General features: G+C 71.5%; 49 protein-coding genes and 1 pseudogene (2 of these 50 only partly in view). 39 read left to right on the top strand and 11 right to left on the bottom strand.

What is annotated here, in order from left to right:
• The 11 genes and pseudogenes from carA to BJY18_RS10385 form a co-directional block, all read left to right on the top strand.
• Positions 1-166: the 3' end of a glutamine-hydrolyzing carbamoyl-phosphate synthase small subunit gene (gene carA, locus BJY18_RS10435; RefSeq protein WP_184779788.1), read on the top strand. Its footprint begins 956 nt before the window's first position; only the last 166 of its 1122 coding nucleotides appear in the window; its start codon lies beyond the left edge, outside the window; its stop codon occupies positions 164-166.
• Positions 166-3495, top strand: a complete 3330-nt coding sequence (carB, locus tag BJY18_RS10430; protein WP_184779787.1) for a carbamoyl-phosphate synthase large subunit — start codon at positions 166-168, stop codon at positions 3493-3495. Before carA ends, carB begins: the two co-directional genes overlap by 1 nt.
• Positions 3492-4334 (top strand): orotidine-5'-phosphate decarboxylase, encoded by an 843-nt coding sequence (gene pyrF, locus BJY18_RS10425; RefSeq protein WP_184779786.1) that lies wholly within the window; start codon positions 3492-3494, stop codon positions 4332-4334. The genes carB and pyrF overlap by 4 nt, the downstream gene beginning before the upstream one ends.
• Before the next feature lie 107 nt (positions 4335-4441).
• On the top strand, positions 4442-4759 hold the full coding sequence (mihF, locus tag BJY18_RS10420; RefSeq protein ID WP_184779785.1) for an integration host factor, actinobacterial type: 318 nt from the start codon (positions 4442-4444) through the stop codon (positions 4757-4759).
• Positions 4756-5418: a guanylate kinase gene (gene gmk / locus BJY18_RS10415; RefSeq protein WP_184779784.1), complete on the top strand. Its 663-nt coding sequence runs from the start codon at positions 4756-4758 to the stop codon at positions 5416-5418. The genes mihF and gmk overlap by 4 nt, the downstream gene beginning before the upstream one ends.
• 5 nt (positions 5419-5423) lie before the next feature.
• Positions 5424-5693 carry a DNA-directed RNA polymerase subunit omega gene (rpoZ, locus tag BJY18_RS10410; protein WP_098509382.1) on the top strand — a complete coding sequence of 90 codons (270 nt, stop codon included), beginning with the start codon at positions 5424-5426 and terminating at the stop codon, positions 5691-5693.
• The gene (gene coaBC, locus BJY18_RS10405; protein ID WP_184779783.1) at positions 5686-6924 is read left to right on the top strand and encodes a bifunctional phosphopantothenoylcysteine decarboxylase/phosphopantothenate--cysteine ligase CoaBC; all 1239 of its coding nucleotides are present in this window, start codon (positions 5686-5688) and stop codon (positions 6922-6924) included. Before rpoZ ends, coaBC begins: the two co-directional genes overlap by 8 nt.
• Before the next feature lie 81 nt (positions 6925-7005).
• A pseudogene (gene metK, locus BJY18_RS10400) lies at positions 7006-8204 on the top strand (methionine adenosyltransferase).
• A 95-nt stretch (positions 8205-8299) separates the two neighbouring features.
• Positions 8300-10405, top strand: a complete 2106-nt coding sequence (locus BJY18_RS10395) for a primosomal protein N' (protein ID WP_184779782.1) — start codon at positions 8300-8302, stop codon at positions 10403-10405.
• 555 nt (positions 10406-10960) lie between these two features.
• Complete coding sequence (locus BJY18_RS10390; RefSeq protein WP_184779781.1) at positions 10961-11443, top strand: SRPBCC family protein; 483 nt, start codon at positions 10961-10963, stop codon at positions 11441-11443.
• A 104-nt stretch (positions 11444-11547) separates the two neighbouring features.
• Entirely contained in the window at positions 11548-13488 is a 1941-nt protein-coding gene (locus BJY18_RS10385) for a dipeptidyl-peptidase 5 (protein ID WP_184779780.1), read from the top strand.
• Positions 13489-13573: 85 nt separating this feature from the next.
• Here BJY18_RS10385 and BJY18_RS10380 read toward each other — a convergent pair whose 3' ends face one another.
• Complete coding sequence (locus BJY18_RS10380) at positions 13574-14656, bottom strand: helix-turn-helix domain-containing protein (protein ID WP_184779779.1); 1083 nt, start codon at positions 14654-14656, stop codon at positions 13574-13576.
• A 236-nt stretch (positions 14657-14892) separates the two neighbouring features.
• Here BJY18_RS10380 and BJY18_RS10375 point away from each other — a divergent pair, with 236 nt between their 5' ends.
• The 3 genes from BJY18_RS10375 (at position 14893) to BJY18_RS36775 (ending at position 16664) form a co-directional block, all read left to right on the top strand.
• Entirely contained in the window at positions 14893-15543 is a 651-nt protein-coding gene (locus BJY18_RS10375; protein WP_184779778.1) for a nucleotidyl cyclase domain-containing protein, read from the top strand.
• Positions 15544-15563: 20 nt separating this feature from the next.
• Positions 15564-16226, top strand: a complete 663-nt coding sequence (locus BJY18_RS10370; protein WP_184779777.1) for a Crp/Fnr family transcriptional regulator — start codon at positions 15564-15566, stop codon at positions 16224-16226.
• An 84-nt stretch (positions 16227-16310) separates the two neighbouring features.
• On the top strand, positions 16311-16664 hold the full coding sequence (locus BJY18_RS36775) for a hypothetical protein (RefSeq protein WP_246458826.1): 354 nt from the start codon (positions 16311-16313) through the stop codon (positions 16662-16664).
• Positions 16665-16758: 94 nt separating this feature from the next.
• On the opposite strand, the gene BJY18_RS10360 is transcribed toward BJY18_RS36775, so the two are convergent.
• Entirely contained in the window at positions 16759-17217 is a 459-nt protein-coding gene (locus tag BJY18_RS10360; protein ID WP_184779776.1) for a GatB/YqeY domain-containing protein, read from the bottom strand.
• A 124-nt stretch (positions 17218-17341) separates the two neighbouring features.
• Here BJY18_RS10360 and fmt point away from each other — a divergent pair, with 124 nt between their 5' ends.
• From fmt to BJY18_RS10315, 9 genes are all read left to right on the top strand, one after another.
• Positions 17342-18268, top strand: a complete 927-nt coding sequence (gene fmt, locus BJY18_RS10355; protein ID WP_184779775.1) for a methionyl-tRNA formyltransferase — start codon at positions 17342-17344, stop codon at positions 18266-18268.
• The gene (locus tag BJY18_RS10350) at positions 18265-19689 is read left to right on the top strand and encodes an RsmB/NOP family class I SAM-dependent RNA methyltransferase (protein WP_184779774.1); all 1425 of its coding nucleotides are present in this window, start codon (positions 18265-18267) and stop codon (positions 19687-19689) included. The genes fmt and BJY18_RS10350 overlap by 4 nt, the downstream gene beginning before the upstream one ends.
• Positions 19686-20195, top strand: coding sequence for a flavoprotein (locus tag BJY18_RS10345; protein ID WP_184779773.1), 510 nt, complete (start codon positions 19686-19688; stop codon positions 20193-20195). The genes BJY18_RS10350 and BJY18_RS10345 overlap by 4 nt, the downstream gene beginning before the upstream one ends.
• A gap of 76 nt (positions 20196-20271) precedes the next feature.
• A complete protein-coding gene (gene rpe, locus BJY18_RS10340; RefSeq protein WP_184784533.1) occupies positions 20272-20943 on the top strand; it encodes a ribulose-phosphate 3-epimerase in 672 nt (223 codons plus the stop codon).
• Positions 20944-21016: 73 nt separating this feature from the next.
• Positions 21017-21622 carry a riboflavin synthase gene (locus BJY18_RS10335; RefSeq protein ID WP_184779772.1) on the top strand — a complete coding sequence of 202 codons (606 nt, stop codon included), beginning with the start codon at positions 21017-21019 and terminating at the stop codon, positions 21620-21622.
• A 31-nt stretch (positions 21623-21653) separates the two neighbouring features.
• The gene (locus BJY18_RS10330; protein WP_312873807.1) at positions 21654-22988 is read left to right on the top strand and encodes a bifunctional 3,4-dihydroxy-2-butanone-4-phosphate synthase/GTP cyclohydrolase II; all 1335 of its coding nucleotides are present in this window, start codon (positions 21654-21656) and stop codon (positions 22986-22988) included.
• The gene (gene ribH, locus BJY18_RS10325) at positions 22985-23491 is read left to right on the top strand and encodes a 6,7-dimethyl-8-ribityllumazine synthase (RefSeq protein ID WP_184779771.1); all 507 of its coding nucleotides are present in this window, start codon (positions 22985-22987) and stop codon (positions 23489-23491) included. The genes BJY18_RS10330 and ribH overlap by 4 nt, the downstream gene beginning before the upstream one ends.
• Before the next feature lie 5 nt (positions 23492-23496).
• On the top strand, positions 23497-23946 hold the full coding sequence (locus tag BJY18_RS10320; RefSeq protein WP_184779770.1) for a PH domain-containing protein: 450 nt from the start codon (positions 23497-23499) through the stop codon (positions 23944-23946).
• Positions 23947-24067: 121 nt separating this feature from the next.
• Positions 24068-24427 (top strand): group I truncated hemoglobin, encoded by a 360-nt coding sequence (locus tag BJY18_RS10315; protein WP_184779769.1) that lies wholly within the window; start codon positions 24068-24070, stop codon positions 24425-24427.
• Between the two features lie 7 nt (positions 24428-24434).
• Here the strand turns inward: BJY18_RS10315 and BJY18_RS10310 are convergent, their stop codons facing one another.
• A complete protein-coding gene (locus BJY18_RS10310) occupies positions 24435-25214 on the bottom strand; it encodes an exodeoxyribonuclease III (RefSeq protein ID WP_184779768.1) in 780 nt (259 codons plus the stop codon).
• A gap of 140 nt (positions 25215-25354) precedes the next feature.
• Here BJY18_RS10310 and uvrC point away from each other — a divergent pair, with 140 nt between their 5' ends.
• The 5 genes from uvrC (at position 25355) to BJY18_RS10285 (ending at position 31691) form a co-directional block, all read left to right on the top strand.
• Complete coding sequence (gene uvrC / locus BJY18_RS10305; RefSeq protein WP_184779767.1) at positions 25355-27400, top strand: excinuclease ABC subunit UvrC; 2046 nt, start codon at positions 25355-25357, stop codon at positions 27398-27400.
• A gap of 50 nt (positions 27401-27450) precedes the next feature.
• On the top strand, positions 27451-28308 hold the full coding sequence (gene rapZ, locus BJY18_RS10300) for an RNase adapter RapZ (protein ID WP_184784531.1): 858 nt from the start codon (positions 27451-27453) through the stop codon (positions 28306-28308).
• A gap of 1 nt (position 28309) precedes the next feature.
• On the top strand, positions 28310-29263 hold the full coding sequence (locus tag BJY18_RS10295; protein WP_184784530.1) for a gluconeogenesis factor YvcK family protein: 954 nt from the start codon (positions 28310-28312) through the stop codon (positions 29261-29263).
• Positions 29264-29299: 36 nt separating this feature from the next.
• Positions 29300-30289, top strand: a complete 990-nt coding sequence (gene whiA, locus BJY18_RS10290) for a DNA-binding protein WhiA (RefSeq protein ID WP_184779766.1) — start codon at positions 29300-29302, stop codon at positions 30287-30289.
• Between the two features lie 415 nt (positions 30290-30704).
• Entirely contained in the window at positions 30705-31691 is a 987-nt protein-coding gene (locus BJY18_RS10285; protein ID WP_184779765.1) for an LLM class flavin-dependent oxidoreductase, read from the top strand.
• A gap of 359 nt (positions 31692-32050) precedes the next feature.
• On the opposite strand, the gene BJY18_RS10280 is transcribed toward BJY18_RS10285, so the two are convergent.
• Entirely contained in the window at positions 32051-32488 is a 438-nt protein-coding gene (locus BJY18_RS10280; RefSeq protein ID WP_184779764.1) for a PPOX class F420-dependent oxidoreductase, read from the bottom strand.
• Between the two features lie 78 nt (positions 32489-32566).
• Between BJY18_RS10280 and BJY18_RS10275 the strand changes: the two genes are divergently transcribed.
• The 9 genes from BJY18_RS10275 to BJY18_RS10235 all read left to right on the top strand — a co-directional run bounded on the left by BJY18_RS10275 (position 32567) and on the right by BJY18_RS10235 (position 45573).
• Positions 32567-34030, top strand: a complete 1464-nt coding sequence (locus BJY18_RS10275) for a hypothetical protein (protein WP_184784529.1) — start codon at positions 32567-32569, stop codon at positions 34028-34030.
• Complete coding sequence (locus BJY18_RS10270; RefSeq protein WP_184779763.1) at positions 34030-34833, top strand: hypothetical protein; 804 nt, start codon at positions 34030-34032, stop codon at positions 34831-34833. Before BJY18_RS10275 ends, BJY18_RS10270 begins: the two co-directional genes overlap by 1 nt.
• Before the next feature lie 13 nt (positions 34834-34846).
• A complete protein-coding gene (locus BJY18_RS10265) occupies positions 34847-39304 on the top strand; it encodes a coiled-coil domain-containing protein (protein WP_184779762.1) in 4458 nt (1485 codons plus the stop codon).
• Positions 39305-39345: 41 nt separating this feature from the next.
• Positions 39346-40521, top strand: coding sequence for a winged helix DNA-binding domain-containing protein (locus BJY18_RS10260; RefSeq protein ID WP_184779761.1), 1176 nt, complete (start codon positions 39346-39348; stop codon positions 40519-40521).
• A 1258-nt stretch (positions 40522-41779) separates the two neighbouring features.
• On the top strand, positions 41780-42784 hold the full coding sequence (gap, locus tag BJY18_RS10255; protein WP_184779760.1) for a type I glyceraldehyde-3-phosphate dehydrogenase: 1005 nt from the start codon (positions 41780-41782) through the stop codon (positions 42782-42784).
• Between the two features lie 5 nt (positions 42785-42789).
• Positions 42790-44004: a phosphoglycerate kinase gene (locus BJY18_RS10250; protein ID WP_184779759.1), complete on the top strand. Its 1215-nt coding sequence runs from the start codon at positions 42790-42792 to the stop codon at positions 44002-44004.
• Positions 44004-44789: a triose-phosphate isomerase gene (tpiA, locus tag BJY18_RS10245; protein ID WP_184779758.1), complete on the top strand. Its 786-nt coding sequence runs from the start codon at positions 44004-44006 to the stop codon at positions 44787-44789. Before BJY18_RS10250 ends, tpiA begins: the two co-directional genes overlap by 1 nt.
• A gap of 133 nt (positions 44790-44922) precedes the next feature.
• On the top strand, positions 44923-45153 hold the full coding sequence (gene secG, locus BJY18_RS10240; RefSeq protein WP_184779757.1) for a preprotein translocase subunit SecG: 231 nt from the start codon (positions 44923-44925) through the stop codon (positions 45151-45153).
• A gap of 75 nt (positions 45154-45228) precedes the next feature.
• Complete coding sequence (locus BJY18_RS10235) at positions 45229-45573, top strand: RNA polymerase-binding protein RbpA (protein WP_184779756.1); 345 nt, start codon at positions 45229-45231, stop codon at positions 45571-45573.
• Positions 45574-45771: 198 nt separating this feature from the next.
• Here the strand turns inward: BJY18_RS10235 and BJY18_RS10230 are convergent, their stop codons facing one another.
• On the bottom strand, positions 45772-46998 hold the full coding sequence (locus BJY18_RS10230; protein WP_184779755.1) for a sensor histidine kinase: 1227 nt from the start codon (positions 46996-46998) through the stop codon (positions 45772-45774).
• A gap of 341 nt (positions 46999-47339) precedes the next feature.
• On the opposite strand from BJY18_RS10230, the gene BJY18_RS10225 reads away from it, so the two are divergent.
• Positions 47340-48287, top strand: coding sequence for a glycoside hydrolase family 25 protein (locus tag BJY18_RS10225; protein ID WP_184779754.1), 948 nt, complete (start codon positions 47340-47342; stop codon positions 48285-48287).
• A gap of 90 nt (positions 48288-48377) precedes the next feature.
• Here the strand turns inward: BJY18_RS10225 and pgl are convergent, their stop codons facing one another.
• The 6 genes from pgl to tkt all read right to left on the bottom strand — a co-directional run bounded on the left by pgl (position 48378) and on the right by tkt (position 56676).
• Positions 48378-49148, bottom strand: coding sequence for a 6-phosphogluconolactonase (gene pgl / locus BJY18_RS10220; RefSeq protein WP_184779753.1), 771 nt, complete (start codon positions 49146-49148; stop codon positions 48378-48380).
• The gene (opcA, locus tag BJY18_RS10215) at positions 49145-50203 is read right to left on the bottom strand and encodes a glucose-6-phosphate dehydrogenase assembly protein OpcA (RefSeq protein WP_184779752.1); all 1059 of its coding nucleotides are present in this window, start codon (positions 50201-50203) and stop codon (positions 49145-49147) included. The genes pgl and opcA overlap by 4 nt, the downstream gene beginning before the upstream one ends.
• 70 nt (positions 50204-50273) lie before the next feature.
• Positions 50274-51800 (bottom strand): glucose-6-phosphate dehydrogenase, encoded by a 1527-nt coding sequence (gene zwf / locus BJY18_RS10210; RefSeq protein ID WP_184779751.1) that lies wholly within the window; start codon positions 51798-51800, stop codon positions 50274-50276.
• Positions 51797-53419: a phosphoglucose isomerase-related protein gene (locus BJY18_RS10205; RefSeq protein ID WP_184779750.1), complete on the bottom strand. Its 1623-nt coding sequence runs from the start codon at positions 53417-53419 to the stop codon at positions 51797-51799. The genes zwf and BJY18_RS10205 overlap by 4 nt, the downstream gene beginning before the upstream one ends.
• Positions 53420-53429: 10 nt before the next feature.
• Complete coding sequence (gene tal, locus BJY18_RS10200; RefSeq protein ID WP_184779749.1) at positions 53430-54542, bottom strand: transaldolase; 1113 nt, start codon at positions 54540-54542, stop codon at positions 53430-53432.
• A 31-nt stretch (positions 54543-54573) separates the two neighbouring features.
• The gene (gene tkt / locus BJY18_RS10195) at positions 54574-56676 is read right to left on the bottom strand and encodes a transketolase (protein WP_184779748.1); all 2103 of its coding nucleotides are present in this window, start codon (positions 56674-56676) and stop codon (positions 54574-54576) included.
• A 480-nt stretch (positions 56677-57156) separates the two neighbouring features.
• Here tkt and BJY18_RS10190 point away from each other — a divergent pair, with 480 nt between their 5' ends.
• A protein-coding gene (locus BJY18_RS10190; RefSeq protein ID WP_184779747.1) for a heme o synthase crosses the window boundary here: on the top strand, positions 57157-57671 show its 5' portion. The gene runs 466 nt beyond the window's last position; only the first 515 of its 981 coding nucleotides appear in the window; it begins with the start codon at positions 57157-57159; its stop codon lies beyond the right edge, outside the window.

Here is a 57671-nt window from a genome sequence, read left to right as displayed (position 1 = left end):
CGCGCAGATCAGCCACTACTGCCCGAACGACGACACCGTGGAGGGCGTGCGCGCCTTCGACGTGCCGGCGTTCTCCGTGCAGTACCACCCCGAAGCCGCGGCCGGCCCCCACGACGCGGCCCCGCTGTTCGACGAGTTCGTGACCCTGATGGAGAAGAAGGCCTGATGCCGAAAAGGACGGACATCCAGCACGTGCTGGTGATCGGCTCCGGGCCGATCGTGATCGGGCAGGCCGCCGAGTTCGACTACTCGGGGACGCAGGCCTGCCGGGTGCTGCGCAGCGAGGGGCTGCGGGTGAGCCTGGTGAATTCCAATCCCGCCACCATCATGACCGACCCCGAGTTCGCCGACGCCACCTACATCGAGCCGGTCACGCCGGACTTCGTGGAGAAGGTGATCGCCGCCGAGCGGCCCGACGCGTTGCTGGCCACGCTCGGCGGGCAGACCGCGCTGAACTGCGCGGTCGCCCTGCACGAGCGCGGGGTGCTGGAGAAGTACGGGGTGGAGCTGATCGGCGCGGACATCGACGCCATCCAGCGCGGCGAGGACCGGCAGAAGTTCAAGGACATCGTGCGCACCATCGGCGCCGACGTTCCGCGCAGCCGGGTGTGCCACGACATGACCGAGGTCCGCGACACCGTGGCCGACCTCGGGCTGCCGGTCGTCATCCGGCCGTCGTTCACCATGGGCGGGCTCGGCTCGGGCATGGCGCACACGCCCGAGGACCTGGAGCGGCTGGCCTCCACCGGGCTCAGCGAGTCCCCGGTGACCGAGGTGCTGATCGAGGAGAGCGTGCTCGGCTGGAAGGAGTACGAGCTCGAGCTGATGCGCGACAAGCACGACAACGTGGTGGTCGTGTGCTCGATCGAGAACGTGGACGCGATGGGCGTGCACACCGGCGACAGCGTCACGGTGGCCCCGACGATGACCCTCACCGACCGCGAGTACCAGCAGATGCGTGACGTGGGCATCGCGGTGCTGCGCGAGGTCGGCGTGGACACCGGCGGCTGCAACATCCAGTTCGCCTTCCACCCGGACGACGGCCGGATGGTCGTGATCGAGATGAACCCGCGGGTCTCCCGCAGCAGCGCGCTGGCCTCGAAGGCCACCGGGTTCCCGATCGCCAAGATCGCCGCGAAGCTCGCCATCGGCTACACCCTCGACGAGATCCGCAACGACATCACCGGCGAGACCCCGGCCTCGTTCGAACCGGCGCTGGACTACGTCGTGGTGAAGGTGCCGCGCTTCGCCTTCGAGAAGTTCCCCGGCGCGGACCCCACGCTCACCACCACGATGAAGTCCGTCGGAGAGGCGATGTCGTTCGGCCGCAGCTTCCCCGAGGCACTCGGCAAGGCGATGCGGTCGATCGAGACCAAGGCGACCGGGTTCTGGACGCAGCCGGACCCGGAGGGCGCCACCCGTGAGTCCACTGTGGACGCGCTGCGGGTGCCGCACGAGGGCAGGCTGTACGAGGTGGAACGCGCGCTGCGGCTGGGTGCCACGGTCGAGCAGGTGCACGAGGCCTCCGGCATCGATCCGTGGTTCATCGACCAGATCGCGTTGATCGGCGAGGTCGGCGCGGAAGTGCGGGAAGCGCCGGTGCTCGACGGTGAGCTGCTGCGCCGGGCCAAGCGCACCGGGCTGTCGGACCGGCAGATCGCCGCGCTGCGTCCGGAGCTGGCCGGTGAGGACGGCGTGCGCGCGCTGCGGCACCGGCTCGGGGTGCGGCCGGTGTTCAAGACCGTGGACACCTGTGCCGCGGAGTTCGCCGCGAAGACGCCGTACCACTATTCGGCCTACGAGACCGATCCCGCGGCCACCTCCGAGGTCGCCGTGCAGGGCGACAAGCCGAAGGTGCTCATCCTCGGCTCCGGCCCGAACCGGATCGGGCAGGGCATCGAGTTCGACTACTCCTGCGTGCACGCGGCGATCGCGTTGCGCGAGGCCGGTTTCGAGGCCGTGATGGTCAACTGCAACCCGGAAACGGTGTCCACCGACTACGACACCTCCGACCGGCTGTACTTCGAGCCGCTGTCCTTCGAGGACGTGCTCGAGGTCGTGCACTCCGAACAGCAGTCGGGCACGGTCGCCGGCGTCATCGTGCAGCTGGGCGGGCAGACGCCGCTCGGGCTCGCGCAGCGGCTGGCCGACGCCGGGGTGCCGGTCGTGGGCACGCCGCCGGAGGCGATCAACCTGGCCGAGGACCGCGGCGCGTTCGGCGAGGTGCTGCGCGACGCGGAGCTGCCCGCGCCGAAGTACGGCACCGCGACCTCGTTCGAGGGCGCCAAGCGGATCGCCGACGAGATCGGCTACCCGGTCCTCGTGCGCCCGTCGTACGTGCTCGGCGGGCGCGGGATGGAGATCGTCTACGACGAGGAGTCGCTGGCCGGTTACATCCGCCGCGCCACCGAGGTCACCCCCGAGCATCCGGTGCTCGTGGACCGTTTCCTCGACGACGCGATCGAGATCGACGTCGACGCGCTCTTCGATGGCGACGACCTGTATCTGGGCGGCGTGATGGAGCACATCGAGGAGGCCGGGATCCACTCCGGCGACTCGTCGTGCGCGCTGCCGCCGATCACCCTCGGCGCGCAGGACCTCGACGCCGTACGCCGGTCCACCGAGGCGATCGCGCGCGGTGTCGGGGTGCGCGGGCTGCTGAACGTGCAGTACGCGCTCAAGGACGACGTGCTGTACGTGCTGGAGGCCAACCCGCGTGCCTCCCGCACGGTGCCGTTCGTCTCGAAGGCCACCGCCGTGCCGCTGGCGAAGGCCGCCGCGCTGATCATGACCGGCTCCTCGATCAAGGACCTGCGGGCCTCGGGCGTGCTGCCCGCCGAGGGCGACGGCGGGCGGATGCCGGCCGATTCGCCGGTCGCGGTCAAGGAGGCGGTCCTGCCGTTCCACCGGTTCCGCACGCCGGAAGGACACGGCGTGGATTCCCTGCTGGGCCCGGAGATGAAGTCCACCGGCGAGGTGATGGGCGTGGACGTGTCCTTCGGGCAGGCGTTCGCGAAGTCGCAGCACGGCGCGTACGGCTCGCTGCCGACCTCGGGACGGGTCTTCGTATCGGTGGCCAACCGGGACAAGCGGTCGCTGGTGTTCCCGGTGAAGCGGCTGGCCGATCTCGGGTTCGAGATCCTCGCCACCACGGGCACCGCGGAAGTGTTGCGGCGCAACGGAGTCGCCTGTTCGAGCGTGCGCAAGCACTATGAATCGAACATTGCAGGGTCCTCGGAAAACACCGAGCCGAACATCGTGGACGTGATCCTCGACGGCGGGGTGGACATGGTCATCAACACCCCGTACGGGAACAGCGGTCCGCGGGTGGACGGCTACGAGATCCGCACCGCGGCGGTGTCGCGGGACATCCCGTGCATCACCACGGTGCAGGGCGCCGCCGCGGCAGTGCACGGCATCGAGGCGTTGATCCGCGGTGACATCGGCGTACGCAGCCTGCAGGACCTGCAGGCTGCGCTCAAGGCGACGTCGTGAGCGCAGGTTTCGGGGCGCGGCTGGCGGCTTCGGTCGCCGCCCGCGGCCCGCTGTGCGCCGGGATCGACCCGCATCCGGGCCTGATCGAGTCCTGGGGTTTGCCGCTGGACGTGTCCGGTCTGGAGCGTTTCGCGCTCAACGCCGCGGAAGTGCTCGGCTCGACGGCTTCGATCGTCAAGCCGCAGTCGGCGTTCTTCGAGGCGTTCGGGCCGGGCGGTGTAGCCGTACTGGAGCGTGTCATCGACACGGTGCACGACGCCGGGGCTCTGGTGCTGCTCGACGTGAAGCGCGGCGACATCGGTTCCACCATGGCGGCCTACACGGCGGCGTACGTGGCCGAGAAGGCAGCCTTCACCGCCGATGCGGCCACAGTTTCGCCGTACCTGGGTTTCGGTTCGCTGGACGCCGCCGTGGCCTCGGCCCGGGAAGCGGGCAACGGGCTGTTCGTCCTCGCGCGCACCTCGAACCCCGAGGCGCACGCGTTGCAGAGAGCGCGGCTGGAAGACGGCCGTACGGTGGCTCAGAGCGTTGTGGACGCGGCTGCGGAGCACAACGCGGGCATGGAGCCCCACGGCGACGTCGGAGTGGTCGTAGGGGCCACAGTGGCGCCGGGAGAGGTGGACCTGACGCGGCTCAACGGGCCGGTCCTGGCGCCCGGTTTCGGCGCGCAGGGCGCGACGGTGGCCGATCTGCACGCGTTGTTCGGTCCCGGCCTGCCCGGAGTGCTGCCCGCGTCGTCGCGCGACCTGCTGCGGCACGGGCCGGACTCCGGAGCGTTACGCCGGGCGGCGCAACGGGTGGCCGACCAGCTGGCGGGAACGCGCGAAAGCGGCCATTAGCAGGCCCGGAAATCCCGCCGCAGCAGCCACCCCCGCATTGTGGCCCCTGCTCAGGGGTGGGTACCGTCGCGTCACCCACCCAGATGTGAGAACTACCGGAGGAAAACGTGGCACTTCCCCAGCTGACAGAGGAACAGCGTGCTGCGGCGCTGGAGAAGGCCGCCGCCGCCCGCCGCATCCGTGCTGAGCTGAAGGAGCGGCTGAAGCGGGGCGGTACCACTCTGGCCGACGTGCTGAAGCAGGCCGAGGAGAACGAGGTCCTCGGCAAGATGAAGGTCTCGGCCCTGCTCGAGGCGCTCCCCGGCGTCGGCAAGGTCCGTGCCCAGCAGACCATGGAACGACTGGAGATCGCCCCCAGCCGCAGGCTCCGCGGGCTCGGCGACCGGCAGCGCAAGGCGCTGCTGGCCGAGTTCAGCGGCGAGTGAGCGGCGCCGGTCGGGACTGCCCGGTGACCCCGGGGACCGACCGCGACGGTGAGCCGGCGGCGGGGGAGTTCCCCCGCCCCCGGCTCACCGTCGTCTCGGGGCCCTCCGGCGTCGGGAAGTCGAGTGTGGTGGGACAGCTGCGCCGGCTCGATCCGGACATCTACTTCAGTGTTTCGGTCACCACGCGGGCGCCACGGCCGGGCGAGGTGGAGGGGAACCACTACCACTTCGTCGACGCCGCCGAGTTCGACCGGATGGTGGCGCAGCACCGGCTCCTGGAGTGGGCCGAGTTCGCCGGCAACCGGTACGGCACCCCGCGCGAGCCCGTGGAGCGGGCGCTCGCGCAGGGCCGCCCGGCGGTGCTGGAGATCGAACTGCAGGGCGCGCGGCAGGTGCGCGTGGCGATGCCGGAGGCCCGGCTGGTGATGCTGATGCCGCCGTCCTGGGAGGAACTCGTCGGACGGCTCACCGGGCGCGGCACCGAGGACGAGGCCGCGGTCCGCGCGCGGCTGGCCGAGGCGGAGCGCGAACTGGCCGCGGCCGGAGAGTTCGACGTGCGGCTGGTGAACGCCGACGTGGGGACCGCCGCGCGGAGGTTGCTAGACTTGATGACCGGTGGCGAAGTCTCCGCCGCCGCAATCCCGGACGATACGGAGTAGCACGAGTGGCTGTGCAACAGGCGACGCTGGAAGAGCTCGAAGGCATCACCAACCCGCCGATCGACGACCTGCTCGAGAAGGTCTCCTCGAAATACGCGCTGGTGATCTACTCGGCCAAGCGGGCCCGGCAGATCAACGACTACTACGCGCAGCTCGGCGAGGGCCTGCTGGAGTACGTCGGTCCGCTGGTCGAGCCCGGCCCCCGGGAGAAGCCGCTGTCGATCGCGCTGCGCGAGATCCACGGCGGGCTGCTCGAGCACACCGAGGGTGAGTGACGCCAAGCCCAGGGTCGTCCTGGGCGTGGGCGGCGGGATCGCCGCCTACAAGGCGTGCGAGGTCCTGCGGGGCCTCACCGAATCCGGGCACGACGTGCGTGTCGTGCCCACCGAGTCCGCGCTGAACTTTGTCGGCGCGGCGACCTTCGAGGCACTGTCCGGGCATCCGGTGCACACCGGCGTGTTCACCGAGGTGCCCGAAGTGCAGCACGTGCGGGTCGGCAAGGAGGCCGATCTCGTACTGGTCGTCCCGGCGACCGCGAACCTGCTGGCCAAGGCCGCGCACGGGCTCGCCGACGACCTGCTCACGAACACCCTGCTCACCGCCCGGTGCCCGGTCGCGTTCTTCCCGGCCATGCACACCGAGATGTGGGAGCATCCGGCCACCCGCGACAACGTGGCGCTGCTGCGTTCCCGCGGGATGACCGTCACCGAACCGGCCGCGGGCCGGCTGACCGGAGTGGACACCGGCAAGGGCCGGCTCGCCGATCCGGCGGAGATCGTGGACCTGGCTCGGCTGCTGCTCGAGGTGCCCGCCGCGCTGCCGCGGGATCTCGAGGGCCTGCGGGTGGCCATCTCCGCGGGCGGCACCCGTGAACCACTGGACCCGGTCCGCTACCTCGGCAACCGCTCGTCGGGCAAACAGGGCTACGCGCTCGCCCGGGTCGCCGCGCAGCGGGGTGCCGAGGTGACGCTGGTCGCCGGGCACACCGCCGAGCTGCCCGCGCCCGCGGGCGCCACGCTGGCGCGGGTGTCGACCGCGGAGGAGCTGCGTACCGCGATGCGGTCCGCGGCCGCGGAGGCCGACGTGGTGGTGATGGCCGCCGCGGTCGCCGATTTCCGGCCGGCCAGCCGGGCCGAGCACAAGATCAAGAAGTCCGACGACGCCCCGGATCCGGTGCTGACCCTGGACCGCAATCCGGACATCCTCGCCGAGCTGGTGCGTGAACGCCGGGACGGGCAGACCGTGGTCGGGTTCGCCGCGGAAACCGGGGACGAGCACGGCAGCGTGCTCGAGCACGCGCACGCGAAGCTGCGCCGCAAGGGTGCGGACCTGCTCGTGGTGAACGCGGTCGGCGACGGCAAGGCGTTCGGCACCGAGGACAACTCGGGCTGGCTGCTGACCGCCGACGGCGGCGAGGAGGCCATCCCGCTCGGCGCCAAGGCCCGGCTCGCAGCCACATTGTGGGACGCGGTCACGGCTTTGCGCGCTCGTCGATCCCGGCTTTAGCCCGCTGGGTAAGGTGGGCCTGGCAAGCGGGTACGGGAGAGTTCTCCGGTACCGAGTCCAACCGAGGGAAGTGACGAGGTCGTGACTGCGTCCACGAAAAGGCTGTTCACGTCGGAATCGGTCACCGAAGGTCATCCCGACAAGATCTGTGACGCGATCAGCGATTCGATCCTCGACGGGCTGCTGACCAAGGACCCGCGCAGCCGGGTCGCGGTGGAGACGCTGATCACCACCGGCCAGGTGCACGTCGCCGGTGAGGTGACCACCGAGGCGTACGCGGACATCCCGACCATCGTGCGGGACGTGATCCTGCGCATCGGCTACGACTCGTCGGCCAAGGGCTTCGACGGCAACTCCTGCGGGGTGAACGTCGCGATCGGCTCGCAGTCGCCGGACATCGCCCAGGGCGTGGACACCGCCTACGAGTCGCGGGTGGAGAGCGACGAGGACGAGATCAACCGCCAGGGCGCGGGCGACCAGGGCCTGATGTTCGGCTACGCCTGCTCGGACACCCCGGAGCTGATGCCGCTGCCGATCGCGCTGGCGCACCGGCTTTCCCGGCGGCTGAGCGCGGTCCGCAAGGACGGCGTGCTGCCCTATCTGCGTCCGGACGGCAAGACCCAGGTCACCATCGAGTACGCCGGGGAGCAGCCGGTGCGGCTGGACACCGTGGTGGTGTCCACCCAGCACGCGGACGGGATCGACCTCGAGCAGATGCTCGGCGTGGACGTCCGGCAGCACGTGGTGGAGCCGGAGCTGGCCGAGCTGGGTCTCGACATCGGCACCACGCGGCTGCTGGTCAACCCCACCGGCCGGTTCGTGATCGGCGGCCCGATGGGCGACGCCGGGCTGACCGGCCGCAAGATCATCGTGGACACCTACGGCGGGATGCCGCCGCGGCGGGGGCGTTCTCCGGCAAGGATCCGTCCAAGGTGGACCGGTCCGCGGCCTACGCGATGCGCTGGGTGGCCAAGAACGTGGTCGCCGCCGGCTTGGCCGGGCGGGTCGAGGTGCAGGTCGCCTACGCGATCGGCAAGGCCGCCCCGGTGGGCCTGTTCGTGGAGACCTTCGGCACCGAGACGGTGGATCCGTCGAAGATCCAGTCGGCCATCAGCGAGGTCTTCGACCTGCGTCCGGCCGCGATCATCCGCGACCTCGACCTGCTGCGCCCGATCTACGCGCCGACCTCGGCCTACGGGCACTTCGGCCGTCCGGACCTGGACCTGCCGTGGGAGAGCACCGCGCGCGCCGAGGCACTGCGGTCTCTCGCCGGTGCCTGAACCGCCGGGATGCCGGTGAAGGCCTCTTCCCGGGAAGGGGCCTTCACCGGCATTCTCGTGCGGAGGTGTCGGTGGGGTCTGGTAGAGATCTTCCGGTGAGCAGCTCCGAACCCGCCCCGCTGTGGGACCTGCCGGAGCCTTCGCGCTCCGCGCCGGAGCCGAAGGCCGCGCCGGCCAGGAAGACCGCCGCCCGCAAGCCCGCGCGGTCCCGCAAGGGCCAGCAGCAGCCCGCGCCCACACTGCCGGTCGCGAAGATCGTCGTGGACATTCCGCTCGCGCACCTGGACCGCACGTTCGACTACCAGGTGCCGGAGAAGCTGCACGAGACCGCGGTGCCCGGCTGCCGGGTCCGGGTGCGGTTCGCCGGGCAGCTGGTCGACGGCTATCTGGTCGAGCGCACCGACACCACCGAGTACGAGCGCACACTCGCCTATCTGGAGCGGGTCACCTCGAGTGAACCCGTGCTGCCGCCTGCCCTGCACGCGGTCTGCCGGGCCGCGGCCGACCGCTACGCCGGCACGCTGTCGGACGTGCTGCGGCTGGCGTTGCCGCCGCGGCATGCGAAGGCCGAAGCGGAACCGCCGGCCGAGCCGGCTCCGGCCCCTGTCGCGCCGGAGGTGTCCGCCTGGTCCCGGTATCAGCGCGGCGAAGCGTTCCTGGAAGCAGTCGCCGAAGGACGTCCGGCGAACGCCGTCTGGCAGGCCCTGCCCGGTGAGGACTGGCCGCGCCGGCTCGCCGAGGCCGCGGCGACCGCGGCGGCACACGGCCGGGGCGCGGTGCTCGTCGTTCCGGACCACCGTGACCTCGCGCGGGTGCACGAGGCGTGCATCGAGCTGGTGGGGGAGCAGGGCGTGGCGGCGCTGATCGCCGGCCTGGGGCCGGCCGAGCGGTACCGCCGCTGGCTTTCCGTGCTGCGCGGCGCCGTGCGAGTGGTGGTCGGCACGCGTGCCGCGATGTTCGCGCCGGTCGCCGATCCGGGATTGTTCGTGGTGTGGGACGACGGCGACGACCTGCACCTCGATCCGCACGCGCCGTACCCGCACGTGCGGGACGTGCTGATGGATCGGGCGCACGCCGCGAAGTCGGCACTGCTGGTCGGCGGCTTCGCCCGGACCGCCGAGGCGCAGCTGCTGGTGGAATCCGGCTGGGCGCACCAGGTTCAGGCCGGCCGCGGGGAACTGCGCGCAGCCGCGCCGCGCGTCACGCCGGTGGGCGAGGATTTCGACGTGGCGCGCGACGAAGCCGCCCGGGTCGCCCGGTTGCCGGCTGTCGCCTTCGAAGCCGCGCGGCAGGCTTTCGCCGCGGGTTTGCCCGCGCTGGTGCAGGTGCCCCGCCGCGGATACGTGCCCGGTTTGTCCTGCGGCCACTGCCGGACGCCCGCGCACTGCCGCCGGTGCGCCGGTCCGCTCGCCTTGCCGGGCGGTTCGGCCGACGGTGCGCCGCGACCGCCCGCCTGCCGCTGGTGCGGGGTCCCGGAAACCGCTTTCCGTTGTCCCGCATGTGGTTCCGTCCGCCTGCGCGCGGTGGTGGTCGGTGCGAAGCGCACCGCCGAGGAGCTGGGCCGGGCGTTCCCGGGCATCCCGGTCCGCACGTCCGGCGCCGCCGAGGTGCTGGCGACCGTGCCCGGCCGACCGGCGCTGGTCGTGTGCACCCCGGGTGCGGAACCGGTGGCCGAAGGCGGCTACGGCGCGGCCCTGCTGCTGGACGGCTGGGCGTTGCTGGGACGGCAGGACCTGCGTGCGGCGGAGGAAACGCTGCGCCGCTGGATGGCCGCGGGCGCCTTGGTCCGCCCGGCCTCGGCCGGGGGCCGGGTGGTCGTCGGCGCCGAGGCGGGGCTGCCGGTCGTGCAGGCGCTGGTGCGCTGGGACCCGGGCTGGCACGCGAGCCAGGAGCTGGACCAGCGCCGGGAGCTGGGCTTCCCGCCGGCGATGCGGATGGCGAGCGTCGAAGGCAGCCCGAGCGCGGTGGCGAGTGTGCTGGACGACCTCCCGCTGCCGGACACCGGCGAGGTCCTCGGCCCGGTCCCGCTGGGCGAGTTCGACGAGGAGGGCAACGCCGCGCGGGAACGCGCGCTGATCCGGGTGGCCCGCCCGGAGGGCCGTGCACTGGCGACGCTGATGCGAGACGCAACCGCCCGGCGGGACGCCCGCAAGGCCACCGAACCGGTGCGGGTACAGCTGGACCCGCTGGAACTGATCTGACCGGTACGACCCCGCGACGGTGGCGGGCCCGCCCGGCCCGGCCGGACCGCCGGGTTCGGCTCTCGCGTCGGCGTCGGCTGGGCTGGCGATTGCGTTGTGGCGCAGGCTTGGCAAGCTTGGCTGTCGCGTCGGTGCTGAGTGGACCGGCGGATGCGTCGCAGGCTCGGCATGTTCGGCTGTTGCGTCGGTGCTGGCTGGGCTGGCGGTTGCGTTGTGGCGCAGGCTTGGCAGGCATGGTTGCCGCGCCAGGTTCGATGAGCCGCGGCCGCTTGTTCCAGCTTGGGTGACGAGTGCCGGATTTGGCCACGCAAGCCTGCGACGTTCGTCGTCCCGGCATCTTCTCAGCCTCACGGGCAAATCGCCGGCGATCCCGGGTTCAGTGCGCGGCCGGTGAACGTCACCGATCCGCTGCGACCGTTGTCGCGCGACACATGTCGCAGCACGGCAGCGAACTGCTCGACGTTTGCCCGGTTCCTCATCGCGGCGTTACACCGCAAGCTGCTATCAGCTTCGACGTCGCCGGCGCCCGCGCTTCGTCGCCACCAGGAGGTACTGATGTCCGCACGTCCAGCACCTGTCACCGCCACGCCTTCGCGCATCGTCGACCTCGTCACCCACAACACCGTCGAAATCCTCGCGGAGCCGGCGGACATCTGGCCGTTCCTGCTCGACACGGACAGCTGGAAGCAGGGCGCGAAGCCGACCTGGGAATCGGGTGAGCCGAACGCCGTCGGGGAGGTGCGGGTGGCCCGCGCGGTGATCGACGGCGTCGAGTACGCCCTGACTGTCGAGACGGTCGTGCTCGATCCGCCCCACCGCAAGGTCGTGAAGCTCCTGACCGGCTCACCGGAGGATCCGGGATGGGCGGCGTGGCAGCTCGTCCCGCTCGGGCGTTCGACGCTCGTGAGCTACGACGTCTACAGCCGGCACGACATCGCGGACGCCGGGATGACCACCGGCGACTACCGCGCGGCCAACCGGCTCCGTTTCGATGCCGAGCTCGCCGAGCTCACACGGCTGGTCGAGAAGCCCGGCTGAGCCAGGAAACCGTGCCGGGCCGCGCGCTCGGTGTCTTCGGGCTTCCGGCCCGGCTCATCCGCATGCACTGAACCGTACAAAAGCCGATTGGAGTGAGGAGTTCCATGACCACCGTTCTCGATCCCGCGGACGCCTTCGACCTGAACTTCGTTCGCGATGCCCGAATCTCGCCGGACGGCAGCACGGTCGTCTACGCGGTTTCGTCGACGATCCGAGGCGCGTCCGCCGACTCGAGCGTGTTGTGGACCCTCGATCTGCAGTCCGGCGACCGGCGCGCCCTCACCGATGCCCAGGGCGTGGCGACGGCGCCGCGCTGGTCGCCCGACGGCAACGCCATCGCCTATGTCGAGTCGAGCGACACCCCGTCGCTCATGGTCGTCCCGGCCGCCGGTGGCGAGCCCCGCAGGCTGACCCCCGAGGGTCAGGTTGTCGTCGGTGCCCCGACGTGGGCACCGGACGGGCGGCGGATCGCCGTGGCCGCCGGCACCCCGTTGCAGCCGGACACCACTGTTCTGCGGGTCACCAGCCGAGTGTTCCGCGCCGAAGGATTCGGGCTCGTCGACGCGATGTCGCTCGGCATCTGCGTCGCCGACGTTTCCGGCGAGCACACCGGCATGCTGCTCGAAGGAACGAGCGCGTTCCAGTGTTCCGAGCCGCGCTGGTCTCCCCGTGGTGACCGGATCCTGTTCGTCGCCCAGTTCGACGTCACCACCTCGTTGGTCGCCTTTCCCAAGCTGCGCACGGTCGACGTGACTTCGGGCGAGGTGCACGACGTCCTCGGTGACTGGGGTGGTGCCGAGGTGGCCGAGTGGCTGCCCGGCGGCGAGCGGATCGCGTTCATCGGTGCGCCGGCCGGCTCGCGGGTCATGACGAACATGGGGTTGTGGATCGTCGGCGACGACGGCGTACCCGAGCGACGGCTGCCGGACGGTCCCTGGCACGTGGGCTCTCGCGCGTACCAGGACCTGCCGTTGTGGGACCTCATCCTCGCCGGCGGGCTCGTCGTGGAATCGGCCCGGCACGCCTGCGTGACCGTGCAGACGGGCGGCGCGGCAGTCATCTGGAAAGTGGCGCTCACCGGCCCCGAAGAGCACACCGAGATCGCCGGCGGGGAACGCACCTGCATCGTGGTCGACAGCCATCCGGACACCGGCAGGCTGTTCGTCGCGACCGACCTGTTCCATCCGACCGAGCTGTACCTGGCCGGTGACCGCGAACGCCGGCTGACTCACCTCAACGACGAAATCCTGGCGTCATGGCCGGACATGCGCGCGGAACACCTGCGGATCAGCGCGCCGGACGCGCTCGAATTCGACGGCTGGTTCTTCACCCGAAGCGACGCTCACGGACCCCAGCCGACCGTGCTGCACATCCACGGCGGCCCGTTCACCACCGTCGGTCACGTCTTCCGGTTCGACTTCCATCTGCTGGCTTCCCGCGGCATCGGCGTCACGTTCTCCAACTTCCGCGGGTCCACCGGGTACGGCCAGGAGTTCATGGACGCCATCGGCAACGACTGGGGAGCGGCCGGGTTCCCCGACCACATGGCCACCATCGACGCCGCGATCGACCGCGGGCTCGCCGACCGCGACCGGCTCGGCGTGTGGGGCGCTTCCCACGGCGGGCTCGCCACCTCCTGGATCGTCGGGCACACGTCCCGCTTCGCCGCCGCGATCGCCGAAGCATCGGTCACCGACTACGTCCTGGCCTACTACACCTGCGACATCCCCGACGCCTGGGCGGTCCAGCACGGCGGACGCCCGGACCAGGTCGGTGACCTGATGCGCGCCCGGTCACCGCTCACCTACGCCGCGAACTGCACCACACCCATCCTGATGCTGCACTGCGAAGGCGACCTCCGCTGTCCCCTCAACCAGGCAGAAGCCTTCCACCGCGCCGTTCTCGACGCCGGCGGCACCAGCGAGATCGCCGCGATCCACGGCGGCAGCCACATCGGCGACGCGATGGGACCACCCGCCGTCCGCCTCGCCCAGGACGAAGCCCTTCTCGACTGGTTCACTCGCTACCTCACCGCACCCGGGTGAACAGCACTCCTCCGGTCGACCAGCCGAGGGCTCCCTCCGTACTCACCCGGGCCTGGTCCGAGGACCCCGGACAGGGGGCCTCGAACTAGCTGTCGTGGTGGGTGTCCACATCGGACCATTCGTGCAGCCGGTTGCCGGACACCGTCCAGTCGGGGGTGAGGCCCTGGTTGTTGAACACGGGCACCCGGCTGAGGATGCTGAACGACGCCGCGCCGGCGAACCGCTGGTCGAGGTAGGACTGGTTGCGGTCGCGGAAGCGGGGGTCGGTCAGCGCCCGCACGGCGCCGAGCGTGCCGCGGGCGTGCATCCCGTTGCACACGGTCACCGTGCGCTTGCGGTTGAGCGGGTTGGGGCCGCGGTAGAACAGCGTGACGTCCTCGACCAGCGTGCCGCCGGACATCTTCGAGCCGAGGACCTCGACGCTGCCGTCGCTGCGGGTCGCCTCGAAGTGGCCGGACTTCGCTCCGCCGGGGGAGCCGTCCGTCTCGCGGGGTTTCTGCCGCACCGGCGCGTCGATCCGGTCGAGCAGCTCGCGGGTCTGCGGGTTCCAGTCGACACCGCCGAGCAGCACCAGGTGCGCGGTGTACTCCTCGGGACGCAGCAGTTCCCTGCTGGCGGTGCGGAAGGAGACCTTGCTGGTCGGGGTGCAGGCCCGGATGTGGCCGTACAGCTCGATCAGCGCGTCCGGGTCGCCGTAGCGGAGCAGGCGCGCGTAGTCCGGGCTGGCCGGGTCGGCGTAGGAGGTGCGCATGGTGTCCGGCAGCTCGGACACCACGATCACGACGTCCTGCTCCGGCGGGAAGCGCCACAGGTTGCCGATGGCGTACCCGGTCGCCGCGGGCAGTTCGTCGGCGCTGCCGCGCAGGCCGGTGAGCTCGGTGAGCAGCTTCGAGCGGAGTTCCCGCTCCTGCTCGGTGAGCTGGTCGACCGGCAGCACCCGGACCCCTTCGCCGTCGACCGAGCGGTGGGTGGCGAAGAAGGTGGCGTACGCGTCGAGGCGGGCCGGCGGCGGCGCCACCGGGCTGCCGGTGTTCTCCCAGGACGACAGCAGCCCGTTGCTCACCCCGAACGCGTCGGCGAGCATCCGCTGGGTGAGCACGACGCCGGGCCAGCTCTCCTTGCGGAGAGCGCGGAGGCGGCTGGCAAGAGCGGGGCTGGGCTGGGACATGACTTCAGTCCTTCAGTGAAGTTTGGTGACGGCACTGAGGGGGTACTGTACTTCGGTCGTGCCGAGATCGCAGACCCGGTGTTCGCCAGGGCTCTTCGTCCACGGTCGAATGGCCTTCCGATCGCCGAAAAAGCTCGGCACCATTGTCCTGTTCCAGGCGAACCTCTATAGTTCAAGGCTTACTCTCAAGAGAGTTTACTATAGTTCAGTTTCCGCTTGAAGTAGGGGGTGGGACGATGAACACGGCAGTTCTTCACCTACCGGTTCTGCACGTGCCGTTGCACCGGGCGATCCTGGTGGCCGACGTCGAGGGCTCGACCACCCGGACCAATCCGGGCCGGGCCCAGCTGCGGGCAATGCTGTTCGACCTGCTCGACGGGGCGTTCCGGGCCTGTGGCATCACCGAGGAGGCCAGGGACTCCTTCCTCGACCGCGGCGACGGGGCGCTGTGCCTGGTCCGCCCGGTCGACGAGGCACCGAAAACGGTGTTGCTCGCCGGCGTGGTGCCGGAGCTCGCGGTCCGGCTGGCGCGGCACAACGCGACACACCCGGACGAGGCCTTCCGACTGCGGGTGGCCGTCCACGCCGGCGAGGTGCACTACGACCTGCACGGGCCCTACGGGGAGGCCGTCGACCTGGCGTGCCGGCTGCTCGACGCCCCGGAGGTGCGCAAGGCGCTGCGCGGCGCCGCCGGGCCGGTGGCGCTCACCGTTTCGGAAGGGATCTACTCCGCGGTGGTCGTGCACGGTTACGCGGGCATCGACCGGTCGGCTTTCGGTCACGCCTTCCACGTGCGGGTGGGCCGGAAGCGGGTGCGCGGCTGGATCCGCACCGCCGGCTGGTCGCCGGCCGGGACCGTCCTGCCGGACGCGGGGCTGACCGCCTGACGAGCCCGGGAGGCGGCCTCGTGGAGACGACCGGATTCTGGCCGGCGCTGGGCCCGGCCGAACGCGGCAAGGTGGCGGAGCTCGCGGTGCGCCGCAGCTACCGCCGGGGCGAAGTGGTCTGCCGCGAGGGCGACCGCTCCGTGGCAGTGGTGTTGCTGGTGTCCGGGCACGTCCGGATCACCAACGCGACCTCCGACGGGCGGGAGGTGGTGATCGCGGTGCGCGGCGCGGGCGACGTGGTCGCCGAACTCGGCGCGCTCGACGGCCGGCCACGTTCGGCGACGGTGGAGGCGCTGGACGAGCTCGAAGCGCTCGTCGTGCCCGCGCCGCGGTTCGCCGCGCTCTGCCGGCGCGACCCGGCGATTTCGTGGGTGCTGCTGCTGGTACTGGCGGCGCGGCTGCGTGACGCGGGGCGCCAGCGCACGGACCTCGGCGGCGGCACGATCGCCAGGCGCGTCGCGGCGCAGCTGATGCAGCTGGCGGTGGAACACGGGGTGCAGCGCGGGAGCGACCTCGTGGTCGCGATTCCCGGCACCCAGGCGGAACTCGCGATGACAGCGGCGATTTCCCGCGAGTCGTGGGCGCGCGCGACCCGCGAGCTCCGGCGGCGAGGCGTGATCAGCACCGCGCGCCGCCAGGTGGTCGTCCACCGGCTCGGCGAGCTGCGCCGGCTCGCCCGCTGAGTTCCCCGAAGGTGTCAGCTGACACAGATCCCCCTGTGCCACAGGGCAATCCTGGACGAACACAGGCACTTGAGGGAGGCGCTCATGGACCCGTTCGTTCCCACGCCGCAGCCGGTTCGCTGGCGTCGCGGAGTCTATGCCGTGGCCCTGGTCGTGCCCTTCACCGTGGCGCAGGTCTGGGCGTTGCTGGTGCTGCTGCGGCTCGCCCCGCTCGACGGAGTGGTCGGGCAGGCGTTCCTGGTGACGTTCGCCGGTTCGGCGGCCGCCGTCTGGGCGGGCTGGCGCTGGGCCTGGCGGCTGGGTTCGGAGCCACGCCGGTCCGACCGCCGCCCCGAGCGCGAATCGGCTCGCCACCCCGCCCGTGAGCCCGCCCGCGAGCGTGCCCACTACCCCGATCGCGAGTCCGTCCACGAGTCCGGCTCCTGGGTGCGGGCCTGACTGCCGCGGGGCTCACGGCGCTGGTGTCCACGGCGGCGCCTCGGAGATCGCCCGCAGCGGCCAGGGACTGCGCGCATCGACGCCGACGCGGTCGTCAGCCCGCGGCCAGCTGCCGTTTCACCTCGGCCGCCACGCGACCGCCCTCCGCGCGCCCGGCGATCTTCGGCTGGACCGCTTTCATCACCGCGCCCATGCCGCTCATTCCGGACGCACCGGTCTCGGTCACCGCTTCGGTCACCAGTGCCCGCAGTTCGTCGTCCGGCAGCTGGGCAGGCAGGTACGCCGTGAGCACCTCCGCCTCGGCCAGCTCACGCTCCGCGGACTCGGCGCGGCCGGCTTTCGCGAACGCGTCCGCGGCGTCCCGGCGCTTCTTCACCTCCCGGGTGATGACCTTGCGCACCTCGTCGTCGGACAGTTCGCGGGCGGCGTCGCCCGCGGTCTCCTCGTAGCCGATCGCCGACAGCGTCAGCCGCAGTGTCGCCGAGCGCAGCTGGTCACGGGCCTTCATCGCGGTCGTCAGGTCGTCATGCAGGGTCGCCTTCAGCGTGGTCATGAACCCGATACTGGCACCCACCGCACCGCGCCGCCCGCACCGCGCCGCCGTGAGCGGGTCTTCTAGACTCGTTCCCGATGCCCGACCAGCCTGAAATCCCCTTTTCCCTGCCGGAGGTGCGGTGATGCGACTCGTCTTCGCCGGCACCCCGGAGCCTGCCGTGCCGTCGCTGCGCGCGCTGCTCGCGTCCGGGCGGCACGAGGTCGTCGCCGTGGTCACACGGCCGGACGCCCAAGCCGGGCGCGGGCGCAAGGTGCTGCGTTCCCCGGTGGGTGCCCTCGCCGACGAGCACGGCATCGAGGTCCTCACCCCCGCGCGGGCCGGCGACCCGGACTTCCTCGACCGGCTGCGGGAGCTGGCCCCGGACCTCTGCCCGGTGGTGGCCTACGGCGCGCTGCTGCCGCAGCGGGCGCTCGACGTCCCGGCGCACGGCTGGGTCAACCTGCACTTCTCGCTGCTGCCCGCTTGGCGCGGGGCGGCGCCGGTGCAGGCCTCGATCCGCGCGGGCGACGAGATCACCGGCGCGTCCACGTTCCGGATCGTGAAGGAGCTCGACGCCGGCCCGGTGTTCGGCGTCGTCACCGAGCAGATCGCCGCCGCGGACACCGCGGGCGTGCTGCTGGAGCGGCTCGCCCGTTCGGGCGCGGACCTGCTGCAGTCCACTGTGGACGGCATCGAGGACGGCACCCTGCAGGCGGTCGAGCAGCCCGGTGAGGGCGTGAGCTATGCGCCGAAGGTGACGGTGGAGGACGCGCGGGTGTCTTTCGCCGACCCGGCCGCCGCCGTCGACCGGTTGGTCCGCGCGGTCACCCCGGAACCCGGTGCGTGGGCGGAATTCCGCGGAGAGCGGTTCAAGCTGGGGCCGGTCACGGTGCTCGACGAGCCCGGGCCCGCGCCCGGCGAGCTGGTCGTGGAGCGCAAGCGGGTGCTCGTGGGCACAGCGACGAAACCGGTGCGGCTGGGCGAGGTCCAGGCGCCGGGCAAGAAACGGATGGCGGCCACCGACTGGGCGCGCGGAACGCGGATCGACGAAGGAGAGCGCCTGCGGTGAACGAACGTGGACAGCGGAGGCCGGCCCGGCCCCAGCGGAGCCGTCCGGCCCCGCGCAAATCGGGGCCACGCCGCCCGCCGGAGATCGACGCCGCCCGGCAGGTCGCGTTCGACGTGCTGCGCGCGGTGCGGGAGAAGGACGCGTACGCCAACCTGATGCTGCCGCAGCTGCTGCGGGAACGCCGGGTGACCGGCCGCGACGCGGCGCTGGCCACCGAGCTGACCTACGGTGCCGCGCGGGCGCAGGGGCTGCTCGACGCGGTGATCGCGGCCTGTGTCGACCGCCCGCTCGAGAAGACCGACCCGGTGGTGCTCGACGCGCTGCGGCTCGGCGCGTACCAGCTGCTGCGCACCCGGATCCCCGAGCACGCCGCCGTCGGGTCCACTGTGGACCTCGTGCGGGCGGAAGCGGGTTCGTGGGCAACGGGTTTCGCCAACGCGATCCTGCGCACGGTGTCCACGAAGGACGAAGCGCAGTGGCTCGACGAGCTCGCGCCGGACGAGGAGAAGGACTCGATCGGCGCCTACGCGCTGCGCACCGCGCACCCGCGCTGGGTGGCGCGTTCGTTCGCGGAGGCGCTGGGGGACAAGGGCGCGGACCTGAAGGCCGCGCTGGAAGCCGACGACGAACGGCCGGAGGTGCACCTGGTCGCCCGGCCCGGCGAGATCAGCGCCGACGAACTGGCCGCGATCACCGGCGGCGACCCCGCGCCGTACTCGCCCTACGGGGTACGGCTGCCCGCGGGCGCCGGCGATCCGGCGGACGCCGAACCGGTCCGTGAACGCCTTGCCGCGGTGCAGGACGAGGGCAGCCAGCTGTGCGCGGTCGCGGCCACGAAGGCGCCGCTGTCCGGCTCCGACGAGCGGTGGCTCGACCTGTGCGCCGGCCCCGGCGGCAAGGCCGCGCTGCTGGGCGCGCTCGCGAAGATCAGCGGTGCGCGCGTGGACGCCGTGGAGAAGGCGCCGCACCGTGCCCGGCTCGTCGAGAACGCCACGACGGGCCTGCCGGTCACCGTGCACGTCGGCGACGGCCGCGAGTCCGGGCTCGAACCCGGGTACGACCGGGTCCTCGTCGACGCCCCCTGCAGTGGTCTCGGCGCGTTGCGGCGCCGTCCCGAAGCACGGTGGCGGCGCAAGCCCTCGGACGTCGCGGACCTCACGAAGCTGCAGGGCGAACTGCTCGTGGCCGCGCTGGACCTGGTGCGGCCCGGTGGCGTCGTGGCCTACGTCGTGTGCTCGCCGCACCTCGCCGAGACCGAGGGCGTGGTCGGGGAGATCGCGCGCCGTACGAAGTCCGAGGTGCTGGACGCGCGCGGGTTCTTCCCCGGCGTGCCGCAGCTCGGCGAAGGGCCGTACGTGCAGCTGTGGCCGCACCGGCACGGCACGGACGCGATGTTCTGCGCCCTGCTGCGCAAGCCGTGACCGACCTGGGCCTGGTCGCCAGCTCGTGCGGTGGGCTGGACACTCGCTTCACCGCCGAGCTGGCCCGGCCCGCGGCCGCCCGCGGCTGGCGGCTCGCGATCACCCTCACGCCCACCGCCGGGCAGTGGCTGGAGACCGCAGGCGGGCTCGCGGACCTCGCCGCGACCACCGACCTGCCGATCCGCACCACCTCCCGGCTGCCGGGACAGCCCCGGCCGCATCCGGACCCGCGGGTGTTCCTCTTCGCGCCCGCGTCGGCGAACTCGATCGCCAAACTCGCCCTCGGCGTCGCCGACAACCAGGCCCTCACCCTGCTCGGCGACGTGCTGGGCACGCCGGGGACCACGATCGCGGTGGCGTATCAGATCCAGGACACCCGCGTGCACCACCCGGCCTGGCAGCCGCACCTGGACACGCTCACCGCGGCCGGGGTCCGGCTGCTGCGGCTCGACCCGCGCCGCCCGTGGACCGCGGCACTGGACCTGCTGCCCCCGCCCGGACCGTGAACCGGCGCGGCCGCGCGATTCGGCCGGTGGGCGGGTGACGGCGGGTGCCTCCTAGACTCGAAGCGTGGCCGAACCCCTGATCGCACCCAGCATCCTGTCCGCGGACTTCGCCCGGCTCGGCGAGGAGATCGCGGCGGTCGCGCACCCCGGGGCGACCCGGGCCGACTGGGTGCACGTGGACGTGATGGACGCGCACTTCGTGCCCAATCTGACCCTCGGCCTGCCGGTGGTGCAGTCCCTGCTGAAGGTCACCGACGTCCCGGTCGACTGCCACCTGATGATCGAGGACCCGGACCGCTGGGCGGTCGGCTACGCCGAGGCCGGTGCGTACAACGTGACCGTGCACGCGGAGGCAGCCCACGACCCAGTCAAGCTGGCCAAGGACCTGCGCGCCGCGGGGGCGAAAGCGGGTCTGTCGATCAAGCCGGGCACGCCGCTGGAAAACCACCTGGACACGCTCAAGCACTACGACACGCTGCTGGTGATGTCGGTCGAACCGGGCTTCGGCGGGCAGTCGTTCATCGCCGACGTGCTGGAGAAGGTGCGCACCGCGCGCCGGCTGGTGGACACCGGCCACCTCAAGCTGGTCGTCGAGATCGACGGCGGGATCAACGCCGACACCATCGAACAGGCCGCCGAAGCCGGTGTGGACTGCTTCGTGGCCGGGTCGGCCGTCTACGGCGCCGATGACCCGGGCCGGGCGGTCGCCGCGTTGCGCGAGCAGGCCGCGCGGCACCGCGTGGGCTGAACGAGACCCGAGGGGCACGCAGGTGTTGGATGGAGGGACCACCGCCGACGGTGGCCCGGCGAGGAGGGCAGCAGTGTTCACGGGAATTGTCGAAGAGGTCGGCGAGGTCACTGCGGTCGAGCAGCTGACCGACGCGGCCCGGCTGACCGTGCGTGGTCCGCTGGTGACCTCAGACGCCGCGCACGGTGATTCGATCGCGGTCAGCGGCGTCTGCCTGACCGTGGTCACTGTCTCCGGCGGCGAGTTCACCGTCGATGTGGTGAACGAGACACTTCAGCGTTCCAGCCTCTCGAAGGTGACGGTGGGGGACACGGTCAACCTCGAGCGCGCGACCCCGGCCGGCGGCCGGCTCGGCGGGCACATCATGCAGGGACACGTGGACGGCACCGGCGTCTTCCTCTCGCGCGACGAGCACGGCGTGACCACGTTCGCGCTGCCCGCGGCGCTTTCCCGGTACGTGGTGGAGAAGGGCTCGATCGCCGTGGACGGCGTCTCGCTCACCGTGGCGAGCGTGTCCGGGGACCGCTTCTCGGTGGCGTTGATCCCGACCACGCTGGAGGCCACCACGCTCGGCAGGCGCGAGGACGGCGACCCGGTGAACCTGGAAGTCGACGTGGTCGCGAAGTACGTGGAGAAGCTCACTGCCCCACACGTGGCGGCGAGCGCGCACAATGTGTGACGTCGTTCCCCGAGGCAGGTGAGGAGCACCCGTGAGCGAGACGAAGGCGGCGGCCGAGCCGAAGACGGGATGGACCCCGTGCGGGGCCGTCGGGGGCTTCGACGTGGACGCCATCGAGGCGGCGATCGCGGACGTCGCGGCCGGGCGTGCGGTGGTCGTGGTCGACGACGAGGACCGCGAGAACGAGGGCGACCTGATCTTCGCCGCGGAGAAGGCGACGCCGGAACTGCTGGCGTTCATGGTGCGCTACACCTCGGGTTACGTGTGCGTGGCGCTCACCGAGGAGGAGGCCGACCGGCTCGACCTGCCGCCGATGTACCACACGAACCAGGACCAGCGCGGGACCGCCTACAGCGTCACGGTGGACGCCGCCGAGGGCGTGACCACCGGGATCTCCGGTGCCGACCGGGCGCACACCACGCGGCTGCTGGCCGATCCGGAAGCGACCGCGAAGGACTTCCGCCGTCCCGGGCACGTGGTGCCGCTGCGTGCGAAGGAAGGCGGCGTGCTGCGTCGTCCGGGGCACACCGAGGCCTCGGTGGATCTCGCCCGGCTGGCCGGGCTGCACCCGGCGGGCGTGCTGTGCGAGATCGTGTCGCAGAAGGACGAGGGCGACATGGCCCGCCGCGACGAGCTGGAGGTCTTCGCGGCCGACCACGATCTGCGCGTGATCACCATCGCCGATCTGATCGCCTACCGGCGCCGTACCGAGAAGCAGGTGGAGCGGGTCGCCGAGGCGCGGATCCCGCTCGCTGCGGGGACATTCCGCGCGGTCGGTTACGACAGCCTGCTCGACGGCATCGAGCACGTCGCGTTCGTCTACGGCGACGTCGGTGACGGCGAGGACCTGCTGGTGCGGGTGCACTCGGAGTGCCTGACCGGCGACGTGTTCGGCTCGCTGCGCTGCGACTGCGGCCCGCAGCTGGACGCGGCGTTGCAGGCGGTGGCGGACGAGGGCCGCGGCGTCGTGCTGTACATCCGCGGGCACGAGGGCCGGGGGATCGGCCTGCTGCACAAGCTGCAGGCCTACCAGCTGCAGGACGCGGGCGCCGACACCGTCGACGCGAACCTCGCGCTGGGCGTGCCCGCCGACGCGCGCGACTACGGCACCGGCGCGCAGATCCTGTGCGACCTGGGCGTGCGCTCGATGCGGCTGCTGACGAACAACCCGGCCAAGCGGGTCGGGCTGGAGGGTTACGGGCTGCGTGTCACCGGCCGGGTGGCCCTGCCGATCTCGCCGAATCCGGAGAACCTGCGGTACCTGCGCACCAAGCGGGACCGGATGGGCCACGACCTCGCACAGCTGGAGCACTACGACCAGGTCGGCGCGGCCGGCACGGGGACCGACGAGGAGACGACGCGATGAGCGGCGAGGGGCGGCCGGAGACCGCGCTCGACCTGAGTGACTGCAAGGCGTTGCGGCTGGCTGTGGTCGCCACGCGCTGGCACGCGAAGATCACCGACGCGCTTCTGGAGCGCGCGCTGGTCGCGGCGAAGGAAGCCCAGCTGGAGGAGGAGCCCACGGTGGTCCGCGTCGCGGGCGCGGTGGAGCTGCCGGTCGCGGTGCAGGCGCTGGCCCGCAACCACGACGCCGTCGTCGCGCTCGGTGTCGTGATCCGCGGGGGCACGCCACACTTCGAGTACGTGTGCGACGCGGTCACGGCGGGCCTCACCCGGGTCGCGCTCGACGAGAGCACACCGATCGGCAATGGGGTGCTCACCTGCGACACCGAGCAGCAGGCGCTGGACCGCGCCGGTCTGCCCGATTCCCCGGAGGACAAGGGCTTCGAGGCGACAGTGGCCGCGCTCGACACCGCGCACGTGTTGCGCGGCCTGCGCCAGCCGTGGACCGAGCGGGGTTTCGTGTGAGCACCATGACCGAACAGGAGACCACCACCCTCGTGATCCGCCCGCGCCGGGCGCTGATCATGTGCAGCGTGCTGGCGGTGGTGTTGCTCGCGGTGTTCGTGGTCGTGGCGGTGCTGCTGCGCAGTTCGCGCACCGGGGTGGTGTTCGAGCCGTCGGACCAGGTGGCGATGATCGGCATCGGCGTGCTGCTGGCGCTCGGCACCATGCTGTTCGCGCTGGCCAGGGTCCGCGCGGACGAGTCCGGCATCGAGGTGCGGAACGTGCTGGCGCGGCGGCGTTTCGCGTGGGAGGACGTGCTGTCGGTGAGTTTCCCGGACGGCGCGTCGTGGGCCCGGCTGGAGCTGCCCGACGACGAGTACTTCTCGGTGATGGCGGTGCAGGCCGTGGATCGTGAACGTGCGGTGGCCGCGGTGCGTGCGTTGCGGCGGCTGCACCGGGCGGCGACGGGTTCCTGAGCGGCGTCCCGGTGCGGTGAGCCGTTGCTTGCCTGCCGGTGACGTCGTGCTCATTCCGCCGAAACACGCTGCCGGTTTCCTGGGGTCCGGCCCACCACAGCGGATCGGACGGAGACCCTCCATGGCGAGCATCTACGACGAGATCGGCGGTCAGGAAGCCCTGATCACGGTCGTCGACGACTTCTACGCGCGCGTCCTCGCGGACCCGGACCTGGCGCCGTTCTTCCGCGGCACCAACCTGCCCCGGCTGAAGGGCATGCAGGTGGAGTTCTTCGCCGCCGCGCTGGGCGGGCCGGACGAGTACCGGGGCCGGACGATGAAGGAGGTCCATCGTGGCCGCGGGATCGAGCAGCGGCACTTCGACCTGGTCGCGAAGTACCTGACCGAGGCGCTGCAGGAGGCCGGGGTGCCGCAGCCGGTGGTGGACACGATCATCGGCGCGGTCGCCCCGCTGGCCGGCGACATCGTGGCCCCGGTGTGACCGGCGTTCAGCGCGCGAGGTCGACCACGATCGGCGCGTGGTCGGAAGGGCCCTTGCCCTTGCGGGCCTCGCGGTCGACGTAGGAGTCGGTCACCGCGCCGGTGAACGCCGGGTTCCCGTACACGAGGTCGATGCGCATGCCGCGGTTGTTCGGGAAGTTCCCCGCGCGGTAGTCCCAGTAAGTGAACGGGTGGTCGTACTTCAGCGGCCGTGGGAAGACGTCCGTGAGCCCGGCCTCGCGCAGTGCGGCCAGTGCCGCGCGTTCCGGCCCGGTCACGTGCGTCGACCCGGCGAAGGCTTCGAGGTCCCACACGTCGTCGTCGGCCGGCGCCACGTTGAAGTCACCCAGCACGGCGAACGGCCGGTCCGCCGCCAGTTCCTCGCCGGCGAGGTCGCGCAACGCGGCCAGCCACGCCAGTTTGTAGGCGTAGTGCGGGTTTCCCGGTTCGCGACCGTTCGGCACGTAGACCGACCAGACCCGGACCCCGCCACAGGTTGCGCCGATCGCACGTGCCTCGGCCTGCCCGTCGAACTGCGGTTCGCCGGGCAGGCCTCGTACGACGTCCTCGAGGCCCACCTTCGACAGGATCGCCACGCCGTTCCACCGCCCGAGCCCGTACGCGGCGACCTCGTAGCCGAGTGACCGCACCGGTTCGACCGGGAACGCCTCGGTGGTGTTCTTCAGTTCCTGCAGGCACAGGACGTCCGGCGCGGTGTGCTCCAGCCAGTCCAGCACCCGCGGGAGCCGGGGCACGATCGAGTTGACGTTCCAGGTGGCGACGCGCATGCGGCCGAGCATCCCATGCCGGTGCCCGGCCGCCGCCGGTTGCCCGTGAACCGCCCTCGGCCCTGGTCACCACTGCCGTCCGGGCGAGCGGGCCGGGACACCCTGCGGAACTGTCGGAGGCGGCCCATAGGGTGGGTACCGTGGCTGACCCGACCACCTACCGACCCCAGCCCGGGAGCATCCCGGACGCTCCCGGCGTGTACAAGTTCCGCGACGCCGGGAAGCGGGTCATCTACGTCGGCAAGGCGAAGAGCCTGCGCAGCCGGCTGAACTCGTACTTCGCCGATCTTGCCGGGCTGCACCCGCGCACCCGCCAGATGGTCACCACCGCGGCCAGCGTCGAGTGGACCGTGGTCACCACCGAGGTCGAAGCACTCCAGCTGGAGTACAACTGGATCAAGGAGTTCGACCCGCGGTTCAACGTCCGCTACCGCGACGACAAGAGCTACCCGGTCCTCGCGGTCACCCTCGGCGAACAGTTCCCGCGGCTGCACGTCTACCGCGGCGCGCGCAAGAAGGGCGTGCGGTACTTCGGCCCGTACTCGCATGCCTGGGCGATCCGGGAAACGCTCGACCTGCTGCTGCGGGTGTTCCCCGCCCGTACCTGCTCGGCCGGGGTGTTCCGGCGGCACGGCCAGATCGGCCGGCCCTGCCTGCTCGGCTACATCGACAAGTGCTCGGCGCCGTGTGTGGGCCGGGTGTCGGCCGCCGAGCACCGGGCCATCGTCGAGGACTTCTGCGATTTCCTCGCCGGCCGCACCGACGCGATGGTCAAGCGCCTGGAGCGGGAGATGGCCGCGGCGTCGGAGGAGCTGGAGTTCGAACGTGCCGCGCGGCTGCGTGACGACCTGGGTGCGTTGCGCCGTGCGATGGAGAAGCAGGCGGTGGTGTTCGGCGACGGCACGGACGCCGACGTGGTCGCCTTCGCGCACGACGAGCTGGAAGCCGCGGTCCAGGTCTTCCACGTGCGTGGCGGGCGCGTACGCGGGCAGCGCGGCTGGGTGATCGACAAGGCCGAGGAGATGGACGTCCCGGCGCTGGTGGACCACTTCCTGACGCAGTTCTACGGCGAGGAGTCCGACCGTGCGGGTCGCGACGACGTGGACACGGGTCCGGTCGTGCCGCGCGAGGTGCTGGTGCCGGAGCTGCCCGCGGACGCCGACGCCGTCGCCGAATGGCTGACCGGCCTGCGCGGCTCGCGGGTACGGCTGCGGGTGGCGCAACGCGGTGACAAGAAGGCGCTCGCGGAAACCGTGGCGCGCAACGCCGCGGAGGCCTTCACCCAGCACAAGCTGCGCCGGGCGGGCGACCTGACCGCGCGTTCGGCGGCGTTGCAGGAGCTGCAGGACTACCTCGCGCTGGACAGCGCGCCGCTGCGCATCGAATGCGTGGACATCAGCCACATTCAGGGCAGTGACGTGGTGGCCTCGCTCGTGGTGTTCGAGGACGGCCTGCCGCGCAAGTCCGAGTACCGCAAGTTCGCGTTGCGCGAAGCCGCCGAGGAGGGCGACGTCGCGTCCATCGCCGAGGTCGTGCGGCGGCGGTTTCACCGGTACCTCAAGGAAAGCACCGAAAACACCGGAACCACCGAACCCACGCCCGGCACGCCGCCGGAGTCGGCGGTCGAGTCCACGACCGAGTCCGCGACCGAATCCGGGAGCGAAGCGGCCGAGCCGGTGCGGGCGGGGATCGATCCGGAGACCGGACGGCCGCGCAAGTTCGCCTATCCGCCCAACCTGCTCGTGGTCGACGGTGCGGGCCCGCAGGCCACCGCGGCCGCGGACGTGCTGGCGGAGCTGGGAATCACCGACATCGCGGTGGTGGGGCTGGCGAAGCGGCTGGAGGAGATCTGGCTGCCCGGTGATCCGGATCCGGTGATCCTGCCCCGCACGTCCGACGCGTTGTACCTGCTGCAGCGGCTGCGGGACGAGGCGCACCGGTTCGCCATCCGTTACCACCGCGAGAAACGCGCGAAGCGCATGCAGACGTCCGAATTGGACAGTGTGCCCGGTCTGGGGCAGGCTCGGCGCACCGCGCTGATCAAGCATTTCGGCTCGGTGAAGAAGCTCAAGCAGGCCAGGATCGAGGAGATCGAGGCGGTGCCCGGGTTCGGCAGGAGGACCGCGGAAGCCGTGGTGGCGGCGCTGGCCGGAGAGACCGGCGCCGGAGGGGACCAGGGGTCGTGATCGGGGAAGGAACCATCGTGAGTGCGCAAGAGGGCAACCGGGGATCGGGGATGGAGGTCGCGGTCGTGTCCGGCCTGTCCGGGGCGGGCCGGTCCACCGCGGCGAAGTGCCTGGAGGACCTGGGCTGGTTCGTCGTGGACAACCTGCCGCCGGAGCTGATCGCCACCATGGTCGAGCTGGGCGCGCAGGCGCGCGGCGCGATCACCAAGGTGGCCGTGGTGATGGACGTGCGCTCGCGCGCCTTCACCGACGACCTGGCCTCGGTGATCAAGGACCTGGACGCCCGCGGGTACAAGCCGCGGGTGGTGTTTCTCGAGGCCACCGACGCGGTGCTGGTGCGCCGGTTCGAGGCGGTCCGCCGGGGCCATCCGATGCAGGGCGACGGCCGGCTCGCGGACGGCATCACCGCCGAGCGCAAGCTGCTCTCCCCGCTGCGCGAGGAGGCCGATCTCGTGCTCGACACCTCCGCGCTGTCGGTGCACGACCTGCGGGCGAAGATCGAGGACGCGTTCGGCTCCGAGGCGAGCACCCAGACCCGCGTCACCGTGCTGTCCTTCGGCTACAAGTACGGTCTGCCGATGGATTCCGACCTCGTGATGGACGTGCGGTTCCTGCCCAACCCGTTCTGGATCCCGGAGCTGCGCGAGCACACCGGGCTGGACAGCGAGGTGCGCAACTACGTGCTCTCGCAGGAGGGCGCCGAAGAGTTCCTGGACCGCTACCACCAGCTGCTGCGGCTGATCGGCGCGGGCTACAAGCGCGAGGGCAAGCGGTACCTGACGCTCGCGGTCGGCTGCACCGGCGGGAAGCACCGCAGTGTGGCGCTGTCGGAGGAGCTCGCCCAGCGACTGTCCAAGGAGGACGGAATGGCCGTGAAGGTGGTGCACCGCGACCTTGGCCGTGAGTGACGTGCGCGCGGTGGCGCTCGGCGGGGGACACGGGCTGCACGCGACGCTGACCGCGCTGCGCCGGGTGACCCGCGAGGTCACCGCGGTGGTCACAGTGGCCGACGACGGCGGCTCGTCCGGCCGGCTGCGCCGCGAGCTGGGCCTGCTGCCGCCGGGAGACCTGCGGCAGGCGTTCGCCGCGTTCGCCGCCGAGGACGGCGGACAGCTGTGGGCGGAGGTGTTCCAGCACCGCTTCGGCGGCGACGGCGCGCTCGCCGGGCACGCGGTGGGCAACCTGCTGCTCGCCGGGCTGTTCGAGGTGCTCGGCGATCCGGTCGCCGCCCTCGACGAGGCGAGCCGGCTGATGGGGATTTCCGGGCGGGTGCTGCCGATGTCGCCGGAACCGCTGGAGATCGAGGCCGAGGTGACCGGGCTGGACAGCCAGGATCCGGAGGCGATCCGGCGGATCCGCGGCCAGGTGGCGGTGGCCAGCACCCCGGGCCAGGTACAGCGGATCAGCCTGCACTCGAGCGCAGGGGGCGAGCGGCCGCCGGCCGGCTGCGCGGAGGCGATCGAGGCGGTGCTCGGCGCGGACGTGGTGTTCCTCGGGCCCGGTTCGTGGTTCACCAGCGTGCTGCCGCACGTGCTCGTCCCGGATCTGCACGACGCGCTCGTGCGGACCACCGCGGCCAAGGTCGTGGTCCTCAACCTCGTCCCCCAACCGGGGGAAACTGCCGGATTCTCCCCGGAGCGGCACCTGGACGTACTCTTCGAGCACGCGCCCGCGCTGCGCGTCGACGCGGTGATCGCGGACCGCGATTCGGTGCCCGACCCGGCCAGTCTGCACCGCGCGGCACGGCGGCTCGGGGCCCGCGCCCTGCTGGGGGCGGTGGCCGACCCGATCGTGGCGGGACGGCATGATCCTGGTGCGCTCGCCACGTGCGTACGGGAGGCGATCGGGGAGCACCGTGGCTGAGGGCGGGCGCGCAGCGGAAGGCAGGAGGGGCAGCAGATGGCGATGACCGCCGCGGTGAAGGACGAACTGAGCCGGCTCGAGGTCACGAAGATGGGACCACGCCGGGCGGAGGTCGCGTCGATGCTGCGCTTCGCCGGCGGCCTGCACATCGTGGCGGGCCGGGTGGTGGTCGAGGCGGAGCTGGACACCGGTTCGGTGGCCCGGCGGCTGCGCAAGGAGATCCACGAGCTCTACGGGCACCATTCGGACGTGCACGTGGTCACCGCGAGCGGCGGGCTGCGCAAGGGGACGCGGTACGTCGTGCGGGTGGTCAAGGACGGTGAAGGCCTGGCCCGCCAGACCGGCCTGATCGACCAGCGCGGCCGTCCGGTGCGTGGCCTGCCCGCCGCGGTCGTGTCCGGCGGGGTGGCCGACGCGGAGGCGGCGTGGCGGGGCGCGTTCCTGGCGCACGGCTCGCTCACCGAACCGGGCCGGTCCTCGTCGCTGGAGGTCACCTGCCCCGGTCCGGAGGCGGCACTGGCGCTGGTCGGCGCGGCCCGGAGGATGGGCATCCAGGCGAAGTCGCGTGAGGTGCGCGGCGCGGACCGGGTGGTCGTCCGCGACGGCGACGCGATCGGCGCGCTGCTGACCCGCCTGGGCGCGCACACGAGCGTGCTGCAGTGGGAGGAACGCCGGATGCGCCGCGAGGTCCGCGCGACGGCGAACCGCCTGGCCAACTTCGACGACGCCAACCTGCGCCGCTCCGCCCGCGCGGCGGTGGCCGCCGCCGCCCGGGTCGAACGGGCACTGGAGATCCTCGGCGAAACCGCCCCGGACCACCTGCTGGCGGCCGGCCGGCTGCGGCTGTCGAACCGGCAGGCGTCCCTGGAGGAGCTGGGCCAGCTGTCCGACCCCCAGATGACCAAGGACGCGGTCGCCGGCCGCATCCGCCGCCTGCTCGCGATGGCGGACAAGCGGGCGAAGGATTTGAGCATCCCGGACACCGAGTCCGCGGTGACCGCGGAGATGCTCGAAGAAGAGGTCTGACCGGGCTGGGGTCGGCCGTGGGTGCGTCGCTGACCGGTCCGGTCGTGGCGCCTGTTCGGTCCGGGTGGTGACTTCCTCCGCGGAGTGGCGGTCCGGCCCGGGACCGGGCACCGGCCGGAAGATCGGACAGCAAGCGTTGCGGTCCTGAGCACGGCTTTCGCGCTGGTGATCGCCGAGACGTGTCGTTGCGGGTGGGTGGCCGGGGAGCGCACCGCTGGGCAGCTGGCGTGCTGCCGTTGTCGCGCCGGGCGGCCGGTAGTCCCCCTGCCACTTGCTGACTTCGGCTGGGTTCCGGGGCTTTTGGCGTGCGCCGTCCGGGCCGTTGGCCGGAGCAGCCGCACCGATAGGGTCGTCCGCCACTCAGTCCACTGTGGACGAATGCTGCCCGTGACGGCGGGTTCGCTACGGTGGGAGGATGAGCGATCTTCCCCTTTCCGTGCTCGAGCTGGCGCTGGTGGAGTCCGGGCGGACGGCGGCCGAGGCGCTGGCCCCGCTGGCCGGTATCGGGCAGCGGCTCGACGAGCTGGGCTACCGCAGGCTCTGGTTCGCCGAGCACCACGGGTCGCCGGCGATTGCCAGTGCGTCGCCGCAGGTGCTGGCCTCGCACGTGGCCGCGGTGACCTCCCGGCTGCGGATCGGATCGGGCGGCGTGCTGGCGCCCAACCACGCGCCGTTCGTGCTGGCCGAGCAGTTCGCGACGCTGTCCGCGCTCAGTGGCGGGCGGGCCGATCTCGGCATCGGCCGCGGGCCCGGCGCCGTCGATCCGGAGCTGCTGCGTACTCTGCGCCGCGGCGCGGAACCCGCCGACGAGGCCGAATACCACTCCGATCTCGACGACCTTCTGCGGTACCTCGGGCGGGACACGAAGTTGCGCGTGCTCCCGGGTGAGGTCGTGGCGCCGGAGCCCTGGCTGCTCTCGTCCAGCCCGGCCGGGGCCGCGCTCGCCGGCGAACGGGGACTGCCGCTCGCGTTCGCCCACCACATCCGGCCGGACAACACCGCCGCCTCGCTCGCCCGGTACCGGGAGGCCTTCCGTCCGTCACCGTGGCGGTCGCGGCCGCACGTGCTGCTGGCTGTGGAAACGGTCTGCGCGGACACCGACGCGCAGGCCCAGCACCTCGTCGGCCCGATGAACGTGCTGAAGTCGGGCATCCTCACCACCGGGGGACAGGACACCGAACTGCTCAGCCCGGACCAGGCCGCCGCGCACGAGTTCACCCCGGAGATGGCCGAGCAGCTCGGCCACTTCCGCGCGGCACAGGCCCACGGCGACCCCGAGTACGTCGCCGGCCGCCTGTCCGAACTGGCCGAGCAGACCGCAGCGGACGAGCTGATGATCGTCACCCCGGTCTACGACGCCGCGGCCCGGCTGCACTCCTACGAGCTGGTCGCCGGATTCTGACCCGCGCCCCGCGGAGCGGAATGGCATCAGTGGCAAGGTGTGGGGAGTGGCAGGGGTGACCGGCGCCGCTCCGGTCACCCCTGCCACGACTGTCCCCGGTACCGAGGCGTGTCCGGTACCGGGGAAAACTCTCACCCGGGGTGCGGGCGTGGCCCATCCCGGCGGAACTTCCCTCCGAACCACGGCCGGCCCGCAGCTGGAAGCTCTTAGTTAGGAAACTTTCCTATTTAACAGGGAGATCACACACCCTCGGCCACGACCGTGTCAAGAGCGACACGAGTGGTCACTCTGCGAATCCGGCGCGGCCGTCGCGTCGAACCCCGGCGGATGCGGACGCGGGTCCGGGCCGCGAGGCGGAGCTACCCGGCGATGTCCGCCCGGGCGACCACCTTCGTGATCTTCGCCCGGATGAGGGATTCCTCGGGGACCGCGTTGCGCTTGCCGAACTCCTCCGCGTTCGCCTCGCCCATGTAGCGGGCGCCGAGGCGGGTCGCCCACTGCAGCATGTCGCCGAGGTCGCCGTGCAGCCGCGCCTCGGCGGTGAACTGCACGTAGGAGTACGGCGGGCGCTCGTCGTCGACGACGAGGGAGATCCGCGGATCGCGGCGGATCACCTTGCCTTTCAGCGTGTCCGTGCCGGTGGTGAAGATCAGCTCGTCGCCCTCGGCGCCCTCGTGCAGCAGGAACCACACCGGAGTCACGATCGGCGCGCCGTTGGTCCGGACGAGGCCCAGCTTGCCGGTCCGGGTGCCCTCGCTCGCGAACGCCCACCACTGGTCGCGGCTCATCTCACGCATACGGGGTGACCTTAGCGGCTCACCCGCGCGTGCGCGCAGCGTGGCCGACTAGCCTGGCCTGCTGTGCGAGACGACGAGATGACCGCCGCGGGCCTGGCCGACGAGGGGCTGACCCGCCGGCTGAAGGCGCTCGCCTGCACCGCGCCGCTGCACGACCTCGACGCGCGCAAGGCCAAGCTCGACTGGGCGGACGCGACGATCTACCAGATGGCCGAGATCGCGCTGCACACGATCGACCAGGTCACCATCGCGATGGACTTCGACACCGGCGCCGGGCACGACGAGGTGATCGACCGGCTGCTGCCGTTCATCGCGGCCCAGTCGCCGTCGCGGATGCCCGAGGAGCACGTGCGCGTCGCGAAATGGGTGCTGGACAACCTGATCAACGTCGGCACCACCGACCGCGGCTTCCGGCGGGTCTACGGCGCGCTGGGCCCGGCCGGCTACCAGCGCCGGCAGTTCGACTTCAAGCTGCTCGTCGAGCTGGCCGCCCCGGACGGCGAGGTGTACCTGCGGGCCACCGACGAGGCGATCAACGTGCTCGTCGGCGCGCTGGACACCGACGTCGAATCGGCCCAGATCGCGGCCGAGGTGAAGCTGGAGAACCTGATCAACCGCGGCAGGCTGGCGGACGCGAAGCTCGCCGCCGAGCAGGCGCGCTACCGCACCGTGCAGTACGGCGAGACGCTGCGGGCCAAGCTCGACGCCACCCGCCGCGACGTGCGCGCGGTGGACTGGGAGCGGGAGGTGCCGGAGCTGATCGAGTCGGCGCTCGGGCACATCGAGTCCCGGTTCCGCGCGGAGAACGCGATCCTGAAGAACATCACGACCGCGCGGGACGAGTCCGAGGACGCCGACCACAAGCGCCGTGCGGCCGAGCTGGTGGACATCGTCGCCGACTGCATCCGCCGGCACACCCGGCTGCAGTCGCGGCTCGCCGACGCCGGGGCGGTGTTCCGCGCCGAACAGGACCGCCAGCAGTTCTCCGGGCCGCCGCAGCGGGCGACGCTGGACCTGTTCGGCCAGCTGCTGATGCCCGCTCTGGAGCTGCCGCTGGCCGACGCGGTCGCCCCCGCGGAGCACTTCTTCCACGCCGTCGCCGGGATCGCCCCGCCGGTGGTGCCGTCGCTGTCGTCGCTGGTCTCGTTGCTGCTGCGGCCGGCGCCGGAGCGCGACCAGCTGATCGGCGAGATCCCCGAACCCGAGCTGGTGCCGGCCGAGACGAACGACCGCTTCGGCGACGAGGTGTGGCGGCTGGCCGACGACCTGCTGGAGCTGCCGGACGTGCCGCGCCGGCTGTCGGGTCTGCTGGAGGACGCGCGGCGGAGCGGGCAACCCGGGTTGCCTTCCCTGGTCGCGTTGCGTGCGCTGCACGCCTACAGTCCCGAGGTCGGTGCCGCGCGCCGGCAGGGGGAACGCCAAGTGCTGCTCGCGGTCGACGACGGCACACTGCTGGACGATCCGGACTTCGGTGGGGCGGATCTGCTGCTGTACACCGCCCTGGTCGACCGCGCGGATGACGAGACCGAGGAGGTCGCCTGATGCCCGTGACGCATACGAGCGTCGATGCCGAAGCCGCCGCGCGCCTCGTCGCGTTCGGCATGCGCCCGAAGCAGCTGCCTGCCCGCGACGTCGTGTACGGCGAGCTCGTGCGCCGCTACGGCGAGGACAACGCGTTCAAGGCGCTCACGCACGCGGTCGCGGCCGGGCTGGGGCTCATGGTGCTCGAAGTGACGCAGCAGGCCGGCTGTGTGCTCGCCGCGACCGACGAGTCCGTCTTCGAGATCAAGATGGACAGCTACGCGCGGCAGGCGAAGATCCGTGAACGCCGCGAGACCGAGAAGGTGCTGCACGGCCTGATCCACCTTGCCGCTGCCGCGCTCGGTTACCCGCGTCCGGACGACCTCGCCAACGACACCTACATCGGCCGCGTCAGCGTGGAGCAGGTCGACGCGATGGTGCGCGAAGCCGCGCGTGTGCTGGACGAGCGCGCGCAGGAGGCCGAAGCGAACAACGACCCGCTGGCGGATGCGCCGGAGCTGGAGCAGGCGTGGCGTGCGTACGCCCGCCGTCCGGCCGCCGCGGCCACGAAGGACGGCCGGATGGCTGCCGACACCACCCGTGGCATGGTGGCGCGTGCGCTGCGGTTCCTCGCCGACCAGGGGTTCCTGGTGCCGGTGAGCGACGAGCAGGGCGGTACTTACCGCACCACGCCGCGGTATCAGGTCCAGGTGCGGGAGCTGGCCGCGGATGCGGCGTTCGACGATCTGCTGGCGCTCGATGTCGTGGCGGTCGCCGGTGCCGGGGGGACATTGCGCACGGCGTCCTCGGAGACGCTGCAGTAGGAGGGGACTGACGATGTACGAGCTTTCGCGGGTCCGCCTGCATTCGGTGGGCCCCGCGGGTGCCCGCTACCAGGACGTGGTGCTGGACTTCAGTGGCGTGGGCGCGACGATCACCACGCCGCAGCAGGACGCGCTGTTCTCCGCGGGGGTGCACACCGGCGGGGTGGTGCGCCGCCCGTCGCCGGCGAGTGTGCTGTTCCTCGAGAACGGTGGCGGGAAGTCGGTGCTGATCAAACTGATCTTCTCGGTGATGCTGCCCGGCCGCCGTCAGGTGGTGGGCACCACGAGCACGAAGGTGCTGGAGAAGTTCGTGGCGGCCAAGGACGTCGCGCACGTGGTGCTGGAATGGCTGCACGTGGAGACGGGGCGGCGGGTGATCACCGGCAAGGTCTCCGAATGGCGGGGGCACGTCACGTCGGCGGACGCGGAGAACCTCGTCGACTCGTGGTACTGCTTCCGCCCGACCGCGGACCTGGATCTGGAAACGCTGCCGCTGGCCGAGGAAGGCCGGCTGCTCACCGTGTCCGGCTTCCACGACCGGATCGCGGGCGCGGCGATGGCCGAACCGGAGCTGGAGCTGTTCTGGACGCGCCGGCAGCACGAGTGGACCGGGCGGCTCGACCAGCTCGGGCTGGACACCGAGCTGTTCCGCTACCAGCGTGCGATGAACGCGGGTGAAGGCGAGGCGGCGGACGCCTTCGCGTTCTCCACCGACGAAGGGTTCGTGGAGTTCCTGCTGCGCGCTGTGCTGTCCGAGGACGAGCCGAAGGACCTCGCGGAGGTCGTGGCGACGTACGCGCACAACCTCGCGCAGCGTGGCGATCTTCTGGCGGAGAAGGAGTTCGTCGAGGGAGCGCTGGAGCTGCTCGGCCCGCTGCACGAGGAGGAAGGTGTCGCGGCCGCGTCCCGTCGGATCGCGGACTCCGCGCGCGCCGATCTGGCGGAGCTGTCCGGCCGGATCCACGCGCGCGACGAGCTGGAGAACGCGCGGCTGTCCGGACTGCAGGAGCACGTCGACGAGGTGAAGACCGCGGAGAAGCTCGCCGAAGGCGACCATCGGCGGCTCACCGTGGGTGTCACCGAGCTGCGCCGCCTCGTCGCCGTGCTGCGGCTGGAGGAAGCGCAGACCGAGCGTGAGCGCGTGGACGGCGAGCTGACCGAGGCGAAGACCCAGGCCGAGGCTTGGCGCGAGACAGCGACAGTCTTGAACCGGCTGAACTCCGCGCGCAAAGCGAAGGATCTGCGCGAGCTGGTCGGGAACCGCGAGGAGAAGGCGAAGCCGGCACTTGCCGCGCGCGACGCCGCGGCGTCCGCGCTCGCTCGTGGCCTTTTCGCGCTGGCGCGGGACGCGCAGCGCCAAGGGGACAAGGCGGAGGCGCACGCGGACGCGTTGCGTGCCGAAGCGGAAAAGGCGCAGACCGAGCGCGACGAAGCGGCAAACCTGTCCGCCGCACGGCGCGCCGAGGCGCGGGGGTTGTCCGCGCGGATTGCCGAGCTGCGCGAGGAGATTTCCACGTCGGTCCGTGGTGGACTGCTGACCGCTGGTGCGGACGTGGCCGAGGCGTCGCGCGTCGCGCGCACGGAGGCCGAAGCAGCGGCCGCGGAGTCCGCGCGCCGCGAGCAGGAGCTCGACCGCGTCGGCGAGGATGTGCAGGCGGCGCAACGGTCGGTGAACGAAGCACATCAGCTCGCCGGGTCCACTCAGGACCGTCTCGCGCGCGCTGCCGAGGACTTGGAGCGTGCGCATCGACGTACCGACGCGCTGGCCGCCGAACCGCGGTTGATGGAGCTGCTGGGTGCCGACGACGTGCACCCGGAAAGTGATCTTCCGGTGCTGCTGCAGCGGTTGCGCGAGGCGAGCGCGGCCGTGGAGAAGGAGCAGACCGCGCTGCGGATGGAGGAGTCGGCGGACGAGCGGGCGCTGACCGCGCTCGGTTCGGGCGGGCTGCTGCCTCCGCCGGAGGACGTGCAGGCCGCACTGGACGCGTTGGAGCAGGCCGGGATCACCGCGTGGTCCGGCTGGCGTTATTTGTCCAAACTGGATTCCGCGCGCCGTGAAGAGGTGCTGGCGCGGATGCCGCAGCTGGTCGCCGGTGTGCTGCTGAACGACGTCGCGCAGGTACCGCGGGCGCGTGAGGTGCTGTCGGCGGGGCGGCTGCTGCCTAGCGCGGTGATCGCTGTCGGCACCACCGGGGCGTTCCAGTCGGCGGACCAGCCGGCCGCGGCGGGCGTCGAGTTCCTCGTGCCGCCGAATCCGGCGATGTACGACGAGGAAGCCGCGGACACCGAGCGCGAGGCCGTGGCCGAGCGGCATGCGAAGCGGCAGCGGCGGCTGGAGCAGCTGTCCGAGACGTTGTCCGCGGACGGCGCACTGATCTGGAAGCTCACCACGTGGCGCGAGGACTATCCGGCGGGCGCGGTCGCGACACTTGCCGAGCAGGCCGAGAGTGCCCGTGCCGCCCGTGAGACGGCGCAGACGGCGCTCTCACAAGCCGACGCGGAATTCACACGGTTGAGCGAGAAAGCCGCTTCGCTGCGGGAAAAGGTCCCGGCCTTGCGGACAGCGGCCGCGGAAGCCGAGGAGAAGGCGCGCAGGCTCGGCGAGCTGGCGACGCGCGCCGCGCGCGTCGCGGAGTGGACCGAAGAGGTCGAGCGCGCTACGGAGGTCGCGGAGCGCGCCGAGACTACTGCGTCGGACGCTGCTGCCCGCGCGGCCCGGTTGCGCGAGCAGGCAGGAGAGGAACAGCGGACTGCGGACGGCCACCGTCGTACCGCCACCACTGCCCGCGCCGAGCTGGCCGAGGTACCTGGTGCTGCCGAGGTCCCCGAGGGCACCGAAACGCCTGCGGAACCGGTCGACGCGTTGCGGCGGACCTTCGCGTCTGCTTCGGAGGCGTACGCGAAGGTCGAAGTCGGCAGTGACCTTCGCGCGGAGCTGGAGCAGGCGGAGTCCGCGGAGGCGGCTGCGTCGTCCGCGCTGGAGGCGCTGGACGAGCAGGTGCGTCAGCGCGCGGCGGAGCTGCTGGAAACACCGGACGGTTCGGACGCCTCTGCCCGCGCGGCCGCGCTGGCGCGTGCGCGCCGGGTGGTGGACGCGTTGGAGGACGAGCGCACCGAAGTGATCGGCCAGGTGTCGACGCGTCGCGCCGAGCTGGACGCGTTGCCGTTGAACTCGAACGCCGCGGGTCCCGCGGAGCGGCCGCGCGACATCGAGCACGGCCTGGAGCTGATCGACGCCGCTTCGCTGGAAGTGTCCGCGGCGGCCCGGCAGTGGGAAGAGCTGCAGGAACGCCGTGCGGCAGCGGAGGGAACGCTGGACTCGGCCAAGGAATCGGCGTCCGGATTCGGGCTGCTGGCCGAGTCGCTGGCGCATCTGCGGCCCGAGGAGCCCGCTGCCGCGTACGAAGACGACGTCGAGACAGCGCGCGCGAAGCACACCCGGCTGAACACTGTGCTCAACGAAGCTCAGGCTGCAGCCGACGCCGGCGACAAGCGAGTGCGCGCGGCCGCGGATCAGCTCGCGCAGTACGCCACGGAGAAGCGGTTCGAGAAGCTGACCACCCCGGTGCGTCAGCAGGTGGTCTCCGTGAAGCGCGATCAGCTGCCCGCGCACGCGGCAGAGTGGACGGAGGCGTTGCGGCCGCGGCTTCGCACGCTCACCGACGACCTCGCGCAGATCGACCGGCATCGCGGCGGGATCATCACGCGGCTGCAGGGCATGGTCGAGGGTGCGCTGCGGACGTTGCGCTCGGCCCAGCGCGTGTCCCGGCTACCGGACGGCCTCGGCGACTGGTCCGGGCAGGAGTTCCTGCGGATCCGGTTCAGCGAGCTCGAAGACCACGAGCTGGCGGAGAAGCTGGGCGAGGTCGTCGACGAGGCGGCCGCGGGCAAGACCGCCGACGGCCGCGACGTGAAGCGCGACGGGCTGTCCCTCGTGCTGCGCGGCGTGCGAGTGGCCGCGCCCAAGGGATTCCGGGTGGACATGCTCAAGCCGGACTCCGTGCTGCGCACCGAACGTCAGCGGGTGTCGGAGATCCGCGACGTGTTCTCCGGCGGCCAGCAGCTGACCGCGGCGATCATCCTGTACTGCACGCTCGCGGCGTTGCGCGCGAACAACCGGGGCAAGGCGCGCAACCGGCATTCCGGCGTGCTGTTCCTGGACAACCCGATCGGCCGCGCGTCCGCGGGGTACCTGCTGGAGCTGCAGCGCGCGGTCGCCGAGGCGCTCGGCGTGCAGCTGATCTACACCACCGGCCTGTTCGATGCCGGGGCACTCGCGGAATTCCCGCTGATCGTGCGTCTGCGCAACGACGCGGACCTGCGGGCGGGCCGCAAGTACCTGTCGGTCGACGCGACCATCCGCACCTCGCTCGACGATCTGGGCGACCCGGACGGCGTCGCGCGGCTGTCGGCGACGCGGATGTTCACCCGTACGGACGAGCGTGGCTGGGAGGACCAGCCCGTTTCGTGAACGCGGCGGGTTTGTCGGACCCCGCTGGTAAGAATCAGCGGGTGAAGATTTCCCTTGCCCAGCGCCGGGCCCGGCTCGGTGCGCGCCACTGTCTCGCGGCGCCGGCGGCCACCGTCGAGGAGGCCGTCGGCGGGGTGGTGGCTTTGCACGCCACCGACCCGGCGTCGGTGTACCTGTCCGCGTGGGCGCGCGTGCGCGGGCTGTCGGTGACCGACGTCGAGCGTGCGCTGTACGAGGAGCGGAGCTTGGTGCGTCTGCTCGGGATGCGGCGCACGGTCTTCGTCACGTCGGTCGACACGGCCGCCTGCGTGCAGGCCGGGTGCGCGACCGACATCGCCGCCCGGCAGCGGCGCCTGCTCGAGCAGCATCTGGGTACGCAGGGCCATCCGGAGAACGTGGCCGATCCCGCGCCGTGGCTGGCCGACGTCGAGGACAGCGTGGAGAAGGCGTTGCGTGGCAGGGGAATCGCGACCGCGCAACAACTGGTGGACGACGAGCCGCGCTTGCGTCAGCAGCTGCACCTGGCGAAGGGCAAGCCGTACGCGTCGATCGGGAACGTGACCAGCCGGGTGTTGTTCCAGCTGGCCGTCGACGGCCGGATCGTGCGTGGCCGGCCGCGGGGGACGTGGCTGAGCACGCAGTACCACTGGGCCCCGTCGACGGACTGGCTGCCCGCGGGTTGGCCGGGCCTCGCGCCCGACGCCGCCCGAGCCGAACTGGCCCGCCGCTGGCTGCACGCGTTCGGCCCGGCGACCGTCGCCGACCTGCGCTGGTGGTCGGGGTGGAACGCGGGGCAGACGAAACGGGCGCTGTCCGTCGTGGCCCCGGCCGAGGTGGAGCTGGACGGCACCCCGGGGATCGCCCTGCCCGGCGACCTGGACCCGGTCGCCGAACCGGACCCGTGGGTGGCGCTGCTGCCGGCACTGGACCCCACCCCGATGGGCTGGTCCGGCCGCGACTGGTACCTGGGCCCGCACCGCGCCGCCCTGTTCGACCGCAGCGGCAACATCGGCCCCACCATCTGGAGCGACGGCCGCGTGGTGGGCGCGTGGGCCCAGCGCCCGTCCGGGGAGGTGGTGACCGCACTGCTGGAGGACATCGGCACGGAAAAGACCGCAGCCGTGAAAGCCGAAGCGGCCCGCCTGACCGGCTGGCTGGGGGAGTCACGGGTAGTGCCGAAATTCCGCACCCCGAAGGAGAAGGAACTGTCGAGCTGACCAGGTGACCCGGTCCGCGGCCGGCCCCGCCTACGGAGCAGCCACTGAGCCTCCCCGCCGCGCCCCGCCCCACGGCACTGGCGGGGTGGGGTGTGGGGGCGTGGAGCGGAGGGCGCGTGGAAACGTGGGGCGTGGGGACGTGGGGCGTGGGGACGCGGGCCTGGGAGCGTGTACGTGGACGCGGGGCGTGGGAGACGGGGGGCGTAGGGCGTGGGCGTAGGGACGTAGGACGCGCGAACGTCGGCGCGGGAACGTGGGTGACTCGCTTCCGGGCGTTCTTTCGGGCTTCGGGTCTGCCCGTTGCCCTCCGGCCGTTGCTTGTGGCTGTGGGGCCGGCCGTTGCTTCCGGTCTCGCTGCTGGTGGTGGCCGTGGTGCTTGCCGTCGGGGCTCGCCGCGGTCTTGGCCTTGGTGCCGTATTCGAGGGCTCGCCGCCCTGGCGTTCGTCCGCCGCCGGTCTTGCCTGTGGTGCTGGTCGTCGGGCTCGCCGTCGTGGCGGTTGTCTTCGGCCTCGTCGCTGGTCTTGGCTTGGGTGTTTTCTTCGGGACTTGCCGTCCTGGCGTTTGTCTCCGGCTCGGCCGCCGGTCTTGCCTGTGGTGCTTGACTTCGGCTCTGACTCCCGCACTGCCTTGTCCGGCATCGGTCTCCGCCGGTCCTTGTCTCAGGCCCTGGCCAGCCCCGCCGCCAGGCCCCCGCGTCCGGTTTTGCCGCCAGCTCTGCCTGGGCCACGTCTTGTACTTGGGCCGGGTCCGTTCGGACCGGTCGTGGCCGGACCGAACGGACCCGCCGGCCGCGCTCGGTGCCTGGATCCGTCCGCTGTGCGCCGGTCACGGGTCCGCCTCCGCGAGCCCGGTGCGGCACCCAGCCTGGTGCGGCACCCAGCCCGGTGCGGCACCCAGCCCGGCGCGGGCGCGTGCCCGGACCGGTGACGTTCCGTGCCGGGGTCGCCGGCCGCGTCCGGTTCGTCGCCTCCCCTCCGTGGGGCGTCCCGGTCGGGTGAAGGGCCGGATGTGCCGGGTGAGGCCGGGCACCAAGACCGATCAAGGAGGTGGTCCGCCGGTCGCCGCCGGTTTTCGCGGGTACGTGGCTGAGCTGGCTTCTTAATCGATTCTTGACGTCTCCGCGCAGTGGTGGAAGTCTCGTCGGGGGAATCCGGGGCGCTCGTGCCCGCGCGCTAGGGTTGCGCCGGAAACCGCAGTCTTCCGGGGCCGGTGCCCCGGTTCGAGTTGGCAGTGTTCAAGACCCAAAGGAGTGGCAGCAGTGACCGTTCGCGTAGGTGTCAACGGCTTCGGCCGGATCGGCCGCAACTTCTTCCGTGCCGTGAAGGCGAGCGGTCACGACATCGAGGTCGTCGCGTTCAACGACCTCGGCGACGTCGCCACCATGGCCCACCTGCTCAAGTACGACTCCATCCTGGGCCGCTTCCCGGGTGAGGTGAGCGTCGGCGACGACGGCATCGTCGTGGACGGCACGACCATCAAGGCGCTCGCCGAGCGCGACCCGGCCAACCTGCCGTGGGGTGAGCTGGGTGTGGACGTCGTCGTGGAGTCCACCGGGTTCTTCACCAACGCCGACGCGGCCAAGGCGCACCTGGCCGGCGGTGCCAAGAAGGTCATCATCTCCGCCCCGGCCAAGGGCGAGGACCTCACCGTGGTGCTGGGCGTCAACGACGACAAGTACGACGGCTCGCAGAACATCATCTCGAACGCCTCGTGCACCACCAACTGCCTCGGCCCGCTGGCCAAGGTCCTCAACGACGCCTTCGGCATCGAGCAGGGCCTGATGACCACCATCCACGCCTACACCCAGGACCAGAACCTGCAGGACGGCCCGCACAAGGACCTGCGCCGTGCCCGCGCCGCCGCGCTGAACGTGGTGCCCGCCTCGACCGGCGCCGCGAAGGCGATCGGCCTGGTGCTGCCGGAGCTGCTGGGCAAGCTGGACGGCTACGCGCTGCGCGTGCCGGTGCCGACCGGTTCGGCCACCGACCTGACCGTCACGCTGAAGAAGTCCGCCACCCTGGACGAGGTCAACGCCGCGTACCAGGCCGCCGCGGACGGCCCGCTCAAGGGCTACCTGCGCTACAGCACCGACCCGATCGTGTCCTCGGACATCGTCACCGACCCGGCCTCCTGCATCTACGATTCGCCGCTGACCAAGGTCATCGGCAACCAGGTCAAGGTCGTCGGCTGGTACGACAACGAGTGGGGCTACTCCAACCGCCTCGCCGACCTGGTCAAGATCGTCGGCGCGAAGCTGTCCTGAACCCGATGAGTGTCAAGAACCTCGACGACCTGCTGGGCGAAGGCGTCTCGGGTCGCTACGTGCTGGTGCGCAGCGACCTGAACGTCCCGCTCGACGGGGACCGCATCACCGACGACGGCCGCGTCCGCGCGGCGCTGCCGACGATCAGCAAGCTCGCCGAGGCGGGCGCCAAGGTCGTCGTCACCGCGCACCTCGGCCGCCCCAAGGGCGAGCCGGACCCGAAGTACACCCTCGCACCTGTCGCGAAGCGGCTCGGTGAGCTGCTCGGCGCGGAGGTCGCGCTGGCCGGTGACCTGGTCGGCGAGTCCGCCAAGGCGCTGACCGGCGGGCTGGCCGAAGGCGGCGTCGTGCTGCTGGAGAACGTCCGCTTCGACGCGCGCGAGACGAGCAAGGACGCGGTGGACCGCTCGGAGCTGGCCGCCGAGCTGGGCGCGCTCGTCCCGGGCGGGGCGTTCGTGTCCGACGGTTTCGGCGTGGTGCACCGCAAGCAGGCCTCGGTGTACGAGGTCGCGTCGGTGCTGCCCGCCTACGCGGGCGGCCTCGTACTGGCCGAGCTGGACGTGCTGAAGAAGCTGACCGACGACGTCAAGCGGCCCTATGTGGTCGTGCTCGGCGGCGCGAAGGTGTCCGACAAGCTCGGCGTCATCGCGAACCTGCTGACCAAGGTCGACCGGCTGCTGATCGGTGGCGGCATGGCCTACACCTTCCTCAAGGCACAGGGCCACGAGGTCGGCGAGTCGCTGCTGCAGGCCGACCAGCTCGACCAGGTGCGCGGCTTCCTCGCCGAGGCGGACAAGCGCGGCGTCGAGCTGGTGCTGCCGGTCGACGTGCTGGCCGCCACCGGGTTCGCCGCGGACGCGCCGCACGAGGTCGTGGCCGCCACGGCGATCCCGGCCGACCGGCAGGGCCTGGACATCGGCCCGCGCACGCGCGAGCTGTTCGCCGGCAAACTGGCCGACGCGGCCACGGTGTTCTGGAACGGCCCAATGGGCGTGTTCGAGTTCGAGGCGTTCTCCGGCGGCACTCGCGCGGTGGCCGAGGCACTCGTGGCGAGCGAGGCGTTCACCGTCGTCGGCGGCGGGGACTCCGCGGCCGCGGTCCGGCAGCTGGGCCTGCCCGAGGACGGCTTCTCGCACATCTCCACCGGGGGCGGTGCCTCGCTGGAGTACCTGGAAGGCAAGGAACTGCCCGGCGTGAGCGCGCTGGAGGGGAAGAACTAGTGGCACGCAAGCCCTTGGTGGCCGGCAACTGGAAGATGAACCTCAACCACCTCGAGGCCATCGCCCTGGTGCAGAAGATCGCGTTCGCGCTGCCGGAGAAGTACTACGCGAAGGTGGACGTGGCGGTGCTGCCGCCGTTCACCGATCTGCGCAGTGTGCAGACGCTCGTCGACGGCGACAAGCTGTCGATGAGCTACGGCGCGCAGGACGTCTCCCCGCACGACTCCGGTGCCTACACCGGCGACGTGTCCGGGCCGATGCTGGCGAAGCTGGGCTGCAGCTTCGTCACCGTCGGCCATTCGGAACGGCGGGCGATCCACGGCGAGACCGACGAGCTGGTCAACAAGAAGGTCAGGGCCGCGCTCAAGCACGGCGTCACGCCGATCCTGTGCGTCGGCGAGGAGCTCGAGGTCCGCGAGGCAGGCGAGCACCTCGCGCACACCACCGCTCAGCTGATCGAGGGCCTGAAGGGACTCAAGGCCGAGCAGGTCGCCACCGTGGTGATCGCGTACGAGCCGGTGTGGGCGATCGGCACCGGCAAGGTCGCGACGCCGGCCGACGCCGAGGAGTGCTGCAAGGCGTTGCGTGCGGCGCTGGCGGAGAAGTACGGCGACGAGGTCGCCGGCACGGTCCGGGTGCTCTACGGCGGCTCGGTGAAGTCGGGCAACGTCGGCGAGCTGGTCGCGGCCGAGAACATCGACGGTGCCCTGGTCGGCGGCGCGAGCCTCGACGGCGACGAGTTCACCAAACTCTGCGCACTGGCGGCGGGTGGCCCGCTGCCCTGATCGAGGCCACTACCGGGTAGCCTGTGTATCCGGTCCGTCACTAGAGCAGTGGGCGAGTCCGGGAGTACGGTGAAGATCCGCCACGCGGGTGGGAGCCGTACCCCTGCATTCTCCGACAAGCACCGAGGATGAGATGAAGCTGTTCCTGCAAATCCTGTTGATCGCCTCCAGTGTGCTGCTGGTGGTGGCCGTGCTGCTGCACCGCGGCCGTGGCGGCGGCCTGTCGTCGCTGTTCGGCGGTGGCATGCAGTCCAGCCTGGCGGGCTCGAGCGTGGCCGAGAAGAACCTCGACCGGATCACGCTGCTGCTCGCCGCGATCTGGCTGATCAGCATCGTGGGTCTCGGGCTGCTGCTCAAGGTCTGACCGTGCCCCGTGCAGGGGCAGGTGATCGGCGTGCCTATAGGGGGGCGCGCCGCCGATTCCAACGGGTGAGGATTCATGGTTGGCGGTAACGCGATTCGCGGTACCCGCGTGGGTGCGGGACCTTCGGGCGAATCGGAACGGGGTGAGTCGGCGCCGCGGCGCCGCGTCTCCTACTGGTGCGCGAACGGGCACGAGGCCCGTCCGTCGTTCTCGATGGACGCGGAGGTCCCGGAGGAGTGGGACTGCCCGCGTTGCGGCCTCCCCGGCGGGCAGAACGAGCAGAGCCCGCCCGCCGCGCCGCGCACCGAGCCGTACAAGACCCACCTGGCCTACGTGAAGGAACGCCGCAGCGACGCCGACGGTGAAGCCATCCTGGCCGAGGCACTGGAACGCCTCCGCCAGCGTCGCGAACTGATCTGAGGTCCGTCCACGAAACCACCGCCCCGGCCGCCACACGGCCCGGGACGGTGGTTTCGTTGCATTCCGGCACGCTCTGCGTTCCGGACCCGCACCGCGCTCGCCTCCACGCCCGACGCCGTCCAGCGCTCGTCTCGCGCTCGACTTGGCCACTTCGAAAGCGCTCCGGCGGGCAGGCGGGCGGCGAGGCGGAACGGGGCGTCAGCGGTCCAGTGGGTATCGTGCCCGGACGCGGAAGCCGCCGTTCTTCGTGCCGGAGGTTTCGAAGCTTCCGCCCAGAAGGCGGGCTCGTTCGGCGAGGCCGGTGAGGCCGTGGCCGCCGGAGGGGAGGTGCTCGCCGGTCCGGCTGGCGCGTTCGTTCTCGACCTCGATGTCCAGTCCGCCGCTCGCGGCCTGGATGCGGATGGTCGCGGTCGCGCCGGGGGCGTGCTTGTGCACGTTGGTCAGGCATTCCTGCACGGTGCGGTACGCGGCCGCGGACACCTGGCTCGGCAAAGTGTCGGGCAGCTGTTCCACGCTCAGCTGCACCGGGACGTCCGCGGTGCGGATCAGGTGGTCCAGCTCGCCGATGCCGGGACGGGGACCGTCGTCCTCCGAGCCCGAGCGCAGCACGCTCACCAGGGACCGCAGTTCCTCCAGGGTGCGGGTCGACAGCCCGCGGATCACCTGGGCCGTCTCCAGCGCCGGACCTTCCTTCGCCTGCGCCTGCAACGCGCCCGCCTGCATGGCGATCAACGTGATCTGGTGCGACACCACGTCGTGCATCTCGCGGGCCAGCCGGGCGCGTTCCTCGGCGCGGATGGTGTCCGCGTAGAGCCGGCGTTCCCGGTCCCGGCTCTTCGCCAGCTCGGCCAGTTTCGCGGAGATCTCCGCGCGGGCCCCGATCAGCAGCGCGATGGTGATCGGCATCCCCGCCACGAAAACGCTGTAGATCCCGTCGAGGAAGTGCTCGCGCCAGCCCAGCTGCGTGAACTCGTCCAGCGGCCACTGCACGAACCGGCAGGTGAACACCAGCGCCGCGCCCACCCAGGTCTGCCAACCCAGCTGACGGCGGGTGGCCAGCATGCCCAGCGTGATCATCGACGCCAGCTGCGCCCAGCCGACGAGGAACCCCGGCACGGCCGCGAGCATGGCCAGGAAGGGGAACCGGCGCCGCAGCACCACCGCGAGACACGCGGCGCCGGACAGGTAGATCGAATAGGGCGGCGCCTTCGGCGGCACGACGAGCCACACGTCGAGCACGACCAGCATGGCGACGGCGAGCTCCACACATACGGTCGTCACGACCGGCCGGCGCAGCGGGGCGAAGACTCCGCGCCGCAGCGCGGCGAACACCCCGGCCAGGCGGAAACGCCGGACCCGGTCGGCGGCCCCCGCACCGGAGCTGCCCATCGAGATGCCTGGAATCGAGAGTCCCTCTGTGCTCATCTCGGCGACCCCATTCGTCTTGTGGACTTGGTCATGAGAGGCGCCGACCACCCGATCGGGACGCGCGGCGGGGAACAAATGTGCGGATGCTAACGAGGACGGGTGTGTTGACGGTAAGTTTCACCCACCGTGGTCCTCTTGGCTGAATGATCTCGCCTCCTAGGCCATACGAGTGAGGCGACGAGAGTTGAACTCACTATGTGTCGATCACCGCACGGTACGTCAACCCTACGGCGGACACCCCATAGCAGTGAGCCACTCTTCGGTGCAGTGCCCGCTGCTCCATTTGCCCGCCGCGGTGTCGATCGCGGGGCCGGGTGAAATGCGTCATCCTGATGGGTATGGCGCTGGGTATCGACATCTACCGGAGTTTCCAGCACGTCACCGACTGGCACGCGGTCAAGAACCACGGCGTGACCTACGTGTACGTCAAGCTGTCCGACGGTGGCGGCACCGCGGCGGGCGGCACCGGCGACGCCGAGGTCGCGGGGTCGAAATCGGTGGGCATCCCGGTCGGCGGGTACCACTTCGTGCAGGCGAGCCCGTCTCCCGAGGCGCAGGCCCGGATCCTGCTCGGCGAGGTCCGCAGGGTCGGCGCGACCGGCTGCGCCCCGATGCTCGACCTGGAGGACAACCCGGCCTCGTCCTCGCTGCCGAACATCCCGGACGGGGAGAAGAGCGGCTTCGCCACCGCGTTCGCGAACGAGGTCGCGCGGCAGGGCTTCCGGCCCGGCGTGTACCTGAACAACGCGCTGGCCAAGAAGCTGCGGCCGGACGGCTGGGGCGTGCCGGGCCTGGTCATCTGGATCGCCCGCTACGGTGCCCGGCCGGACCCCGCGGCCGGGCGGTACGACATCCACCAGTACTCCAGCACCGGACAGATACCCGGCATCCAGGCGAACGGCGTCGACCTGGACGAGTCCTACACGAACGCGCACCTGACCGGTGCGACGCCCGCGGCAGGAAAGGTGACCGAACTGATGGAACGACTGAAGCTTCCACCGAGCAAGGACATCACCTCGGTGCGGCTCCTGCTCTCCGGCAGCGATACCGCGGCGATCGTGATCCGGCCGTGGCTCGGCCCGGACGGGCTCGCGCCGACCCCGGTGTTCCTCGGCAACATCCACGCCTGGGGCAGTGACAAGTCCGGGATCGGGCACAACCCGAAAATCGAGCCGGGATTCGACCCGAAGGTGGTTTCGCACCGCCGCTACGCGCTGCCCGGCGCCGTGTGGGCCGACTTCGAGTACAGCACCAACGCCGAATTCGACCTGGACATCGTCGGCTGATCCGCGGACCCCGGGGCACGAACGCCGTGAAGGCCTCCTGCAGGGAACTAGATTCCCTGAAGGAGGCCTTCACGGCTTCGTCTTACGAGATCAGGCCGGCGGTTCGTAGACCTTGGTGAGCTTGCCGGCCGCCGCACGATCCAGCAGCCACAGCGTGCGGCGGTAGCCGCGGGCTCCGGACACCGGGAGCTGCGTTTCCGGTGCCCCGGCCAGCGCCTGGGCCACGGCGTCGGCCTTGGCCGCGCCGCCGGTCATCAGCCAGACCTCACGAGCACGCCGGATGGCCGGAAGCGTCAGCGACACCCGCGTCGGCGGCGGCTTGGGGCAGTCGCGGACCGCGACCACCGAACGCTCCGTCTCGTGCACGGCGGGCGAGTCCGGGAACACCGACGCGGTGTGCCCCTCCCCGCCGAGGCCCAGCAGCAGGATGTCGAACGCCGGCACGTCGGCCCCGTCTCCGGCGCCGTCGGACAGCACCTTCGCGTACGCCGCCGCGGCCGCGTCCACGTCGTCGCCGAACTCGCCGTCCGACGGGGCCATCGCGTGCACCCGCTCCGGCGCCAGCGGGACATGGTCCAGCAGTGCCTCACGAGCGCCCTTTTCGTTGCGCTCGTCGGAATCCGCCGGCACGAACCGTTCGTCGCCCCAGTACACGTCCAGGCGCGACCAGTCGATCGCGTCCCTGGCGTGGGACTCCCGCAGCTCGCGCAGTACCGCGATCCCGGTGCCGCCGCCGGTCAGCACCACCGACGCCGAACCCCTGGCCGCCTGCACGTCCACGATCCGGGTGACCAGCCGGGCCGCGGCGGCCGCGGCGAGCAGGTCCGCGTTCTCGTAGACGACGACCTCGGTGCGGCTCACGAGGTGCTCTTTTCCGCGTTCTTGGCCCGGCCCTTGGCCGGTTTCGCGGCCGGTTTCGCCGGCGCGGCCTTGGCCGGTGCCTTCGCGGTCCGGCCGGACTTCGGCTTCGCCGCCGCGGCGGTGGTCTTGCCCGCGGCGCTCGGCGCGATCTTGTGCAGGCCGTGCAGCGCGGCCTCGTAGATCTCGTCCGGGTCCAGCCGGCGCAGCTCCTCCACCAGGCATTCCGGATTGCTCCGCCGCTGCAGCGCGATCCGCCGGGTCGGCTGGCCCGGCTGGGTCAGCGTGCCGGTCCGGCCGTCCGGCCGGGTCAGCTCCACCGCGCCGGAACGCCGCTCCAGCTTCACCGAGATGATGCCCTGGGCGCTGGAACTCTTGATCCGCTTCACCGGCGCCTTGAGGTACTCGGCCAGCCAGCCGGCGAGCAGTTCGGTGGAGGGCGAATCCGCCTCCCCGGTCACCGTCGCCCCGGTGATCTTCTCGTACGGCGGCAGATCCAGCGCCGACACCAGCTGTGCCCGCCAGTGCGTGAGCCGGGTCCACGCCAGATCCGTGTCACCCTCCACATAGGACTTGGCGCGGGTGGTCAGCGACCGGATCGGGCTCTTCTCCGCGGCCGAGTCGGTGATCCGCCGCTGGGCGATCTCCCCGAGCGGATCCTGCGCCGGTGCCTTCGGGCCGGCCTCCGGCCACCAGGTCACGATCGGCGCGTCCGGCAGCAGCAGCGGCACCACCGCGCTCTGTCCCTGCGCGGCCAGCGGACCGTAGAGCCGCAGCACGATGACCTCGCTCGCGCCGGCGTCGCCGCCCACCCGGATCTGGCCGTCGATGCGCGGGGCCGCGGTCCGCGCGCCCTTCGCCACCACGATCACCCGCGACGGGTGCTCACGGCTGGCGTCGTTCGCCGCCTCGATGGCGTCCTCGAGCTTGGCGTCGTCGTCCGCGACGATGACCAGGGTCAGCACCCGGCCCAGCGCGACCTGGCCGCCCTGCTCGCGGATGTCCACGAGCTTCTTGTTCAGCGCCGACGCGGTGGTCGACGGCAGGTCGATGATCACGGACGCCTCCAGTGTTGTTGCGGGGTACCCGCACCCAGTCGGCGTCCCCGATCGGCTTCGCGACGGTGGATCACGGACGCCTCCAGTTCCGGCCGGTACGCTCCAGCATTTCGTCGGCCGACTTCGGTCCCCAGCTGCCCGGCGGGTACTGCTCGGGCGAGTCACCCTGCTTCGCCCAGTGGTCGAGCACCGGGTCGAGGATCTCCCAGGAGAGCTCGACCTCCTCGTTCACCGGGAACAGCGACGGCTCGCCCAGCAGCACGTCCAGGATCAGCCGCTCGTAGGCCTCGGGGGAGGACTCGGTGAACGCGTGCCCGTAGCCGAAGTCCATCGTGACGTCGCGGACCTCCATCGTGGTCCCCGGCACCTTCGACCCGAACCGCAGCGTGATGCCCTCGTCCGGCTGGACCCGGATGACCAGTGCGTTCTGCCCCAGCTCCTCGGTCGCGGTCGAATCGAACGGCAGGTGCGGCGCGCGTTTGAACACCACCGCGATCTCGGTGACCCTGCGGCCCATCCGCTTGCCGGTGCGCAGGTAGAACGGCACCCCCGCCCAGCGGCGGTTCTGCACCTCCAGCGTCACCGCGGCGTAGGTCTCGGTCGTGGAGTCCTTCGCGAAGCCGGCTTCCTGCAGCAGGCCGGGCACCTTCGTGCCGCCCTGCCAGCCGCCGGCGTACTGCCCGCGCGCGGTGGTCTCGGTGAACGGCTGCAGCGGTTTCGTCGCCGCCAGCACCTTCGCCTTCTCCGTGCGCAGCGCCTTCGGCTCGAACGACAGCGGCTCGTCCATCGCGGTGAAGGCGAGCAGCTGCAGCAGGTGGTTCTGGATGACGTCGCGAGCGGCGCCGATCCCGTCGTAGTACCCCGCGCGGCCGCCGAGGCCGATGTCCTCGGCCATGGTGATCTGCACGTGGTCGATGTAGTTCGCGTTCCACAGCGGTTCGAACAGCTGGTTGGCGAACCGCAGCGCGAGGATGTTCTGCACCGTCTCCTTGCCGAGGTAGTGGTCGATGCGGAACACCGACTCCTCGGGGAAGACGTCGTTGACGATCGCGTTGAGTTCCCTGGCGCTGCGCAGATCGTGCCCGAACGGCTTCTCGATCACCACGCGGCGCCAGGTGTTCTCGTCCGCCGCGGCCAGCCCGGAACGCGCCAGCTGCTTGGTGACCACCGGGAACGCACTCGGCGGGATCGACAGGTAGAACGCGGTGTTCCCGCCGGTGCCGCGTTCGGAGTCGAGTTCCCGCACGGTTTCGGCGAGCCGGTCGAACGCGTCGTCGTCGTCGAAGGTGCCCTGCACGAACCGGATGCCCTCGGCGAGCCGGTTCCACACCGACTCCTTGAACGGCGTCCGCGCGTGCTCGCGCACCGAATCGTGCACCAGCTCGCCGAAGTCCTGGTGCTCCCAGTCCCGGCGGGCGAAACCGACCAGCGAGAAGCCGGCCGGCAGCAGGCCGCGGTGGGCCAGGTCGTAGATGGCGGGCATCAGCTTCTTGCGTGCCAGGTCGCCGGTGACCCCGAAGATCACCAGGCTGGACGGTCCCGCGATGCGGGGCAGCCGCTTGTCCCGCCCGTCCCGCAGCGGGTTGCGCCAGGTCACTGCACGGCCTCCTGCACTGCCCGCACGAGCTCGGCGAGCCCGGCGGCGCGATCGGTCAGGTGCAGCCGCAGCACCGGGCGCCCGTGCTCGGCCAGGACCTGGCCGTCGCCGAGCGCCTGGGCGTGCTGCAGCTGGCCCAGGGTGTAGGGGCGGTCCGGCACCGCCAGGTCCTCGGCGACCGCGCCGGTGATCTGGAGGAAGCTGCCGTTCTGGTGGCCGCCCTTGTGGTACTGCCCGGTGGAGTGCAGGAACCGCGGACCCCAGCCGAACGTGGTCTGCACCCCGGTCCGCTTCGCGATCTCTCCGCGCAGCAACGAGGTGGACGCGTCGTCGAGCCGGTCCAGATAGGCCTGCACCGCGAAGTAGCCACCTTCGGCCACCGAGCCGAAGAACGCGCGCAGCACGTCGGTGAGCGTGCCTTCGGTGGCGACGCCTTCGCTGCCGAAGACCTCGACCGCACCGTCCACAGTGGCCGGTTCTTCCCCGCCCTTGAGCTTCTCCGGGTCGTCCAGCAGGGCACGGGCCGCCTTCTTCGCGGCCTCGACGTCCGGCTGGTCGAACGGGTTGATCCCGATCAGCCGGCCGGCCAGCGCGGTGGCGAACTCCCACAGCAGGAACTGCGCGCCGAGCGGGCCGGTCACCGAGATCTTCGCGGGACCCTCCGGGGCGCCGATCGCGACCGGGGTCGCGTCGTCCTTGGCGCCGGCGAAGCCGGGGGAGTCCGGCCCCTCCACGGCCACCGGCAGCAGCCCGGTACCGAGCTTGCCGGTGGACTCCGCGATCAGCTGCTCGGCCCAGTCCGGGAATCCCGTGATCCCCGAACCGGTGTCGGCCAGCACCACCTTCTCCGCGCCGTCCTCGTGCGCGGCGGCCCATGCGGCGGCCAGCTTGACCGCCGGGTTGTCCGCGGAGTCCGCGGCCAGCGTGTCGGCCACCGCGGCGGCCTGGTCGAGCAGCCGCGCGACGTCCGCGCCGGCGAGCCCGGCCGGCACCAGCCCGAACGCGGTCAGCGCCGAATAGCGGCCGCCGACGTGCGGATCGGCGAGGAAGGTCTTGCGGTAACCCTCCTTTTCGGACAGTTCGGCGAACGGCGAGCCGGGGTCGGTCACGACCACGATCCGCCGGGCCGCGTCGATGCCCGCATCCGCGAACGCCTTGGCGAAGATCCGCCGGTGGCTGTCGGTCTCCACGGTGCCGCCGGACTTCGACGACACCACGATCACGGTGCGCTCGAGGTCGCCCGCGAGCGCGTCGGCCACCTGGCCCGGGTCGGTCGTGTCGAGGACCGTCAGCGGCACGCCTTCGGTGGCCGTGATGACCTCCGGCGCGAGCGAGGAACCGCCCATGCCCGCGAGCACCACGCGGTCCACGCCCTCGCCGCGCAATTCGGTGCGCAGTGCTTCGATCTCCCCGATCAACGGACGCGAGGACTTGTGCAGCGTCGTCCAGGACAGCCGGATCGAAGCCTCGGACTCCGTGTCCGGGCCCCACAGCGTGGCGTCCTGCGCGGCGAGCTTCGCGGCGGCCCCGTCGGCCGCCAGCCGCTGCGCCAGCGGCCCGGCCCTGCCTGCCAGTGCGGCGTCGACGATCTCGACGCCGGTCTCTTCCCCTGTGGTCATGGTCGCGCGTTCAGCCCTTCGCCTTGTCCAGCTGGCCGGTCACCGTGTCGAGCAGCTCCTGCCAGGACTTCTCGAACTTCTCCACACCCTCGTTCTCGAGGGTCAGGAACACGTCGGTGATGTCGATGCCCGCGGCGCTGAGCTGGTCGAACACCGCCTTGGCCTGCTCGCCGCGGCCGGACACCGTGTCGCCGCTGAGTTCCAGGTGGTCGGCGACGGAGTCCATGGTCTTCTCCGGCATCGTGTTCACCACGTTCCGGACCACGAGCTGGTCCACGTAGCGGGTGTCGGAGTAGGCCGGGTCCTTCACGCCGGTGGAGGCCCACAGCGGCCGCTGCGCGTTGGCGCCCGCCTCGGCGAGGGCCTTCCAGCGGTCACCGGCGAACAGGTCCTCGAAGGCCGCGTACGCCAGCCGCGCGTTGGCGATGGCCGCTTCGCCCAGCAGCGCCTTGGCCTCGTCGGTGCCCAGCGCGTTGAGCCGCTTGTCGACCTCACTGTCCACCCGGGACACGAAGAACGACGCGACCGAGTGGATGCCCTTGAGGTCGTGGCCGTTGGCCTTCGCCTGCTCCAGGCCGGCGAAGAAGGCCTTGATGACCGCCTCGTACCGCTCGACCGAGAAGATCAGCGTGACGTTGACGCTGATGCCCTCGGCGAGCGTGCGCGTGATCGCGGGCAGGCCCTCCTCGGTGGCGGGAATCTTGATCAGCACGTTCGGCCGGTCGACCGTCTTCCACAGGTCCTTGGCCTCGGCCACGGTCTTCTCGGTGTCCTTGGCCAGCCGCGGGTCGACCTCGATGGACACCCGGCCGTCCACGCCGTTCGTGGCGTTGTACACGTCGCGGAACAGGTCCGCCGCGTTGCGCACGTCGGTGGTGGTCAGCTCCCGCACCGTGCCGGCCAGGTCCGCGCCGCGGTCGGCCAGCTCCTTCACCTGCGTGTCGTAGGCGTCGCCCTTCGACAGTGCGCCGGCGAAGATGGTCGGGTTGGTGGTGACGCCGACGACGTGCTTGTCGCGGATGAGCTCGGCGAGGTTGCCGGTGTTCAGGCGCTGCCGCGAGAGGTCGTCCAGCCAGATCGAGACGCCGGCCTCGGACAGCTGCGCGAGCCGATCAGTACTCATGACTGCTTCATCCCTTTCAGTGGACGGAAATTCAGTTCTTGGTCTTGGCGATCGAGCGGTGCGCGGCGTCGACGACGGCCTCGGCGGTGAAACCGAACTCACGGAACAGTGTGGCCGCGTCGGCCGAGGCACCGTAGTGCTCGATCGACACGTTCACCCCGGCATCACCGGTGATCCGGTGCCAGGGCAGCGCGATACCGGCCTCGACCGACACCCGGGCCTTGACCGAAGGCGGCAGCACCGCGTCCTTGTAGGACTGTTCCTGCGCTTCGAACCACTCGACACACGGCATCGACACCACGCTGGTGGGGGTGCCCTCGGCTTCGAGCGTTTTGCGCGCCTCCACGGCCAGCTGGACCTCGGAGCCGGTCGCCACGAGGACCACCTCTGGTGCCCCGGTGGACGCCTCGGCCAGCACGTAGCCGCCCTTCTTCACGCCCTCGGCGTTCGTGCCCTCCAGCACCGGCACGTTCTGCCGGGTCAGCGCGAAGCCGGACGGGGCGTGCACGTCCTCCAGCACGGCCTTCCACGCGTAGGCGGTCTCGTTCGCGTCCGCGGGGCGGACCACGTTGAGGCCGGGGATCGCGCGCAGCGCGGCCAGCTGCTCGATCGGCTGGTGCGTGGGACCGTCCTCGCCGAGCCCGATCGAGTCGTGCGTCCACACGTAGATGACCGGCGCGTGCATCAGCGCGGCCAGCCGGACCGGCGGGCGCATGTAGTCGGAGAAGGTGAGGAAGGTGGCGCCGTAGGGCCGGGTGCCGCCGTGCAGCGCGATGCCGTTGAGGATCGAGCCCATCGCGTGCTCGCGGATGCCGAAGTGCAGCGTGCGCCCGTACGGGTTCGTCTGCCACATGTCGGTGCCGGCCTTCTCCGGACCGAACGAGTCGGCGCCCTTCATCGTGGTGTTGTTGCTCTCCGCGAGGTCCGCGGAACCACCCCACAGCTCGGGCATCGGCTCGGCGAGCGCGTTGAGCACCTCACCGGAGGCCTTGCGGGTGGCGATGCCCTTGGCGTCCGGCTCCCACTTCGGCAGCGCGTCCGCGAAGCCCTCGGGCAGCTCGCGCGCGGCCAGCCGGTCGGCCAGCTTCTTGCGCTCCGGGTTGGCCGCGGCCCACGCGTCGAACCGCTGCTGCCAGGCCGCCCGCTCCTCCTTGCCGCGGTCGAGCGCCTTGCGGGTGTGCTCGATGACGGCGTCCTCGACCGCGAAGCTCTGCTCCGGGTCGAAGCCGAGGATCTTCTTCACCGCGGCGACTTCGTCCGCGCCGAGCGCGGCACCGTGCGCCTTGCCGGTGTTCATCTTGGTCGGCGCCGGGTAGCCGATGATCGTGCGCAGCACGATGAACGACGGGCGCCCGGTCTCGGCCTGCGCGGCCTTGATCGCCTCTTCGATCGCCACGACGTCCTCGCCGCCCTCGACGACCTGCACGTGCCAGCCGTAGGCCTCGTACCGCTTCGCGACGTCCTCGGACAGCGCGATGTTCGTGTCGTCCTCGATGGAGATCTTGTTGTCGTCGTAGAAGACGATCAGGTTGCCCAGCTCCTGGCGGCCGGCGATGGACGAGGCCTCCGAGGTCACGCCCTCCTCGATGTCGCCGTCCGAGGCGATCACGTAGACGCGGTGGTCGAAGATGCTCTCGCCGGGGGCGGCGTCCGGGTCCAGCAGGCCGCGCTCGCGGCGGGCGGCCATCGCCATCCCGACCGCGTTGCCCAGGCCCTGGCCGAGCGGGCCGGTGGTGGTCTCCACACCCTTGGTGTGCTGGTACTCCGGGTGGCCCGGCGTCTTCGAACCCCAGCGGCGCAGCTGCTCGAGATCGGCCAGCTCCAGTCCGAACCCGGCCAGGTAGAGCTGGATGTAGAGGGTGAGGCTGGAGTGTCCGGCCGACAGCACGAACCGGTCGCGGGCGGGCCACTCCGGGTCGGCCGGGTCGTGCCGCAGCGTGCGCTGGAACAGTGTGTAGGCCAGCGGCGCGAGGCTCATCGCGGTACCGGGGTGGCCGCTGCCGCAGCGCTCGACCGCGTCCGCGGCCAGCACCCGGACGGTGTCCACGGCGCGGGTGTCGGTCTCGGTCCAGTCAGCCGGCACGTTACGCCGGAGCAACGGGTTGTTCTCGCTGGTGGAAGCGGTTTCGGACACTGAACTCGAACTCCTGCGTCGGTGAGGTTGCGGCTGGGTCTCTCATGGTGTTGCCGGTGCGCACTGCCAGTAATCTCAATCGATCCCGAAGGGACGATATTCCTGCCGGCGGCGGCGCGCAGGCAGTCCACTCGGCCCCTGGGGGGCAGCCTAGTGGGTACGGCCGTTCCCAGCCGCCGCGACAGCCGGTGGGGTGAGCTTTTCGCGGGCACTCGCCGGCTCGTCCCGGTGCTGGTCACCGGCGCTGCGGCGCGGACGAGCGGAGCGCGCCCGCCGGGCGTGCCCGGGACCCGGCCGGGCGCGGCCGCCCGCCGGTGCGGCGCGGGCGTGACGCAGCAGACAGACCGCGGCGTGTCCCGGCCCCGCGGGCGGGCGCGCGGATCGCCACGGCTACCATCGGTCGCGGGTCTGGTCCGGAGGATTCACCACCAACAGCACGGTCTTCCGATCCGCCGGCCCCGGACTGACACAGGGAGTGAAATGTCGTTGGTGAACGCTGCGCACGGACGCAGTGAAGACACCAGCGCCGAATCCCCGGCCGGTGCACCACCGCGCGGGGCCCGGCGAAGCTTCCGCCAGGTGGCCGGTGCCTACGCCGCGCTCGCCAAGCCGCGGGTGATCGAACTCCTCCTCGTCACCACCATCCCGGCGATGTTCCTCGCCGGGCGCGAGGTGCCGGACCTGTGGCTGGTGCTGGCCACGCTCGTCGGCGGCACCATGGCCGCGGGCAGCGCGAACGCGCTCAACTGCGTGATCGACGCGGACATCGACAAGGTCATGAACCGCACCAAGCGGCGGCCGCTGGTGAAGGACTCGGTGCCGCGCCGCGGCGCGCTGGTGTTCGGGCTGGTGCTCGGGATCGCCTCGGCCGCCGTCCTGTACTTCACGGTGAACCTGCTGTCGGCGATCCTCGCGATCGCCACGATCCTGTTCTACATCTTCGTCTACACCCTCGGGCTCAAGCGCCGGACCTCGCAGAACGTGGTGTGGGGCGG

Source organism: Amycolatopsis jiangsuensis (assembly GCF_014204865.1).
Lineage (GTDB): Bacteria > Actinomycetota > Actinomycetes > Mycobacteriales > Pseudonocardiaceae > Amycolatopsis > Amycolatopsis jiangsuensis.
Note: the sequence above shows the minus strand (reverse complement) of the source record. Positions and strands in the feature narration are given on the sequence as shown.

Coding starts and splice junctions, on each gene's coding strand:
- carB (WP_184779787.1), top strand. CDS start 166: ATGCCGAAAAGGACGGACATCCAGCACGTGCTGGTGATCGGCTCCGGG.
- BJY18_RS10390 (WP_184779781.1), top strand. CDS start 10,961: ATGTCCGCACGTCCAGCACCTGTCACCGCCACGCCTTCGCGCATCGTC.
- BJY18_RS10385 (WP_184779780.1), top strand. CDS start 11,548: ATGACCACCGTTCTCGATCCCGCGGACGCCTTCGACCTGAACTTCGTT.
- BJY18_RS10380 (WP_184779779.1), bottom strand. CDS start 14,656: ATGTCCCAGCCCAGCCCCGCTCTTGCCAGCCGCCTCCGCGCTCTCCGC.
- BJY18_RS10375 (WP_184779778.1), top strand. CDS start 14,893: ATGAACACGGCAGTTCTTCACCTACCGGTTCTGCACGTGCCGTTGCAC.
- BJY18_RS36775 (WP_246458826.1), top strand. CDS start 16,311: ATGGACCCGTTCGTTCCCACGCCGCAGCCGGTTCGCTGGCGTCGCGGA.
- BJY18_RS10360 (WP_184779776.1), bottom strand. CDS start 17,217: ATGACCACGCTGAAGGCGACCCTGCATGACGACCTGACGACCGCGATG.
- fmt (WP_184779775.1), top strand. CDS start 17,342: ATGCGACTCGTCTTCGCCGGCACCCCGGAGCCTGCCGTGCCGTCGCTG.
- ribH (WP_184779771.1), top strand. CDS start 22,985: ATGAGCGGCGAGGGGCGGCCGGAGACCGCGCTCGACCTGAGTGACTGC.
- BJY18_RS10320 (WP_184779770.1), top strand. CDS start 23,497: ATGACCGAACAGGAGACCACCACCCTCGTGATCCGCCCGCGCCGGGCG.
- BJY18_RS10315 (WP_184779769.1), top strand. CDS start 24,068: ATGGCGAGCATCTACGACGAGATCGGCGGTCAGGAAGCCCTGATCACG.
- BJY18_RS10310 (WP_184779768.1), bottom strand. CDS start 25,214: ATGCGCGTCGCCACCTGGAACGTCAACTCGATCGTGCCCCGGCTCCCG.
- rapZ (WP_184784531.1), top strand. CDS start 27,451: ATGGAGGTCGCGGTCGTGTCCGGCCTGTCCGGGGCGGGCCGGTCCACC.
- whiA (WP_184779766.1), top strand. CDS start 29,300: ATGGCGATGACCGCCGCGGTGAAGGACGAACTGAGCCGGCTCGAGGTC.
- BJY18_RS10285 (WP_184779765.1), top strand. CDS start 30,705: ATGAGCGATCTTCCCCTTTCCGTGCTCGAGCTGGCGCTGGTGGAGTCC.
- BJY18_RS10280 (WP_184779764.1), bottom strand. CDS start 32,488: ATGCGTGAGATGAGCCGCGACCAGTGGTGGGCGTTCGCGAGCGAGGGC.
- BJY18_RS10275 (WP_184784529.1), top strand. CDS start 32,567: ATGACCGCCGCGGGCCTGGCCGACGAGGGGCTGACCCGCCGGCTGAAG.
- BJY18_RS10270 (WP_184779763.1), top strand. CDS start 34,030: ATGCCCGTGACGCATACGAGCGTCGATGCCGAAGCCGCCGCGCGCCTC.
- BJY18_RS10265 (WP_184779762.1), top strand. CDS start 34,847: ATGTACGAGCTTTCGCGGGTCCGCCTGCATTCGGTGGGCCCCGCGGGT.
- BJY18_RS10250 (WP_184779759.1), top strand. CDS start 42,790: ATGAGTGTCAAGAACCTCGACGACCTGCTGGGCGAAGGCGTCTCGGGT.
- secG (WP_184779757.1), top strand. CDS start 44,923: ATGAAGCTGTTCCTGCAAATCCTGTTGATCGCCTCCAGTGTGCTGCTG.
- BJY18_RS10235 (WP_184779756.1), top strand. CDS start 45,229: ATGGTTGGCGGTAACGCGATTCGCGGTACCCGCGTGGGTGCGGGACCT.
- BJY18_RS10230 (WP_184779755.1), bottom strand. CDS start 46,998: ATGAGCACAGAGGGACTCTCGATTCCAGGCATCTCGATGGGCAGCTCC.
- BJY18_RS10225 (WP_184779754.1), top strand. CDS start 47,340: ATGGCGCTGGGTATCGACATCTACCGGAGTTTCCAGCACGTCACCGAC.
- BJY18_RS10205 (WP_184779750.1), bottom strand. CDS start 53,419: ATGACCACAGGGGAAGAGACCGGCGTCGAGATCGTCGACGCCGCACTG.
- tal (WP_184779749.1), bottom strand. CDS start 54,542: ATGAGTACTGATCGGCTCGCGCAGCTGTCCGAGGCCGGCGTCTCGATC.